The following is a 54,848-nucleotide window of genomic DNA, read 5'->3' on the forward strand; positions in this document are numbered from 1 at the left end:
GCCATCGCCCCACCCATGCCGCCAAACAACCCGCCCAGCGCCATAGAAATTGGGCTGAGGATGAAGCTGATGACAGGCCGCAGCACCATCGTCTTGAACATGTTTTCAACGGTGTCGCCCAGGTTCGCCGCGAACCCCTTGCCGCTCTCGAACCCGCGCAGCAGCGCGTCGGTCAGGCTGCTGTTGATGCTGTCGGCCGTGCGCTGCGACTCGTCCACCATGGCCTTGTTGGCGGCGTTGTTGCTGTTGATGAACGAGTTCTGAATCGCCTTGTTGCGCAGCTCCAGGCGCTTGGCCTCTGCCTCCGGCCCGCTGCCCAGGTTCAGCTTCTCGATCTCGGCAAGCTGCTTGGCAAGGTCCACCTCGACCTTGCGCTGCGCAATGATTTTTTCGCGCTCCTGCTGCGACTGCCCGATCAGCGACACCTGCAGCTCCAGCGACTTGGCCTCTTCGGCCGACGCCGCTGCCGACTCATCCAGCTTGCGGCTCGCCTGCAGGTACTCCGTGTCCTGCAGCGTCGCCACCCAGTGCTGTTGCGCGGCGATCTTCTTCTCAAGCGCGGCAACGTAGGCCGGTGCGAACTGGTCCGACGACTCTGCCTCTGCCGCCTGCTGCTGCATCAGCGCCAGCGTGGCCTGCTCGATCGCGGTTTTCGACTTGCCGTAGTTCGCGTTCACCGCATCCTGGGCGCTCGCCTGGCCGTTGATGCTGTCGGCCTGCTTGCGCACCGCATCAACCTGGCTGTTGAGCGCCGCCTCTTCGGCCTTGAGCGCCTTCTGGCGCGCCTGCTCAGACGCCACCTGCCGGTCCACCAACGCCAGCGACTGCGCCGCGGCAAGCGCCTTCTCCTTCTCGGCCCGCGCCACCCCGCTGATCGAGGTCTGCAACTGCTGCTGAATCCTGATGACCAACTGCTCGCCCTCGGTCATCTTCTGTGCGTCCGCCCCATCCGACTTGAGCAGCGCCAGGTACTTCTCTTGCTCAACCGTCTTGGCGCGAATCGCGGCCACCTCGGACTCGTTCGCGCCGCCTGCCGTTGATTTGGTGTCGTACTTCGCCTTGATGTCGGCCAGCCGCGCGCGCAGCTGCTCTTCGGTGATCAGCCCCGCGTTCACCAGTTGCTGGCCTTCCGTCTGCGCCTTGGCGATGGCCTCGTCGCGCTTGGCGGCCTTGGTCTTGAAGGCGTCGCCCTCCTGGTCGTACTGGATGTAGAGCTTGTTGACACGGGCACGCTCAGCCTCGGCCTCGGTCCCCCGCTTGATCATTCGCTCCTGCTCGGTCAGGAACGAAAGCTGCTGCTTCAGATCCGCCAGCGGCGTATCCCACGGCAGGCTGAACGGGCGGTTGGGGTTCTGGCCTTGCGCATCCGCGATCTTCTGGCGCACGTTGGCGATCTGGTCGGCCATGGTGTCCGGGCGCCCTACGTTGAGCATCGCATCCCATGCCCGGTCCGCAATCAGGCGCACCTCGTTCCATGCCGTCTGCAGAAATCCGAGGTTGTCTTTGATGCGCTTGGTGCGCTCAGCCGACGCATCGGCAAACGCGTTCTGCGCAATCGACGCCGCCCGCTCCTTGTCCCCCAGGTCCTCTGCCGCCTTGATCTGGTCGTAGGTCGCGGCCGTGAGGTAGTTCATCGTCTCGTTCAGCTTCACGCTGGCCTTCACCGGCGCGTCGCCCAGCTCGGCAAAGTGCTTCACGGTGTCGCCCACCGCCGTGCCCACCGTGCGCTCCATCTCGTTGGCTGTCGCGGCGAACTTCTGCAGGTCTTGCCCTTGCACGCGCGCGCTGCCCGCCAGTTGGGCCAGCGTGGCCGCCGCCTGCCCCTGCGTGCCCACCACCTGGCCCACCGCCTTGGCCATGTCGGCCATTTGCCCCGCCGTGGTGCCTGCGGCATTTCCCGTGAGGATCAACGCGCTCTCGTAGGCCCGTGCCTCCTTGGCGCCCTGTATGTAGGCCACCGTCGCCGCGCCCACAGCCAGCGCGGCCGCGGCGCCCACGGGCCCCAGCACCGCCAGCGCCCGGCTGGCCGACTCCGCCGCCGTGCTCTGGCCCTCCACAATGCCCTTCACCGCCGCGCCCATGGAAGTGGTGGACTTCTCCAGCTTCCCCACAGCCGCCTCGGTCTGGGCCGTTTGTTGGTCCAGGTCTTGGCGGAACTGGCGTGCTTCCAGCACCAGCTTCATCACCAGGGCGCCCAGGTTCGTGTTCATCGCGTGCGACTTTTCTTGGTTCGTTTGGCCTTGGCCGCAATCCGGTTGTCTTCGCGCAGCACCGCCCGCTGAATAACTTCAAGCGCCTCGGTGCGGCGTGCCAGGCGCCGGTGGCGCACACCGGCCATGCCGGCAAACGCGGCAATTCCGGGCCAGTTCAGGCACACCCTGCGCCCGTCCATGCCCGCAAACACCCACTGCTCCTGCACCCGCAAAAAGAACATCCAGTCCTCCCAGTTGTCCTCGTACACCTCGAAGGCGTCCTGCTCTTCGTCGGCGGCCTTCTGCTCGCCCGCCCGCTCGGCCCGGGCCTGCTCCACCGCTTCCTCCGTGGCGCCCATGGCCCGCATGCCGGCTTCCACCGCTGCATCCACCGGCACCGCCTGGCGGCGCTTCTCGGGCACGCCGGCGGTCAGGCGGGCCCAGTGCTGCGCCGCCTCGGTCAGTTTTTTGCGCGCGCCCCGGCACTGCCTTCCCAGAAGGCGGCAGCCAGCCCAACCGGCGCCGAGCTGATCGACAAGATGGCTTCGAGCTCCTCGCTGCTGAAAGGCACCTTCTCGTTCGTGTCCTTGTCCACCAGCTCCCAGTCCACCAACTGGCGGCGCACCACATCCTGGTGCGGCACGTCGCGCAGGTCTTTCAGCTCATCGGGCGTGGCGCGCTTGAACTTGCACATCAGCGTGTTCTTGTCGAACCCGCCGCGGTCGTTGGCCACGTTCACGGTGGCTTCGATGGAAAAGGTCGGGGTAATTGCGCGTTTGAATGCCATGGGAATCTCTTGAAAAAATGGGGGGGGTGATACGGGTTGATACGGGTCTGTGGGGCGCCGCGCTTCAGGTGAAGGTCAGCACCACTTCGTCGTTGCCGGAGTTGGGCATCACGGCAAAGCTGGCGTTCAGCATGGCCACGCGGTCGGTGTCGCTCAGGCTGGGCTCCTGGCTGAACTGCAGCTTGGGCGCGGTAATGCCCACCTTGTTGCCCGCCACCGTGCCGTGCACGATGGCCAGCGCCATCTCGGTGCCCAGGCGCACGTCTTCTGCCCAGTTCTTGGTGGCCACCGTGGTCATTTCGAACACGGCGCTGGCCGTGGGCTTGCGGTCGGGGCTGCGCACGCCGGCCCGGTTGATCATGTCTTTCCAGGCCGTCTGGTTGGCCATGTCGAGCGAGAAGCTCTGCGTCACCAGATCCAGCCCGGCAATCGTGAACGTGGCGGTGTTGGTGTCGCCCACCGTCAGCGGTTTCTGGAAGCCCGTGAACACGATGCCCGTGGGGAAGGCCACATCGGTCGGCGTCTCGTACTTGCCGATGTAGGTGAACTTCATCACCGGAATGTCTTCGGCATTGAGCGTGAAGCTCACCGTTCCCTTGGCGTCTGTCATCTTGAACAGCACGCCGTCGAGGTAGGCAAACAGGGTGAGGTAGTCGCCCTCGGCGCCGTGCGGCTGGTAGGCCGCGCTGACCCCGGCGCTGAGCGTCTCGGCAAAGTCGCAGCCCAGCAGCAGCGGCGCGAACTTGGGCGCCGTGCCGGCAGCGCCGCTGCCCGCCAGCTCCACCTCGAACTCGAACTGCCGGTGCTCGCCCGCCACGATGGCGCCGTAATTGCCCTTGGCGCCGCGAATCAGGGCGCGCTCCACGAACTTGCCCTTGATCGGCTGCGGCGTCAGCCCCTTGCACAGGATGGCGTTCGTGCCCGGTACCGGCGCGGCCGGCGTGCCCAGGGCGGTCTGCTTCATTGCCAGCAGCACCAGGTTGCTCATCTTCAATGCCATGTCGTTCTCCTAGAAATGGGGGGGTGGCTCAGACGATCGCGCCGGGCCGGGGGCCGGTGGGGTCTTCCAGCCGGGTGCGCTTGCCCGTGTAGGGGTCGCGGGCAAAGCTGCCGGCCTGGCCGGTAAATTCGTCCGCTGGCCAGCCGCCCTCGGGCATGGGCATGGGCGTGCGCATCAGGGTGGGCATGGGGGCGCGCAGTGCAGCGGCGCCATCGGTTGTCGTTGTGTCGGGGGCGTCTTCATTCATGGCTTCATTCCTTGGAAAACGGGGTTGCAATCACGGCCGCACGTCCAGGTCCAGCACGATCCAGCCGTAGGGGTGTTCCATCTGCCGGCTGCAGCGCCAGTCCTGCGGCAGCGCGCTGTCCCAGGGCACGGGGCTGCCGGGGGCCACAGGCGCCGCCACCCAGGCGAGCACATCAGACAGCAGGGCCAGCTCGGCCTGCTCCACCGCCAGCGCGTCGCTGCCTTCGGCCACCTTCACAAAGCCCACCACACCCAGCGTGCAGTGGCCCAGTTGCCCCTCGCGGCCACGGTAGTTGGCAAAGCGCCCACCGCCACCGGCCACCAGGCAGATCACGCCCTGCTCCAGCGCGGCGGGGTCATGGTTCAGGGGGTCGAGCACCAGGCTGCGCTGCACCACGCGCAGCGGCAGGGCTGCGGCCAGGCTGGCAGCAATCGCATCCAGGGCGGTATCGAGCGCGTTCACGCTGCACCCCCTGCCGCGCCGCTGCTGGCCAGAAATTCGCGCCCCGCCTGCTCCATGCGGGCGGGGAAAGTGCGCTGCATCTGCTCGGCCACCGGCCCCACGAAGGGCTGCGCCTTGATGCCGAAATGCCGCACATGCCAGGCCAGGCCTTCGTAGCGGTCGCGCAGCTCCAGGTTCTCCTGCAGCGCGCCCGTGGTGTTCTTGCGAGCGCGCCGGCGCCCGGCAAACGCCTTGGAGGTCAGCCAGGCCTTGATGTCGGCTGCAGCCGGGTCGCTCCATACCGGCAAACCCTTGCCGGGCTTCACGCCCTCTTCCACGGCCTGGGCGTAGGCCACGCCGGGCCCCACGCTCCATTCGAGATCGCCGGTTTGCTCGGCGTGAATCGAGTTGGTCAGCGTGCTGCGAAACTTCGGCGCCCGGTTCTTCATCAGCACCGCGGCGTGCTGCGCAATGGCGGCCAGCTCGGCCCCCAGCGCCTGCTCCAGGCCAGCGCCCTGCGCGCGCATTTGCGCGCTCACCACATGCACGTTCGAGGTCGCCATGGCTAGCGCGCCTCCTTGAATTCATTCATCAGCGCCTCGAACAGCGCTGTGGGCGTGCCGTTGCGCGGCGTGCCGCTGTAGCCGTCGCGCATTTGCGTCATCTTCACCACGTTGCGGATCGCCAGTTCGCGCATCGCTTCGGCCTGGGCACGCAGCAGCAGCAGGCCCAGGTCGTTGTCGTTCACGGTCGATTCGCCCACTGTGTCGCTCAGCACATGCCGGGCGAAGTACCAAAACTTGAGCGTGCTGCCCCACACCGCCAACTGGCGCGGCGTGGGCGCGGGGCTGAGTTCCAGGTACCAGTCGGTGCCGTCGCGCTGCGCCGCCACGCGCGGCACGGCGCCGGGCCAGCACGCATCCCACGGCTTGGGTGTCTGCGATGGCTCGGCCCACAAATGGGTTTTGAAAGCGGCAAAGTCGGGGTACGCCAGCAAATAGCTCGGCTGGTAGGCGAACAGCGCCACCTCGCCGGGCCGCGTCACCGGGCGCTTGGCCTGCATGTCGGGCAGCGCCACCTGCAGCATGCGCACAAAGTCACCATCGGCAGCCGCGCGAAACTGCGCCGCGGCGTCGCCCAGCGAAGCCTTGAAGGCTGCTACCACCGATGACAAAAGCAAGGCCATGGCTGCGCGCTGCCCTTATGCCTGGGGCGCTTCGCCAGCGCCCGCCTTACCAACCGCAGCGCCTTCGCCAATCGCAGCGAGCTGCTCGGGCGTCAGAGCGGCAAGCTGCTTCGCATAGGCCGCGTCGGCATCGGCCTGCAACTGATCATTGGCGCGGCGCAGGCGCTCGGCATCCAGGGCGGCCAGCAGGCTGGTGCGCGGGGTCGCAGAGGCGCCCTCGGCTTCGCGCAGCATGTCGAGCGCCTCTTGCTTCAGGGCGGGCAGCTCGGCGGTGATGTCTTTCACGCTGCGCGCTTGCAGCGCCTGCACCAGCTCGGCCATCGTGGGTTCTGCCGGCGCACCGTCCTGCTCAGGCGCGCCGCGCCGCTCGGGGGGCAACAGCGCTTCGTCAATGTCGCGGCCAGATCCTGGGGGGATCAGCTTGCCACCCACGAAGATGGCATTGCGCGTGTGGTTCTCGATGTGTCGGGTGCCCATGGGGTTCTCCTTTGCTGCTGCGCCCCTGGCGCGCCTCCAATGGGCGCGCTCAGGGGGTTTCACAGTCGCTCTTAGGGTTATTAGGCAGCCCGCGCCACACGGCCCGTGCCGCTGTAGACGACGATCGAGGTCAGGCTGTTCTTGAGCTGCGTCGGCGTGTGGCTCACGATGTACTGCGTGCCAAAGCCTTCCTGCTGGTCGGTGTACTGGCCGTTCGCGTTGCGCGCCTGCTCGGGCGGGTTCATGGCAAAGGCCTTCACCATGCGAAAGCGCGTGTTCGCCCGCTCACCCACCAAAATGCGGCTGTCGCCCAGCACCAGCCCCGGCGCGGTGGGGTTGAAGGTGGGAACGCCCTTGGTGAAGCCCAGCGATCCATCCGCCGCCAGGCCCGTGGCCACGCGCGAGCTGCTGGCCCGGAAGCTCTCGGCCTGCGTCAGCGCGTTGTCCATGGCGCCGCTCATCAGCGCGAAGTTGGCCGTGTAGTAGCGGTCGTTCTCGATCACCACCTTGCGGTTGCCAATCTCGGTCAGCAGGCGGTCGTAGCGGTCGCGGATGTTCTCGCCGCCCACCGCGTCCATGTCCCACACAGAGCGGTTCGTGGCGCGGAAGCCCGCCACCGTCAGCACCTTGCCATTGGCAGGCACCACCACCGTACCGGTCTGGTCCAGCAGGCGCAGTTCGCCCAGGTTCCAGTCCATGGCGTAGTAAATGCCGTTGGCCAGCGCGCTGCCATCGGCCGGCAGGGCGTATTCGGTGCGCACCGTGCCGTCGTAGGTGATGGTCAGCGCATTGGTCGGGCTGCCCACCGCATTGCCTTTGAGGTCGTAGGCCTGGCGCGGGCGCACCACCGGGAACACGCTGGTGACGAACACCGCGTTCGTGCCGTTGCACTGGGCCGTGAGCGTGTCGCTGAACGCCACGGCGCCCGCTTCGTCGGCGGAAAACACTATTTCGTTGTAGTTGATCGCCTCGGTGTCCTCGCCCACGATCCGCACGATGTTGCGGATGTTCTCGGCCAGCGGGTCGAAGTCGATGGGAGCGGCGCTCATCAGCAGGCGCAGCTCGCTCGAAACCAGGTAGGCCAGCTTTTGCGGGATGGGGCGGGCCTCTTCTTGCGTCTGGATCACACCCGCACGGCGAATGCCCTGCCCTTCATAGCGGCGCAGCGCCCCCACGCCAGCGGCAGACCGGTCGCGGTAGCTGTAGGGCACCGTCAGCACGTTGGCAAACGGGGCCGTGCCGGCATTCACGAAGGCCAGGCTGGTCAAGTTGTAGAGCGCCTCGCGCAGCACGGTGCGCTCGGCCACCACGGGCACGGCCACGTCGCTGATGCTGCCGGTACCGGCGGCGAGCATCTTGTGCTCGGCGTCCAGGCGCTGGCCGTTCTCGGCGTCGAACTGGGCCAGCGCCTTCTCGGCAAAGTCCTTGTTCACCGCGAGCAGCTTGCCGCCCGTCTTCTCGAAGCGCTTGGCCTCGTTCATGCCCTCGTAGCCCAGGCGCTTGTCAATGGTGGCCTGCAGGCTCTTGATGCTGTTCGAACTGTCCACGCTGATGCGCGCGTTGCCCGCAATCTGCACATAGCCCAGGCCCTGCAGCTTGGCCTGTGCACTGAGCTGCATGGCGTGGTCTACCTGCATCTGCGCCAGGCCCTTCACCTGTTCGTCGGTGGTCGCCTCGGTCACCATGGGCGCGGCCTTGGCGGTCAGCGCGGCCACTTCGTCGGCGCTCATCTCCTTGCAGCCGTCCTTGATGGTGTCGGACAGCAGCTTGTGCTTGGCCGCAATGGTGGTCTGCGCCAGCGTCTTGGCGTCGTCAGCCGCCTTCATGGCCAGCTTGACGGCGGCGTCCACGTCCACAGCGGGCGTGGCCAGGGTAATCGTCACGTTCTGCGGCGTGCCGTGGTTCTGGGCGGCCAGCGCCTTCACCTGCTCATGCACCGCAGCGCCGTTGGCCTTCCAGGTCTCCACCAGCGACAGGCATTTGGCCTGGTCGGCGGCAGCCGCGTCGAGTTGCTTTTGCGCCTCGGCCAGCAGCTTGGTGGCCACAGCGTCCGACAGGCCCAACGCCTTGTAATGCGCCTTGAGTTGTTCAATGAAGTTCATGGTGTCCTGCTCCTGCAGTTCTTTGAGAAGTTGGTGGGACACGGCCACGCGCACGCTCGCGTCGTGGTCGTTGTCCTGCGAAAGGGATTTGGGGTCGATGCCGTCCAGGCGCGAAATCACGGGCCGGTTCGTCAGGCCCGCACCCAGCAGCACGCAGCCGTGCTGCTGCTTTTTTTCGTTGTCCTGCCACGCTTCGTGGTATTCGGCCGACAGGTAGGTAAAGCCCCGCTCCTTGACGGACTGCACGCCAAACGGCGTCCACTCCACCAGGGCGCGCAGCCGCCCGTCTTCGACCGACAGCCGCAGCACCTTGGCCGCGGCGCCATCGTCTGGCCGGTGCGCCACGTCAATGAACACGTCCTGCCCCAGCACGCGGCCATCGAAGTTCTGCACCATCTGCGCCAGCATGGCGTGGGTGATCGCAAAGTCGCCATAGCGCGGGTCGTGGAACTGCCCGACACGGGTCAGCGTGATCCACGAAGTCTTGGCGCCCTCGGCGAGCGAAATGCTTTGCGACAGGAACCGCACCCGGCCCGGCACCCCATCCTCATGCCCCAGGCGAATGTGCCGCCCTGCCGGCGGCGCCTTCCACGCAGCCACCGCCGACACGGCCATGACTGCAAGAGCAATAAGGGTGAAACGCTTCATGGTGCCTCTGACGCGGGGTTGTCCGCGTGGGCATCATGAGCAATTGCAGCGCGCTAAAAAAGGGGGCAAAAAGCGCGCCTAGCGCTTTATCGGCAAGCGCTGGCAGCTATGGATTTTGGAGCGGTTTTTGGGGATATGGGGATTCCCATATCCGGGTGGACTACGCCTGCGCCTTGCGCGCAACCGTGTGGAATATGTCCCATCCATCCTTGAGCAGTTGCCGCAGCCCGAACATCTGCGCCATGGCCTGCTCGCCGTCAGGCCCGAAGGGCGGCAGTGTGCACCCGATGCGCGCCGTGTACCCGCCCGCCGGGCTCGGCTCGAACGCCACCACAAACCCCGTCTCGCGGTGCGTGGCGGTCAGCCCGTCAACGTCCACATCCCAAGCCCGCCGCCAGCTCATGCGGTGGTGGTTGCCGTCGCCGTAGGGGTGAGCTAGGTTCATGGTCGCACCAGGTCCACTGTCACAAAAGTGCCATCGGCAAAATGAACTTCGGCCACGTTGACCTGCGCGCTATCCTCCACCGGAACACCGTAAAAGCGGGCGGCATGGGTAGGCGGGTTCAAAAATAATCCTGACGCCTCCACCTCAGCCAATCCCTCGAATCGACTCGCCCACAGGATCGATAAGCAAACGCGTACAGCGCTTTGACCGCCATCCATTGCCTTTTTGACGCTGTAACGCGCACTACGCACGTTGTCCAAGAACGATGGTCTCAATTCGTCCATCACAGATCCTTCACCAGCGCCGCGTATTTCGCATCCACCTTGGCGCTCACGTTGTAGGGCACGGCCGCAGGCGGCAGCTCGATGCCCATGCGCTGCGCCAGCAGTTGGCCGTCGATGTACTTGTCGCCATGGCGAATCAGCTTGGCGGCGGTCAGAAATGCCTCCTTTTGCTCCCGCGTCTGAAAGCACAGGCCCACCCAATACTCGCTGTCGGTCGCCAGCTTGAATCGGTCCTGCTCCGCCTTCGAACGCGCCTTGAAGGCTTCCAGCACCGCGCTGGTTTCCTTCAAAGCCACTTCCTCGTTCGTCAGGGTGTCGTAGTCCAGCTCACCAATCGGGTCATCGATGTCCGGGCCATCGTCGGCGTCGAGCGCTTTCAGGCCGTCCAGGCTATCGAGCCCGTCCAGGCCACCACCGTCCAAATCGTCCAGGCCGTCAAGCGCTGACAGGTCGGTGTCGGTCCCCTGCGAGCCGTGCGGTGCCGTTGCGTTGGGCGAATTCATAGCGGGCAATCTCCATGTCCACGAGTGGGAACCAGTCCAGGATGGTCCGGTAGTCCCTTGGGAAATGCTCCCTGATCTTGATCAGAAAGCGCAGGTCCAGGCCGTCAAACGAGCGCCCGAACACCTTGTAATCCACAGGCAGCTTGATATCGGCCTTGACCAGCTCGGCCAGCAGCTGCTCCTTTTTCCAGTCCCAGCACGGGTAGAAATACTGGCGCTTGGCGTTCACCCCCTGGCTCTTGATCAGCGAAGCCCGGCGCATGGGGCTGTCCGCTGCGCGCACGCCCGTGGCGGTCCACACATCTTCGGGCAGGTTGCAATCCTCGATCACCGCGCCGCGCATGTCGTCGTACTCAAAGTTTGGCCAGCCCACCGCGTCGATGATGCGCAGCCGCTCCGGCGCCTGGTAGGTGGCATGGTTGATCCACCGGTAAAAAGCAGGGTGCGGCAGCTGCACGATGTGCTTGCCCAGCTTCTGCTCGGCATAGGCGATGTAATCCCCCACGAACTCCAGGCCGGGCACCAGGTACAGGTAGTACGGGGTGAAGTCGAAGTAGTCGCGCGCACTCAGCCAGGCAGCCCAGCTGTCTTTCCCCAAGGAAAACGACAGCAGGGCCTTGTCGTGGCCGGTGGCGGCGCGCACCACCTCGCAGACGGGGTTAGTCATGCTGCTCACTTCTCAAAACGAGACAGCTCAGCCGTCGCCTGCGCGTAGTCAATGGACTGCGCGGCCGGCCATAGTTGGGCATAAGCCAGGCTGGATACATGCACCACCTCGCCCAGGTTCACAGCAGCAAGTCCCACACTGGAAAGGCCGCGAACCTTGTCGCCCCCCATGTGCCGGTGCGCGGCGTCATAGACAACCTTGGCGCCATGCTGGCGGCAGGCATCGAAAATGTCTTGGTCTGTCATTGCAGGCCCCTTCAATCTTCCAGCGCCGCCATGGCTTCATGCCGCATGCGGCCCCATTCCCCATTGCCCTCGTTCACGCTGCGCACCCATTCAAGCCCGGCCTTTGAAATGCGAACTGCATCGGCCTCGCTGATCTGCTCACCGTCGGCAAATGATTCCGCGTACAGGCGAATTTCATAGGTGCTCTGCAAACGCTCTTCAATCTCGGCACGGTCATTAACCAGGTCACCCACGTTGGAAATAAAGCCATCTAAGACATCAAAAAGTTTTGGCATTGCTTGCTCCTGTTGGTTGGCTGCCTATGCGGCAGTTGAAAGACGCAGACGGTCATTGCAATTTCCCACCGTGGTTGATCACCCCCACCTGCCCACCAGCGGCAGATTCGGCTTGAACTTCCGCCAGCAGCATCTCTTGCACCGGGTCCGGCGCACCGCCGCGCTCCAGGTGCTCCAGATACCACTGGTGAATCAACCCCGCCACGTTGTCCTCTGGCTGATCTCTGAAGAGGGCAATGTCGATGCCCGACTCCCTGCAAATGGCCTCAATCGGCGCCCAGTCGAACTCGACATCCAGGGTCACCGGGTCTCGGCTCAGCTTCAGTGCCGCAAAGTCGAGCCCTTGCGGGATATGGATACGGACCAATTTTTCGTCCACGATCAGCCTTCCTCAATCTCGAAGTGCTCGGCGATCACGTCAGCATCCACACCGTGGGTCTCGCACCACTCCAACGCTTTCGCGTGACTCAAGACCTCGATGCCACTGCCGCCGCAGCTTCCATTGCTACCGCACGGCTGCGACCAGCGACTCATCGCGCCGCCTTCACCATGCACAAAGTAAGTGCCCTTGCTGGTGATATACAAAGTCTCTTCGCAGGCTTGGAAGTCTCTTCCATAAATCCCGTTGTCCCAGCTGGCAATCTTGGTAGCTGTTTCGGTGTTGTAAACCTTGCCATCGATCACTTTTTTCATTTCCATCTCCAAAGTCCGCGTCTACCCAGCGGAGCGGGTCGGGGCACCATGCCCCATCTCTTCCAAATGCCGCCGCACCCGCGCCGGCGAAAAAACCCCCCAGTCCCGCAAGTGGTAGGCCCAATCGGCCCGGCCCTCTCGCATGGCCTCGATCTGGCAGCCCATGCCCCGCAAGTCCTCGACCAGGCGAATCACGGTGGGCCTGCTTGTGTCCAGGCTGGCGGCCAGCTCATGGCTTGACTGAGGGCGGCGATCCAGGGCGGCCAGCAGCCTGAGCGACTTGTCCATTTTTGGGTTCATCGCGGCATGATAGGCTCATTTTTTGGGATTGAGAAGCTCGGCCGTGGCCGGGCATGGTCAGCAGCTGCATACGGGGTACAAAGGGGCGCACGGCTTCAATGGTGCGAAGAATGCTTTTATGCATATTGATTCTCCAAAAACCTCTGCAAACCCCCGAGGTGCGGGGACCGATTTATTCAATCGATGCCGGATAGTAGCATCATTTTCTAATATCAACAATAGCCAAAAAATACCCGACTGATAAAGCCGGGTATTAGGGGTTTCGGGCTATCACGACCCCGACGAACGACCACCGGACAAGCCAGCGGCGCGGGTCAACTGCGCATAGCTCGACTTGGTAGCCTTGCTCGCACGGTTGTACGCATTTCGAGTGGGGCGCCCTTCAGCGCGGCCACGACGCAAACGTGTTGCCATAATTTTTCACCTCCTTTCCCCGTCAACGGACGGCGTTTTACACAAGGCGCCCACAGCCAGCGGCTATGAAAGCGCATCCGTGATCTTTTTCACAATGACTTTGTCCACCATGGGCTGCACCGTCCCATCCGGGTACACCAGCCGCAGCCCTTTGATGCGCTCCAGGTTGCGCAGCGCCACGGCGGGCACGTCGTCGGCCAGGATGGCCAGGCGCTCGGTATCCACGTGCACGCAGTCCCACAGCGCTTCCCACGTGCGCTCGATGGGGTAGTCATGCAGCCGCCGGGGCTTGACCTGCTTGAACACCACGCAGTAGCGCAGCAGGCGGGCGTCTTCCAGCAGCAGCGCGGTGCTCTCCCGGCGCGGGTTGTCCTTGTACTGCTGCAAGAGGTCATCAAAATTCATAGCTGCTACCCCTTACCAGTCAAGCGCTGGCGTGCCAAACGGGCATCAACCGCCCGCAGCGGCGCGCGGATCATCCCCGTGCGCAGCAGGCCCTGGTCGAAGTACGTGGCCTTGGTCTTGCCCAGCACGCCATCGCGCACCTCGGGCGCCAGGCGCTGCAGGGCCTGCAGGGCGGTTTCTTTGCCGGCGCGCTCGGCGTCGGTCACTTCCTCTTCAAACGCCATCACCACGAAGCTCAGTGTGTTCGGGTGCGCTGGCCAGGGGCAGCTTGCGCGGTCGGGGTACACGCCGGGGCCCAGGCCGTGCAGGTTCTGCGATGCCAGCAGGTCGCACACGTCCGGCTTGGGGTGCGCGGGGCTCAGCAAAAACCGCCAGCCGGAAAAGCCCGGCGTGCCCTCGCCCGCCGCCATGTACGCCTCGCCATGCGCCCGGTTGATCTCGGTGCGGAACACCCGCTCCACCTGGCTGAACACGCCGTTGTCGCGGTCGGTCAGCGTGCCGGCGGCTTGCGCCAACGCCCCCGCCCGGCCGGCCACCACGCGGGCCATCACGTCGCCAGGCACCTTGTCGCCGGCCAGGATGAAGTCTTGCGCCGCCCGGGATGCGCTCTGCCCCATCACCACGGCCTGGCCTATGGCGCGGGTCAGCGCCTGCTTGGCGCCCAGGTCCAGGCGCCAAAGCCGGTCCGAGAGGGTCAGGCCATCGGCCAGGGTGAACTCGCGCACAAAGCGCACCGCCGCCTGGTGCACGCGCATGGCGGCGCTGCTGTCGAGCACCGCCTGCGCGCCGCTGGTGGCACCTGCGGCACTTGCGCTGCCTGCGCCATCGAGCGCGCCCACGGCTCCCAAGCCCTGGGCGGTGTAGGGCCGCACGCCCAGCTCGGCCGCCTGGTCAATGGCGCGGGCCACCAGCGCATCGCGCGCCGCGCTCAGGCCATCCACCACCGCCTCGATCTGCGCGAGCAGCTCGCGCAGGCGGTGCTGGGGAACCTCTTGCTGTGCATCCACCGCCGCCGCGATGCGCGCCCGCACCTCCTCGGCCGCCCGGCCATAGAGCACTAGCAGATCCTCCACGCCACGGCGGTCAAGATCGTGCATGGCGTGGCGGGCCTGGCGGCTGGCGCGGCGGATGGCGGCGGCTTGTTTCACCCTTCGATGCCCTTCACCGTGGCGACGGCCTTGCCGATGGCCTCCAGCACTTCCACGGTCAGGCCAAGGATCGAATCGTTTTCGTCGCGTTGATTCGCTGCGTCCTTGAACAAACCAAACTGCCATGGGTCGCCCGGATTGGCGCGCGCGGCAACCAACCTGAGAGGCTGGCTGTGGATGGTCTTGCCCAGTTCAATTTCGACTTTCATGGCATCACTCCACCAGCACCCAATCTTCGGCCAGCATGTCCGTCTGACTGGCGAGCCACGGCACAAACTTGTTATCGGCCGTCTTCATGCCGATCCATGGAAGCAAAGCAGGAACACGGCTGCGCCAGTCATGGTCGTATTCATTGCGGGGACCGAAGTTGCCTTTATGCAGTTGCACTTCTCTGGCCTTGACATACTCCAGCCACATACCCTTGCCATTCCACCCCGCGCGTGCCACGCGCTGGCCCGCCTTGAGCGCTTCAATGGCCAGGCCAAACGTCATCCCTGAGCACTGCCGATAGGCCCGCTGGAACACGTCCGCCGGCGACCAGCTCACATAGCCCGCTCGGTCCGGCATGTTGGCCTTGCCGCCGTCCAGGTACTCCACCAGAAAACCGAGGTCGCTGCCGTCTTCATCGGCGGGCAACGGCCAGCCGCGGTAGGTGTTGTATTCGGCCCGATTCATTGGGGTGGCGTTGATGAGTTTTACGCCGATGTATTTCGTTGTCATGCTGTTTTGCTCCTGATTTAAGAGCGGCCTTTGCCGCCATTGCTACCCGCAACGCCAATAGCCGTCGCGCTCTCGCCCTTGGGCGCATTCCCCGGCGTCACGTTCACGCGCCCGCCGGCGCCCTGCGCGGCTGGTGGGTACGGGTCGTTGCGCGCGGCCTGCTCGATGCGCTTGTCGCGCACGTAGTCCGGGTCCAGCCCCATGTCGGCGTACACCATGTCGTCTGGCAGGCCCAGGCTCATGTACTTCAGCGCCAGGTCGGCCACCTGGTTGGGCGTCTCGGTGCGGCGCTGGGCAAAGCGCAGGGTGAATTCGCCCACGTCCGGATCAATGCCCTTGAAAAGCAGGTGAATGCGGAAGGCCACCGTATAGCTGGCCGCCATGGCGTCTTGCAGGCTGTCCACCTCGTCGTAGTAGCTGCGCTTCAAGTCTTCAAGAATGTCGCGCGCCATGCCTTCGGTGTAGCCAAACAGGCCCTTGGGCGCGGGGCTGCCGGCGTAGAACGTGTCGAGCAGGTGCACCACGTCGGCAATGTCGCCCAGCGTGGCGTCGCCCTGCACGGCGGTGACGCCCCCTTTCTTGTTCAGGTAGTAGTCGGTGGTGATTTCGCCGCGCTCGCCCTCCACCTGCTTGCGGTAAGCGAGCAGCGCGGGTTCGTCAGCGCCTTCCAGCACGTGGGCCATGCGCAGCGGGGCGCGCATGCGTCGGCGCAGCACCAAATCCTCTTCGGTCATCGTCAGCTTTTGCCAGACGTGGGCACACGAATCGAGAAACGGCCGCCCCATGCTGCCCAGGTCATCGAAGTTGTCGGGGTCGAGCCGCGCCACGCTCATTTGCCAGGCGGCCCAGCTCGCCATGGTGGTGCCGGTCATCACGTCGCGCTGCTCCCAGGCCGCAGCCGGGTTTTTGAAGCGCCCGCCGATATCGGTGATCGGCACCAGGGTTTCGCTGGGCATGCGGATGGCGGCCACCACGTCTTGCGTGTCGTTCAGCACGAGCTGCAGCGGCAGGTTTCCTTCCATCACGAAGCCGCGCGCATCGCTCTTGAGCTTCTCGCCCATCTCCAACTGCAGGCGCCCCTGCAGGGCGCGCCATTCGCGCTTGAGCACTTCGCTGCTGGCCTTCTCGTTCACCTGCAGCACCAGGCCGCCACGGATGCAGTCGCGCGCCAGGCGGTTGTGGATCTGCTTGACCCGGCCGTCGCGCCGGTCCATGTCGCGCACGGTGCGCACCATGGCGCGGCGCTCGGTGTCAAGCCACATGTTGCGGTACATGCGGGCCAGGGCATCGTCGCCGGGCAGGCGCACGCCGGTCTCCTGCGGCAAGGGCGTGGTGGACGGGTACACGTCACGCCACATATTGGTGATGAGGGTCAGGGCGGCACTGGGCAGCGAGGAAAGGGTTTTGCGCATGTCGTCGGTTCCTTGTGCTCTTAGGCCGGCAGCAAGATGCCGCCGCTCGATGGCGCCCACCGCTGACCAAAGCCTTGAATTGCGCTGGCAATGCGCTGCATCACCACGCCGGGCCCGGCCAGCAGACTCTCTCGGCTTTGCTTGCGGCTCTGGATGACGGCCGGGGCATCGGCCAGGCCGCGCGTCAGCAGGGCGTACACGGCGGCGCAGGCGGCGTCGAAAAAGTCGTCGCCCACCTTGCGGTCCACCATCGAAAAGCTGCTGTAGCTCGCCTGCGTGGGGGTGGCCTTCATGTTCCCCATCTGCCGCACGAAGGCCAGCCATTCCTCGGGCTCGCGTTCGTCGGCCACGTCCACATACGGGAAGGCGGCGCGGTTGTGGTGGAAGGCCTCGCGCAGCGCGCTGGCCATCACGTGTTTCGTCATGCCCTCGAAGCGCATGGGGGCAAAGGCCCACTCGTTCCAGGCGCTGGCGGTGCTCTGGCCATCGGCCACCACCTCGCGGTTCACGTGCGTCAGGCCCTTGCGGTACAGCGCATCGTTCACGCCGGTCAGCATGCCCACGCCGTAGGCGTCGCCTATGCCGTAGTCGGGGCGGAAGTAGTCCCAAATCGCCACCAGGTCTTTCGCCAGCGTGCTGTCGCTCACGCCAGCGGCCCAAATCTTCACGAACGGGAAGGTGATCCAGTTGCCGAGCTGCTCGCAAATCACCAGCGCGCTTTTCGACGCCGCCGGGTCTTCGCCGTGGCCGGTGTGGTCGTAGCCCAGGCTCAGCAAGCCGCGGCGCTTGTACCGCTGGCCCGGTACCGGGCAGGCGCGCTCCAGGCCCGCCTCAAGGCCCAGGGCGCTGGCGCGGCGAATGTGCTCTTCCCAAATCCAGTTGCGCGCCCGGATGTTCTTGCACAGGAACTGCCGGATGTACTCATCGGGCGGCATCTGCAGCTGCATGCTTTTCGCCCAATCGGCGTTCACCATGCCCAGCTGCACGCCCAAGTGCACGTCGACCGCTGGCAGCACGTGGTATTCGCCGGTGTTGATGAGCGACTGCAGCACGTCCGCGCCCTTGTACACGCCGGTAATGCGGATGCGCGGTTTGAATTGCTGTTCGCGTGGATCCACACCGGCACGGCGAGAGGATCCCAGCATGGGCAGAAAGCGCGACATCAGCCGGTCTTGCGGCATGTCGTCGGCTTCTTCGAGGTCGGCAATAGTGATCGATTCGCCGTCGATCTGGCTCATGATCCCGAAGGCAGTGGTTTTGCTGCCGTTCACGAACTGAAAGCTGGTGTCCTTGAGTTGCGGGCGCCCTTGCCGGTGGGCAATGAAGGCACTCAGCATCTCGCTGCGCCGAATAGCGTCCAGCATGTAATTCAGGTTGTTCTGGCTCTGCTGCATGCGCGGCGCCACGATGCCGCATTCCTGGAAGGGCGAGGTCGCCAGCTCTTCCAGGTTGTGCCACTCCTTCACCGCCGTCTTGCCCGTGCGCCGGCAACTGAAGTCCACCGTGTTCGCATGCTGGTCCATCTCCTGCATCTTCAGGCACTGGATCGGGTCGAGCTCCACGTTGTGCACGTGCTTGTGCCACAGCGCATGCGGGCGGATGCCGGTCGCCGGGTCAGGCACCGCAAACCGCATGATCTCGCGCTCAGCCACCAGGCTGCTCTTGGCGCGCTGGGCGGCACTGGTGCGGCTCACTGGTCACCCCCGCGCGCCTTGTGTTCCACCAGCACCGGGTCTGCCGCCGTCGCCTTCTTCGCCTTGGTAATCAGCAGGCGCGCGTTCTCGGTGGCTTCCAGCATGCGGGCGCCAAAGGAGTTCAACGTCTCGCGCGTGTCCTCACCCATCTGCAGCTTGCCCAGGCTGCGCTCTTCGTCGTCTTCGGCAGCGCGCACCGTCATTCCCAGGTCGCTCATCGACAGCCCCAGGCGCGAAATCAGCTCCGTCAGCGGCTTGAACGCGGGGTTGCTGGTGTAGTTGTAGATGTAGCGCTTGCTGCCATCCTCGGCCGTGTAGGTCAGCGTTACCGGGTTGCCCTCGCGGTCGAGCTCCACCTTGGGCGCCTTGATCAGCACGCCCAGCCCCAGCACCTCCTGGATACACATTTGCAGCGTCGCCATCAACGCCGCGTGCATATCGGCGTGCATGGCCGACAGCACGCGCGGATTGCGCTGCTCAAACGCCGCGTGGTGCAGCATGAAAATCTCGGTCTGCTTCACGCAAGCCGGCTGCTGCGCGCACCATGCGCGGTCCACGTCGCAGCGTGCGCAAAACGCATAGCCATCGGGCTTGGCCGGGAAGTAAGTCGCAGTGCGCGCCGCCGCGCCATGCTTCATCGCATTGAAACGGGTGCGCAGCGCCTCGGTCGGTGTCGGGTGGCCATCCAGGTTCGCGCCACTCGCCGCCTTCCCCTGCTCAGACTTCGGCCCCGTGGAAAACTGGTGGGCCTTCAGCAGCGCCCGCTCCCATGAAGCCTGCGGCTGATGCTGCGCCCCGCACGAAGGGCAATGGGCGAAATAGCGAAACGGGTGGTGCGCCTGCTCCGCATCGTCCTCGATCAGGTCCGGCTCACCCTCGAACGCCGCACGGCACTGCGTGCAACGGAAATTGACGGTGGAAATCTTCGCGGACCAATCCTTGGGCATGCTCCATGGTGCGGCCAAACACAGGCGCAAAAAAAGGGGGCAAACCGGCTTGCGGCTTGCCCCGTTTGCTATGGATTTTGAATTTTATTCGAGCTGCGCCACGTTGGTGATCAGGTTGTACGTGAACCAACCATCCCCGGTCACAAAAAACTGCGGCTTCGCGCTGGCCGCATCGCGCATCAAGCCGATGGCGTCTGAGAACTGATCGAAGGAAACGATCTTGCGAAACGGGATGCGCATGCTGTGAACCGGCGACACGAAGTACAGGTGCTTCGTGGTCACCACCAGCGACCCCTGGCCAACCTCCACGCGGTCGGTCGAATACACCGGCTTGCCCTTGAAGGCCCCCAGTCGCGCATAGACCCCGCTGACCACCCGCACGCTCACGCCTTGCGAGCGCCCCACGAACTCACGGCGCACGCGGTCTTCCAGGTAGCGGACGCCGTGAAAAACCCACACCAGCCGCTCGCTCTTCTGCAGATTGACCGGGAACCCAGCGGGGGCCTCTACATTGGGGAGCTCCCCTGAAGAAAGCAAGCGCTGCAGGACAGACGCCTTGCCCACCCTGGTAAGGGCGCCGTCTTGGTCTAGCTTTCGTGGGTCGAGCGAAAACCGCTCTTGCGCATCACTCAGGCGTTTTTCTTCAGCTTCGGACAGCAGCCCGTCATCCAGGTACTTATCAGCGGTGCGCGTCCAAGCGTCGATCAAGGCCGCTTCCCTGTCCTGCATAGAGAGCAGCCCGGTTTCCAGCCCCGACGCGAGCGCAAGTTCAACGTCAGCAAGTGGCGCTTCCGACGCCAGCAACAGAGAAATACGCTGTCGCAATCTGGCTTGCTCACCTTCCCGCAATACGGTCGCATGGACCTGCGACTCGATTTCTTCGTCGTTCTTTTTTTTGCACGCAGGGTGCACAGAGCGAAAAAACCCTGCTGGCTCACCGCAAAAAGTACACGCGCCCATGTTTGCCTTTCAGTGCATCAATTCCCAAGCATCCGGCATGCCAAGCGCCTGCGCCGTCATGCCAATCCCTTCAACCGACAGCTCCAGCCGGTCCCGTATCGCCTCCAACAGCACCGCCATTCCCTCGCGGTCGGTCAGTTCGAACGCCACTCCCTTGTCGCTGTTCAGCAGCCGCACCAGCAGGCACACCGCCCGGTAACAGCCCCTGGTCTCAATCGCGGCTTCTCGAAAATCCTCGTGCAAAGCAGCCAGATTGGCCGGCGGTGCGGGGGGAGTGGTATCTGTATTCATGGTCAGCGCCTCATTCACGGTTTGAATTACCGCTCCTTTGCTTCCAAACAAAGGTGGCGGCCCGAACGCGGGTTGGAAGACCGATGAGGCACCGGCGAGCCTTGCGGCTCCCCACGCCCGAGCCGCCGAAAACGGGGCACAGACGCAAAAAAAGCCGCAACACCTACCAGTGGAGCGGCTCTACGCCGCCTCATTCGGGCTTCCAAACCCGTCCTGATTTCACTCAGGCACTGCGACTTTAACGCAAAACACGCAGTGGCGTGCGTGCAAATTCCAAGAAAAAGGGCCGGCTGTGAGGCCGGCCCAAAAGGGGGTTCCATGTCCGCGCCCGCAACGACGCAGGCCGCACAGTCCCAGATCAAGCCGCCAATGTCAACAACCCCGCACGATCTTTTCCGTAGAACGTCGCGGGCCGCGCAATGCACAGCCGCACGGTTCGCAGTGAGCCCAGGACGGGGAGCCAAAAACAAAAATGAATCAAGCACTTGGCGTTTCGGCGCCAAGTGCTTTTTTCTTGCCGGCCGGACAATTGATTGGCCGCCCAATTTGTAATCACCGAATTGCAAGGATGCTTCCAATTGCGGTGATACGGCCGGTCGACGTGCGGCCAAATCGGATACCTCTCACACTTACTCCACCAGTGGCGGTCGCCAGCCGGTCAAGAACCTGCTGCTGTCGGCGAGCACTGCTAAGATCATCTGATTCCAGATGTCAAACCTGCGTGCTCATACTGCCTCCCGCCGCCGCTGCATGTGGTGGTTGTGGCTGTTGCTGCTATTGCCGGCAGCTCAGGTGGCCGCGACGATGCACGTGTACACCCACGGGCTCGCGGAAGAGGCGAAAGAAACCCGCGAACTCGGCGGCAAGTTGGCGCTTTCTCATGCGCACTGCGGTATCTGCCTGACCGCTGCTGCACTGATCGGCGGTGCGCCCCCTGCCGAACCTCCGGCCCTATTCCATTCGACAGCCCTCTATGAGGTGCCGAAAGCCAAGCCCAGCAGTGCCTGGGGTTTCCCCTTCTTCCCGGCTTACGAGAGCCGCGCCCCACCACTTGCCCTGCACTGATCTTTGAATCGTGACGCCCGAGCCGCGCCCCGCGTGGCGGTGCGTCTTTCATAGCCATTGCTGGAGCAAGAACCCGTGAACAAGACTTTTCTGGCGAGCATCGCGCTCGCCTTGGCCGCGCCATTGGGCGCCATGGCCGACACACCCTCCGATATCAGCGCGCTTCGACAGGAGATCGAGGCCATGCGCGCAGCCTATGAAGCAAGGCTTCAGGCACTGGAACAGCGGCTGAAGGTGGCCGAGGGAGCCACATCCCAAGCGCCCAAGCCAGAGGCTGCCGTGGCGCAGCCCCCGGCATCCGTCGCTGCGACAGTGCCGGCGACCTCGGGTGGCGGTGCAAACTCGTTCAATCCGTCGATGTCACTGATCCTGTCTGGCCTCTACACCCGCACCTCGCTGGATCCGGCAAGCTACGCGATCACCGGTTTTCAGTTGCCCGCGGACGCTGAGGTCGGTCCGGGCACGCGGGGGCTCAGCTTGGCCGAATCCGAGCTTGGGTTTTCTGCAAACGTCGATCCGTGGCTGCACGGTGCAGCGAACATTTCCCTGCATGCGGACAACACGGTCTCGGTCGAGGAGGCGTACGTTCAGACCACATCGCTTGGCAATGGCGTGTCCCTGAAGGCCGGCCGGTTCTTCTCAGGTATTGGCTACCTCAACCCGCAGCATTCGCATACTTGGGATTTCACCGACAACCCACTGGCGTACCAGGCCCTGCTCGGCACTCAATATGGTGACGATGGGGTACAACTGAGCTGGCTGGCTCCCACTGACCGTTACATCGAAATCAGTGCCGAGCTGGGTCGTGGGCGCAGCTTTCCAGGCAGCGACACGGGGCGAAATGGCGCGGGCATGACGGCACTGAGCGCACATACGGGGGGCGATATCGGTGACAGCCACAACTGGCGCGCCGGTCTGTCGGTGCTCAACGCAAAGGCCACCGACCAGGCGCTGAATGCAACCAGCGCCGCCGGAAGCCTGGTCAACAACGCGTTCAGCGGCAGCACCCGGGTCTGGGTCGTTGATGGGATATGGAAATGGGCGCCTGACGGCAATGCCTCGCACACCAACTTCAAACTGCAAGGCGAATACCTGCGCAGCACGCGCGATGGAAGTCTCGTGTACGACGTGGGCAATTCCAACAGTGCGGGCGCGTACCGCGCCGTTCAGTCCGGCTGGTACGTGCAGGGTGTCTACCAGTTCATGCCCAACTGGCGCATTGGATTGCGCACCGAGCGATTGAACCCGGGCACGCCGGACTATGGCATCAATGCCCTGTCGTTGATGGGCAGTGGCTATCAGCCGCGCAAGAACTCCTTGATGCTCGACTACAACCCGAGCGAGTTCTCGCGTGTTCGCCTGCAGTTCGCACAGGACCGCTCACGCGAAGGGCGTCCCGACAACCAAATCTTCCTCCAGTACCAGATGAGCCTGGGCGCACACGGTGCACACAGCTACTGAAGCACATCATTACCAGGAACCTTGCATCATGAATCGACATACTTTTCTCGCTCTCCTTGCCGCACCTCTTGTGCTGCTGGCTACGCCCGCGCAAGCCGCGTTGCGCATCTTCGCCTGCGAGCCCGAATGGGGTGCACTGGCCCAGGAACTCGGCGGCAGCTTGGTCGACGTATCGGTCGCCACGAACGCACGGCAAGACCCGCATCAGATACAGGCCAAGCCCAGTCTGATTGCCCGTGCGCGCAATGCCGATCTTGTCGTGTGCACCGGCGCAGAACTGGAAATTGGCTGGCTTCCTGTTCTGTTGCAACAGTCGGGCAATGCCAAGATACAACCTGGGCAACCGGGCAACTTCGCTGCTGCTGACTATGTTCGAAAGCTCGAAATACCGACACAGCTGGACCGCTCGCAAGGGGACGTACACGCTGCCGGCAACCCGCATATCCAGACGGACCCGCGCAACATCGCTCAAGTGGCAGTCGCTCTCACGACCCGATTGCAGCAGGTAGACGCGGCGAACGCTGACCAATACGCGAAAGCGCAGGCCGACTTCAGTCAGCGCTGGCAACAAGCAATGGCGCGCTGGTCAACGCGTGCCGCGCCGCTCAGGGGCGTCCCGGCCGTCTCTCAGCACAAGGCATTTGTGTATCTGTACGACTGGTTGGGTCTGAAGGAAGTCGCCGTGTTGGAACCCAAGCCGGGGGTTGAACCCACGGCGTCACATCTGCAAGAAGTGCTCTCCACCTTGAAGGCAACTCCTGCGCGCATGGTGCTGTACTCCGCGTACCAGGACCCGCGGCCCTCCGAATGGCTGAGCAAGCACGCCGGCATTCCGGTGGTGAAAATCCCGTTCACGGTGGGTGGCACGGGTGGTGCCAAGGACCTGTTCGGTCTGTTCGACGATACCGTGACGCGGCTACTGGCTGCGCTGGGCAAGCTATGAACTGGAGCTCCCTCGACTGGGGCATCCTGGGCCCGGCATTGATCGCCGGCCTGCTGGTACTTGCAACCCATGTCCCTCTAGGCACTCAGGTACTGGACCGTGGCATCGTCTTCATCGACCTCGCCATCGCGCAGATTGCAGGGCTGGGGGTCATCGCCGCCGACGCACTGGGCATGCCAGAAGGCGGTATCGCGGTACAGGTGGCAGCGGTATGTGCGGCATTGCTCGGCGCTTTGCTGCTCACCTGGACCGAACGACGCGCGCCCGAGCAGCAGGAAGCGCTGATTGGCGTGATGTTCATACTCGCTGCCTGCGCCGGCATCCTGATGCTGTCGAGCAACCCGCACGGCGGCGAACATTTAAAGGACCTGCTGGTCGGGCAAATCCTCTGGGTCAACACGACACAACTCGTGTGGCTTGCAGGCGTGTCAGCGCTGCTTCTGCTGGCAATGTGGCTCGGGTTGGTCCAGAGGTTTGGTCGTTTCGGGTTCTACGGGGTATTTGCGCTCGCGGTGACTGCCTCAGTGCAGTTGGTTGGGGTGTACTTGGTGTTCTCCAGTCTCATCATTCCAGCATTGGCGACCCGCGCGTATCGGGGACGCAATCGCCACCGCATTGCGTATGGGATAGGTGCTCTCGGTTACGCGATCGGGCTAGCGCTTTCTGCATTGTTCGACCTGCCGTCTGGCGCGGTGATTGTCTGGGTTTTGGCGGCATGTGCTTTGGTTGGATCCAGGGTGCTTGGCTCGGCTGTTGGGCGAACGCAATGAGCAGTCAATGAAGCTGATTGACAATTGAAATGCGCCCAGCGCGATTGAACCCGGCGGGTTGCGCGACGCCGCCTGCCAAACCGAAAGGGGCCTGGGGCCTGCCAATCGCCGATTCCTTTTTTGATGGGCACCATCCCCGCTACGATGCATGCACCGCATGATTCATAGATACGCTCCGTGACACTTCCCTGGCTAGGCCCCAACGATCCATTTCCCTCAGTCTCTGGCGCCTGGGACACTTCGAGCCCCGCGCCAGGTCTGCTCGCCGCTGGCGGTTCACTTTCGATTGAGCACCTCAGCACGGCCTACCGCTCGGGCATTTTCCCGTGGTACTCCGAGGGCCAGCCCATTCTGTGGTGGTCGCCCGACCCGCGCATGGTGCTCCAGGTGGCGCAGTTTCGCGTGCACCGGTCGCTCCGCCAGACGCTGCAGAGGTTTCGCACCGATGCGAGCTGCGAGATCCGTATCGATCACGATTTCGCAGGCGTCATCACGGCATGTTCACAGGCACCACGGGCTGGACAGGCGGGCACCTGGATTGGTGAGGACATGATCGCGGCCTACATCCGACTGCACCAGGCCGGCATGGCCCACAGCATCGAGACCTGGATCAACGGCAGGCGCGTCGGTGGCCTTTACTGTGTGGCCATTGGGCGCGCAGTGTTTGGTGAATCGATGTTTTCGCTGGTACCAGATGCCTCCAAGATTGCACTCGCCGCATTGGTGGCGCTGTGCCGCCGCCACAGTATTGAGCGTATCGACTGCCAGCAAAACACGCCCCATCTGGCGCGGCTTGGAGCACACGAGGTGCCGCGCACGCAATTCACGGCGCAGGTGGCACTGGCTTGCCAGCAAGCACCTGTGGAATGGTTATTCAAGCCTCTATACTGGGACGAAATCCTTCGCCTTGCGCCCGCAGCCGGATGACGCAACTCAACGAACTTCCCTTCCAGACGCTGCAGTTTTATGCCACGGCGCCTTATGCGTGCAGCTACCTGCCGGGGCGCGAGGCGCGCTCCCAAGTGGCCACCCCAAGCCACCTGGTGCGCAGCGACAGCTATTCCGCGCTGGTCGCACAGGGCTTCAGGCGCAGCGGTATGTTCACCTACCGGCCCTATTGCGATGGCTGCCACGCCTGCATTGCCTTGCGGGTGCTTGCCTCGGAGTTCAAACCTGACCGGAGCCAGCGCCGTGCGCGCGCCCGCCACCAGCACCTTCAGGCGCGCGTGCTTCAGCCAAGCTTCGACGCGGAACACTACCAACTGTACCTGCGCTACCAGACGGGCCGCCACAGCGGCGGGGGCATGGACCACGACAGCGTGGAGCAGTACACACAGTTTTTGCTGCAAAGCCGCGTGAATTCACGGCTGGTGGAGTTTCGCGAAGCCGACACCCTCGCTACCCCTGGCCGGCTGGTGATGGTCTGCATTCTGGACGTACTCGACGATGGCCTTTCCGCCGTGTACACCTTCTACGATCCCGCGCCCGGGTGCAATCTGGGAACCTACGCCATCCTTTGGCAAATCGAACAGGCGCGGGCACTGGGCCTGTTGCACGTCTATCTTGGCTATTGGATCCAGGAAAGCCGAAAAATGCAGTACAAGGCGCGCTTTGTTCCCCACGAAATTCTGGTGAACGGCCATTGGCAAACCGTGGAGACCCGGATCTAGTTAGCACATCTTTTTTTCACAAGGTAAAATGTTCCACCGCACTGTGGATACCGTTGCCATGAAAAAAAGCCCTCTTTCTGCACCTCCAAAACCGAGTGTCCAGGTACTGGAGCGCGTCTTTGCACTAATCGACATACTCGCGGACCATGAGGAAACCGTCTCCCTCAAGGAGATCAGCGAGCGCACAGGCCTGCACCCCTCCACGGCACACCGCCTTCTCAATGATCTGACTATTGGCCGCTTTGTCGATCGCCCGGAAGCTGGCAGCTACCGTCTGGGAATGCGTCTGCTGGAACTTGGCAATGTGGTTAAAACGCGCCTGAATGTGCGCGATGCAGCACTCGCTCCCATGCGCGAGTTGCATCGCCTCATACAACAGCCGGTCAACCTCAGTATGCGCCAGGGGGACGAGATTATTTATGTGGAGCGCGCCTACAGCGAGCGCTCTGGCATGCAAGTGGTACGCGCCATTGGGGGGCGCGCACCGCTGCACCTGACCTCTACGGGCAAGTTATTTCTCGCGGCCGATGAGGCATCCCGTGTACGCGCTTATGCGACCCGCACGGGTCTTGCCGGCAATACCCGCAACAGCCTGACACGCCTTCCCGACCTGGAGCGCGAGCTGGTCCAGGCACGCAAAACTGGCGTTGCCCGCGACAACGAGGAGCTGGAACTCGGCGTGCGCTGCATGGCAGCCGGCATTCGCGACGATCAGGGCAAACTGGTGGCAGGGCTGTCAATTTCAGCGCCCGCCGATCGGCTTGACGATGCCTGGCTTCCCAAGCTGGAAGCTACGGTCCGAGAAATTTCGATGGCGCTGGGTTACTTGAAAGAAGGCGAATCGCCTGCGTAAACCGCCGCCCTTAAAGTACGCTGAACAGAGGAGCGTGCCGGAGCGCCTGCCCCAGCACACGCAGCGCCATCAGCCTTTGATGATTTGCAAATGGTGGGTACCGGCAGCGAGCCTCGGAGTCGATTCTACCCAGGAGCGCACGCGCTCGGCGTCGGCGATGCGGCTCAACTTGCCAGCCGAATCCAGGAACACCATGATGAGTTTGCGACCCGCAATCTGCGTCTGCATGACCATGCAACGCCCAGCCTCTGTGATGTAGCCCGTCTTTTGCAGGCCGATGTCCCACTCCGGGTTCTTCACCAGACGATTGGTGTTGTTGTACTGCAGCATGCGGTGGCCAACGGCCACCTCATAGCCAGGCGAGGTTGTGAATTCCCGCAGCAACGGGTCGCCGTGGGCAACATTCACCAAAGCAGCCAGGTCGCGTGCACTCGACTGGTTCTGGCTTGAGAGACCCGTGGGTTCCACGTAGCGTGTGTCGGTCATGCCGAGCAGCCGCGCCTTGGCGTTCATTTGGGTGACAAACGCTGACAACCCTCCAGGATAAGTGCGACCGAGCGCGTGTGCAGCCCGATTCTCACTTGACATCAATGCCAAGTGCAGCATTTCGCGGCGGCTGAGGGTGGTACCTACGGCCAGGCGCGAGCGGCTGTTCTTCTCGGTATCGACGTCGTCCTGGGTGATGGTGATGGGCTCAGCCATGGGCAGATGCGCCTGGCTGATGATCAAACCCGTCATCAGCTTGGTCAGTGAAGCAATAGGCAACACCGCGTGGTCGTTCTTGCTGAGCAGGACTTCCTTGGTATCTTGATCGATCACCAGCGCCACGCTGGACTTGAGGTCAAGAGGCCCTTCCACCGCGTGCAGGCCGGCCATTTCACCAAACGAAGGGCGCGCCTTGACGACTGCGGCGGCAACGCGGGGCTTGCGCACTGAGTGCGCAGAGGTGCGCACCACGTGAGAAGAGGCGTGCTTGCGTGCCGGTACCTTGGACACAGTGGCTGTGCGCTTGGCAGCGGCTACCGATTTTTTCGCAGTGTGTTTGCGCTGCGCCGCATCGGCCGCGGGCGCCGCCAAGGCCACGCCCAGCGCGACGATGAAAAAACCCCTGCAAATTGGAGAGAAGGTGGCACACAGGCGGCGAAAATTCACGGGATGTCTCCAAATGCCTACAACGGTGAAGGAGTGTAGCTACTCATAAAAAAACATGCAAGATCAAGATCTTGCATGCTGTTTTAAAGAAGTTGCATGAAATCAACACGGCGCGGGAGCGCCTAGCCCTGGGCAGCAACTTTTTCTGCCTTGCTGTGCAGCTTGTTGAGCGCACTAATGTAGGCCTTGGCTGACGCGACGACGATATCCGGATCCGCGCCCACACCATTGACCACGCGGCCACTGCTCTGCAGGCGCACTGTCACCTCGCCCTGACTTTCGGTCGAGCCGCTGATGGCATTCACCGAGTACAGCACCATTTCGGCCCCACTTTGCGCATGCTGCTCAATGGCTTTGAGCGAGGCATCTACCGGGCCATTGCCGTCCGACTCACCCTTGATTTCCTTGCCGGAAGCCGTAAACACGACGCTCGCATGGGGCCGCTCACCGGTTTCGCTGTGCTGAGAGAGCGAGACAAACACGTACTCTTCGCCGTGGTTGGAGACGCTCTCGTCGCTCACCAGCGCCAGGATGTCTTCATCGAAGATCTCGCTCTTGCGGTCGGCCAACTCCTTGAAGCGGGCAAATGCTGCGTTGGTGTCCGCTTCGCTCTCCAGGCTCACGCCAAGTTCCTGCAGGCGCTGTTTGAAAGCGTTGCGGCCGCTCAATTTGCCCAGAATGATCTTGTTGGCGCTCCAGCCCACGTCCTCGGCGCGCATGATTTCGTAGGTATCGCGCGCCTTGAGCACGCCATCCTGGTGAATACCGCTGGCGTGCGCAAAGGCGTTCGCCCCCACCACGGCCTTGTTGGGCTGCACGACGAAACCGGTGGTCTGGCTCACCATGCGGCTGGCCGCCAAGATATGCTGCGTGTCGATACCCACTTCGAGGCCAAAGTAGTCCTTGCGCGTTTTCACCGCCATGACGACTTCTTCAAGCGAGCAGTTGCCTGCGCGCTCGCCCAGGCCGTTGATGGTGCACTCGACCTGGCGCGCGCCGCCGATCTTGACGCCAGCGAGCGAATTGGCCACTGCCATGCCCAGATCGTTGTGGCAATGCACCGACCAGATGGCCTTGTCGCTGTTGGGCACACGCTCGCGCAGGGTTTTGATGAAGTTGCCGTACAGCTCGGGGATGGCATAGCCCACGGTATCGGGCACATTGATGGTGGTCGCGCCCTCACGAATCACTGCCTCAATGACACGGCAGAGAAAGTCCACCTCGCTGCGGTAGCCATCTTCTGGGCTGAATTCGATGTCCCCGCACAGGTTGCGGGCAAAGCGCACGGATTGCGTCGCCTGCTCCAGCACCTGCTCGGGCGTCATGCGCAGCTTCTTCTCCATGTGCAGCGGACTCGTTGCAATGAAGGTGTGGATGCGTGCACGGTTGGCGCCCTTCAAGGCTTCGGCAGCCCGCGCGATGTCGCGGTCGTTGGCGCGCGAAAGCGAGCAGATGGTGGAATCCTGAATGCTGTTGGCAATCAGCTGCACCGCTTCAAAATCGCCATTCGAGCTGGCGGCAAAACCAGCCTCGATCACATCAACCTTCAGGCGCTCAAGTTGGCGCGCGATGCGCAGCTTCTCATCGCGCGTCATGGAAGCTCCGGGCGACTGCTCGCCGTCGCGCAAGGTGGTGTCGAAAATGATGAGTTTGTCTGTCATCGTGCTCTCCGAAAGTGGCGGTTGTTTAGTGTTGTAGGTGGGCGCGCTGGGTCAGGCGGGCGCAACCGCGCATTGTGCACGTTGTGCCCCCTGCGCCGTGGCGCGCTCCAGGCCCGAGACGATGGCCTTGAGGGCGGCAGAAATGACATCGGCGTCCATGCCCACGCCAAACAGGGTTTGGGTCTCGTTCACGCGCAGTTCAAGATAAGCGACTGCCTTGGCATCGGCGCCGGCGCCGATGGCGTGCTGGTGGTAGTCAATCACGCGAATGCGGTGGCCCGCGGCCGCCTGCAAGGCTTGAATGAAGGCGTCTATCGGGCCATTGCCCTGCCCGTCCACGTCAACCAGCGCTCCGCCCCAGCGCAACTGGCCGCGCAGGCGCACTGAAGCATCGGCCTGCGCCTCAAGCACGCGGTTGGAGAGCGTTTGCACGGCGGTCAACCCGTACTCTCGCTCAAACAAGGCGTAGAGATCAGCTGCACACAACTCCGTGCCTGCCACGTCCATCACACGCTGCACCACCTGCATGAATTCAATTTGCAGGCGCCGGGGCATTTCGATGCCGTATTCGCTCTCCAGCAGGTACGCCATGCCGCCTTTGCCCGACTGGCTATTGACGCGGATGACCGCCTCGTAGCTGCGGCCAACGTCCTTGGGGTCAATGGGCAGATAGGGCATGTCCCAGACATCGCCATCGCGCCGCGCGGCAAACGCCTTCTTGATCGCGTCCTGGTGCGAGCCCGAAAACGAGGTATAGACCAGATCGCCTGCATAGGGGTGCCGCGGGTGCACGGCAATCTGGTTGCAGTGTTCCACCGTCGCACGGATTTCGTCGATATTGGAAAAATCGAGTTCAGGCGATACACCCTGCGTGTAGAGATTGAGCGCCACGTTCACCAAGTCCAGATTGCCGGTGCGCTCGCCATTGCCAAACAGGCAGCCTTCAATGCGGTCGGCGCCCGCCATCAGGGCGAATTCGCCCGCGGCCGTGCCAGTGCCCCGGTCGTTGTGCGGATGCACCGACAGCACAATGCCATCGCGGCGCGCGAGATGGCGGTGCATCCACTCGATCATGTCGGCAAAGATATTGGGCGTTGAGTGCTCAACCGTCGAGGGCAGGTTGACGATGCACTTGTGCTCGGGGCCTGCGTTCCACACGGCGGTCACCGCATCGACCACACGCTTGGAAAACGCGAGGTCGGTGCCCGAGAACATTTCCGGCGAATACTGGAACGTCCAGCAGGTATGCGGCTGGCGCGCGGCCAACGCGTTGAACATCGCCGCGTGGTTGGTCGCCAGCGACACGATCTCGTCCTCGTCCATACCCAGCACCACGGTACGCATCACGGGCGCCACTGCGTTGTAGAGGTGCACGATGGCGCGCGGCACACCTTGAAGCGACTCGAAAGTGCGTGCAATCAGGGGCTCTCGCGCCTGCGTCAGCACCTGGATGGTGACATCGTCGGGAATGCGGTCTTCTTCGATGAGCTTGCGCACAAAGTCGAATTCCACCTGCGATGCGGATGGAAAACCGACTTCGATCTCCTTGAAGCCAATCGCCACGAGCTGCTCGAACATGCGCATCTTGCGCGCAATGTCCATGGGCTCCACCAGCGCCTGGTTGCCATCGCGCAGGTCCGTGGACAACCAGATGGGCGCGCGGGTCAGGACGACATCGGGCCAGGTGCGGTCTTTCAGGCCGATGGGAGGGAATGCGCGGTACTTGGTCTGGGGGTGCTGGAGCATGTGGTGGTCTCTGCCAGGGTTGGAAAATCAACCAGCAACCCCAAAAACAAAACGGCCCGTTGCTGGTGCGAACGGGCCGAAATGAGGATGGTGCTTGCGCGCTACCGTGTTCGCCCGTGAGGAACGTTTAGTAGGGCTAGCGACATCTTGGTCATGAGGGTGACTACTCTAGCACAGGATTTTCAGTTGTGCAGCCCACGTTCGTCGGGCTCGTCAGTGGATGTGCTGATGACGCTGGTCTGTTGCCCTTTGGACTTGCGCCAAGCGTACACGCCATAGCCACTGAAACCATAGACCACAAAAATGCAGAACAGCACCAGCGACGGACGGATGCTGATCATGGCCAGACCCAGGGCAATCAGCACGATTACCGCAAAGGGCACGCTTTTTTTCATCTGCACGTCCTTGAAACTGTAAAACGGCACATTGGTCACCATGGTGAGGCCGGCATACAACGTCAGGGCAAACATGATCCAGGTGACCTGGCTCCAGCTGAGCCATCCCGGCAGGCCGCGTGCGACCCCGAACTCGGTCAGCAACCAGATGAACCCGGCCACCAGCGCGGCAGCGGCCGGCGATGGCAGGCCTTGAAAGAACCGTTTGTCGACCACGCTGGTGTTGACGTTGAAACGGGCAAGCCGCAGAGCGGCGCAGGCGCAGTACACAAAGGCCGCGATCCAGCCCCAGCGGCCAAGGTCTTTCAGGGCCCATTCGTAGGCGATCAACGCGGGGGCGGCGCCGAACGACACCATGTCCGAGAGCGAATCCATTTGCTCGCCGAAGGCACTTTGCGTATTCGTCATACGCGCCACACGGCCATCCAGGCTGTCGAGCACCATGGCGCAAAAAATACCAATGCCGGCCATGTCGAAATGCCCGTTCATGGCCATCACGATCGCGTAGAAGCCGCCAAACAGCGCCGCCAGCGTAAAGAGGTTGGGCAGTATGTAGATGCCCTTGCGCCGCTTGCGCACGAAGACGCCGTGTGGCGTTTCGCCTTCGTCAATTTTGTGCATCAAAAAGGCCTCCAGCGCTTATTTCTATTGCCCATATAGCTACTTTTTTAATAGTATCTTCTCCAAGAACTCAGGCGGCAGTGTAGTCGCGGTGTTCAACCCACCCCCAACAACAAAGGCCACCGAAGTGGCCTTTGCATGGCTCAGCGCACGGCTGGACGCTCAGTTGCGGGTCTGGTCGACGAGCTTGTTCTTGGCGATCCAGGGCATCATGGCGCGCAGCTGACCACCGACCTTCTCAATCGAGTGGTCGGCGGTGTTGCGGCGGCGCGCCGTCATGCCAGGGTAGCCGGTGCGGCCTTCCAGGATGAACATCTTGGCGTAGTCGCCGTTCTGGATGCGCTTGAGCGCATTGCGCATGGCGGCGCGCGACTGCTCGTTGATGACCTCGGGGCCGGTCACGTACTCGCCGTACTCGGCGTTGTTCGAGATCGAGTAGTTCATGTTGGCAATGCCGCCTTCGTAGATCAGATCCACGATGAGCTTGAGCTCGTGCAGGCACTCGAAGTAGGCCATCTCAGGGGCGTAGCCGGCCTCGACCAAGGTTTCATAACCCATCTTGATCAGCTCGACGGCACCGCCGCACAGGACGGCCTGTTCGCCGAACAAATCGGTCTCGGTCTCTTCCTTGAAGTTGGTCTCGATAATGCCGGCCTTGCCGCCGCCGTTGGCCATGGCATACGACAGCGCCAGGTCACGCGCCTTGCCGGTCTGGTCCTGGTGCACCGCGATCAGGTGGGGCACGCCGCCGCCCTGGGTGTAGGTGTTGCGCACGGTGTGACCGGGTGCCTTGGGCGCCACCATCCACACGTCCAGATCGGTGCGGGGCACGACCTGGTTGTAGTGCACGTTGAAGCCGTGGGCGAAAGCCAGCGAGGCACCCTGCTTGATGTTGGGTTCGACGTTGTTTTTGTAAACCGAGGCGATGTCTTCGTCGGGCAACAGGATCATGACCACGTCGGCAGACTTGACGGCGTCGTTCACTTCCATCACCTTCAGGCCGGCCTTTTCGACCTTGGGCCACGAAGCGCCGCCCTTGCGCAGGCCGACCACGACCTTGACGCCGCTGTCGTTGAGGTTTTGCGCGTGCGCATGGCCCTGGCTGCCGTAGCCGATGATGGCCACGGTCTTGCCCTTGATGAGGCTCAGGTCACAGTCCTTGTCGTAAAAAACTTTCATCTCTTCTCTTTCGTAAATAAGGGGTTGGGCCGTTCTCCCTGAGCCTGTCGAAGGGCTCGTCTGCCCCGAAGGGGCTTCGACAGGCCCAGCCCGAACGGACCGAATGGCTGAGCCTTTGGTGAACAGGGACGGACTTTACACGCGCAGCACGCGTTCGCCCCGGCCTATGCCGCTGGCACCGGTGCGCACGGTCTCAAGGATGGCCGTGCGGTCGATGGCTTGCAAGAAGGCGTCGTTCTTGGCCTGGTCGCCGGTGAGCTCCAGCGTGTAGCTGCGCTCGGTGACGTCGATGATGCGGCCGCGAAAGATGTCGGCCATGCGCTTCATCTCCTCGCGCTCCTTGCCCACGGCGCGCACCTTGACCATCATGAGCTCGCGCTCGGTGTACGCGCCTTCGGTCAGATCGACCACCTTGACCACCTCGATCAGGCGGTTGAGGTGCTTGGTGATCTGTTCAATGACGTCTTCAGAACCTGCGGTCTGGATGGTCATGCGCGACAGCGATGCATCCTCGGTGGGTGCGACGGTCAGCGATTCGATGTTGTAGCCCCGCGCAGAGAACAGCCCGACCACGCGCGAGAGCGCACCGGGTTCGTTTTCGAGCAGGACGGCGATGATGTGTTTCATGAAGAGATTCCTCTTTTTGCTGCCCTCCGCGCACGCCGGTAAGCGTGCGCCTTGGCAGGCAATAGATTCGTCGAAAATACTACTGTAATGATAGCTGCTTGCGCTTATGGAGTATGCGCTGGAGGCCGATTTGACTACAAATCCTCCGAGCCCAGCAGCATTTCCGTGATGCCCTTGCCGGCCTGCACCATGGGGAAGACGTTTTCGGTGGGATCGGTACGGAAATCCATGAACACCGTGCGGTCCTTGAGCTTGCGCGCTTCGCGCAGCGCGGGTTCCACGTCCTGCGGGCGCTCGATCAGCATGCCCACGTGACCATAGGCTTCGGCCAGCTTGACGAAATTGGGCAGCGCGTCCATGTAGCTGTGGCTGTAGCGGCCGGAGTATTCGATCTCCTGCCACTGGCGCACCATGCCGAGGTAGCGGTTGTTCAGCGACACCACCTTGATTGGCGTGTTGTACTGCAGGCAGGTCGAGAGCTCCTGGATGTTCATTTGCACCGAGCCTTCGCCCGTGATGCAAAACACCTCACTTTGCGGCTTGGCCAGCTTGATGCCCATGGCGTAGGGAATGCCCACGCCCATGGTGCCCAGGCCGCCGGAGTTGATCCAGCGGCGCGGCTCGTCGAAGCGGTAGTACTGCGCCGCCCACATCTGGTGCTGACCCACGTCGGAAGTGATGTACGTGTCGGCATCCTTGGTCATGTTCCAGAGCGTCTCGACCACGTACTGGGGCTTGATGACGTCCGCGCTGCCCATGCTGTACTTCAGACAGTCGCGGCTGCGCCAGCCTTCGATGGTGTCCCACCACGCGGCCAGGGCACCAGCATCGGCCCGGGTCGAGGTTTCGCGGATCATGGAGATCAGCTCGGTCAGCACGTCCTTGACATCGCCAACGATGGGAATATCGACCTTGACGCGCTTGGAAATGCTCGATGGGTCAATGTCGATGTGAATGATCTTGCGTTCGTTCTGCGCAAAGTGCTTGGGATTGCCAATCACGCGGTCGTCAAAGCGCGCGCCCACCGCCAGCAGCACGTCGCAATGCTGCATGGCGTTGTTGGCCTCCACCGTTCCGTGCATGCCCGGCATACCGAGAAACTTGCGGTTGCTCGCTGGGTAAGCGCCCAGGCCCATCAGCGTGTTCGTCACCGGGTAGCCCAGCATGTCCACCAAGGTGCGCAACTCGTTCGTGGCGTTGCCCAGCAACACGCCGCCGCCGGTATAGATGTAAGGCCGCTTGGCGGCCAGCAACAACTGCAGCGCCTTGCGGATTTGCCCGCCATGGCCCTTGCGCACCGGGTTATAGGAGCGCATTTCGATGCTTTGCGGATAGCCTTCGTACGCCGCCTTCTTGAATGAGACGTCCTTGGGGATGTCGACCACCACCGGCCCGGGCCGGCCCGAGCGCGCAATGTGGAAGGCCTTCTTCAAGGTGATGGCCAGGTCACGCGGATCCTTGACCAGGAAGTTGTGCTTGACGATGGGCCGCGTAATGCCCACCGTGTCGCATTCCTGGAAGGCGTCCAGGCCAATCGCGGCCGTGGGCACCTGGCCGGTGATGATCACCATGGGAATGCTGTCCATGTAGGCCGTGGCAATGCCGGTGACCGCATTGGTGACGCCGGGACCCGAGGTGACGAGTGCCACGCCTACGTCGCCCGTGGCACGGGCATAACCGTCCGCAGCATGGATGGCGGCCTGCTCGTGGCGCACCAGCACATGCTGCATGGTGTCTTGTTTGTAGAGTGCGTCGTAGATGTAGAGGACCGCACCGCCAGGATAGCCCCAGATGTACTTGACACCTTCGGCCTGCAAGGCCTTGACGAGAATTTCTGCACCCATGAGTTCCTGGGTGGCGGGAGCAGCGCCCTGCTTTTGGGCGGCGGCTGCCGATGCGAGTTCGGCTGATGAGATTTCCATGATGAACCTTTGTGATTTTCTCTAACGAAAAACCTTGGGTGCTTCTTGCCAAGGCCCTCGTGAGGCCCGCTCGAAACTTGAGGCCAAGGACATGGGCGGGATGATTGCCGCGCCGGACCGAGACCCGTTTGCTTTGATGATGCTGGGTGCGATTATCGCACTGCAACAAATCGCCTGTGCGCCGGAATTGAAAAAAACGTGGAAATGCAATAATCCGCGCCGCAGCCCGGCAGCGATTGGGCGCAGCCCCTGTCTCCACCACCTGCCCCTCTTGGCCACCGAAAAAGAACTGTCTGATTTCCTCAAAAGCGTCGAAAAACGGGCCTTCAAACGCTCGTACTACCACGTGCGCAACGAGGAATCTGCGCTGGACATCGTGCAAGACAGCATGATGAAGCTGGCGGAACACTATGGCGACAAGCCTTCCAACGAGTTGCCGATGCTGTTTCAGCGCATTCTCAGCAACTGCACGCTGGACTGGTTTCGTCGCCAGAAAACCCACCGCGCGGTGTTTTCTTCCATGGGTGAATTTGTCCCGGCAGGCGACGATGGGGGAGAATTCGACGTACTGGACGCTCTGTCGCTCTCAAGCAACGGTGAGCGCGCCAGCAGTGCAGAAGATATTGTGCGCAGAGAGCAAATTTTTCACCAAATCGAGCATGAAGTCGCACTCTTGCCCACGCGTCAACGAGAAGCGTTTTTAATGCGTTATTGGGAGGAACTGGACGTCGCCGAGACCGCTGCTGCCATGGGTTGCTCTGAAGGCAGTGTCAAAACCCATTGTTTTCGTGCAGTTCAAACGCTCGGCAAAGCCCTCAAGGCCAAAGGAATCGAACCATGAAAACCCTTCCCGCAACCAGTGTCGATCTGGCTTTGGAGCGCTACGCGCACCGCATCACAGCACGCCTGAACGAGGGGCTTGCCGATGTACCTTATGAGGTCGCCGAGCAATTGCGGGCGGGCCGCATGCAGGCACTCGCCCAACGCAAAAAACCGGTCGCTGTGCGCAAGCCCGCGTCCGTGCTCACTCGCCTGGGCAGCAGTTTGGCGCTCGGCGGTAGCCGAACGGGAGGCTGGCGGTACGCTCTTCTGTCGGCGATTCCGGTGCTGACGCTGGTGGCTGGCCTCATGGTGGTTGGCGCCCAGCAGGATGAAACAGGCGTCAGCGAAATCGCAGAGGTGGATGCCGCCCTGCTGACCGATGACCTGCCGCCCGCCGCCTACGCCGACCCCGGTTTTGTGCAGTTTCTCCAGACTCGCGCCAACCAAAGTCACTGAGCGGGCCGCATCCTTTCTCTTTTTGCATGTACGCATCCACGACGCACTCTTCTCAAACGCCCCGTGCCACGCCAGCCACCGTGCTGGCGTTGGTTTTGCTGGTGGGCCTTGCAGTTGGCGGTGCGATGGTGCTGAACATGGGCCGGATCGCTCCCGGCACACAAATCCCCCCAGACGCGATGGTCCCCCAGGGCGATGCTGCTGTGCAGTCCGCCACTACAAAACCCAAAGCGCGCGCCGTCGCCTCTGGTCCTGGCTGGGAGTTGATGACCACTCCGCAAAAGCTGGCCTTGTATCCCCTTGCGGAACGTTGGGCCTATTTGAGCGAAGCGCAAAAACGCTATTGGCTGGCACTGGCACAGAACTTCGCTTCCATGCCTGAATCGGAACAAGAACGCTTGCACGCCCGCATGACGGCATGGGCGAGCCTGAGCGCGCAGCAGCGTAGCCAAGCGCGACTCAATTTTGCCGTCACACGCCGCCTGGCACCACACGACATTCGTTCCGAATGGGAAACCTACCAGGCTTTGAGCGATGCCGACAAAAAGCGCCTTGCGGCCAAGGCTGCAAAACCTAGGGGAGCGGCCACCGCACTGAAGCTGGCGCGCACCAAGCGACTCGCCCACGTGCCTGCGGCCGATGGCGCGCAGGCAAAAGTGGCCAACCCACCGAAAATCGTGTTCCCCGCACCCGCAGCGGTTCGGCTGCCTTCCGTGCCCGAACCCGTTGCATTGCCACCAGCGCCGCCTGCGCCGCCTGCCTCTGCAAGCGACAATCCAGTGCCTGCGCAAATGCCGCAGGCCCCAGATCCTTCTGACGCCCCTACGCAATCCGATCCCCTGCCCCCGGTGTACGTGAATTGAATCCCTTGAATTTTCCCGCCAAAGCGTCCGCTAATGCCCTGGCCAGCGCCGCCATGGCGGCTCCCGCCCTCTCCCGCCGCATGGCCTGCTGGCTGTACGAAGGCATCCTGATGTTTGGCGTGGTGTTCATCGCCGGCTATCTGTTTGGTACGCTGAGCCAGACTCGGAATGCCCTGGACAACCGCCACCCGCTGCAAGCGTTTCTTTTTGTCGTATTTGGTATTTATTTCGTCTGGTTCTGGTCCAAGGGCCAGACTTTGGCGATGAAAACCTGGCACATCCGCGTGGTGGATATTGCCGGCCGACCCCTCACGCAACGGCGCGCTCTGGCCCGCTATGCGCTAGCCTGGCTGTGGTTCTTGCCGCCTTTGCTGGTGGCAGCACCGTTTCAATTGCCTGCCCTGGAGGTCGTCGTGATTCTGGTGGGCTGGATCGCCTTCTGGGCCTTCGCCAGCCGCTTGCATCCGCAGCAGCAGTTCTGGCACGACGCGCTGGCCGGTACGCGCCTGGTCAATGCCCAGGCTTGGCAGGACTGAACCTGGCGTGACTGCATCGGCGGCGACAATGCGCCCCATGACCAAAGCTGCTGGCGCGAATTCGCCGCCCACCAATCTCCAGAAGCAGCGGCGCGGCCTGCACCGCATGCTGCACGCGACCCGCTATTCCCTGCTCGGCCTGGGCGCCGCCTGGGGCGAAACCGCCTTTCGCCAGGAAGCCATTGCCGCGCTGGTGCTGGTACCCGCGGCTTTCTGGCTCGGGAAGAGCTGGATCGAAGTCGCGCTGCTGGCCGGCTCGGTCGTGCTGCTAATGATTGTGGAACTCCTCAACACCGCGGTGGAAGCCGCGATCGACCGCATTGGCCCCGAATGGCATGTGCTCTCAGGCCGTGCGAAGGACCTAGGCAGCGCCGCCGTCCTGCTCAGCCTGCTGCTGTGCATGGGCATCTGGGGCACCGCCATTTACCAAAGGATTGTTCATGGCTGAGCCCCGTTTTTCGGTGTGTGTGTACTGCGGCTCTCGGCCCGGAGAAAACCCGTTGTTTGGCGAGGCGGCCCAGGCCGTGGGCACCTGGATTGGCACGCAGGGCGGTCAGCTCGTCTATGGCGGTGGCCGCAGCGGCCTGATGGGCACCGTGGCGCAGGCGACGGCAAGCGCGGGCGGACGCGTCGTCGGTGTCATTCCGCAGTCGCTGGTAGACAAGGAACATGCCAACCGCGCGTGCGACGAGCTGCACATTGTGCAAACCATGCACGAACGCAAGGCGCTGATGGCCGAGCGCAGCGACGCTTTTCTGGCGCTGCCGGGCGGCATTGGGACCTTCGAAGAGCTGTTTGAAGTCTGGACCTGGAGCCAGCTCGGCTACCACAACAAGCCCATCGGCCTGCTCGACGTGGCCGACTATTACCAGCCGCTGCTGGCGTTTCTGTCGGGCAGCGTGCAGGCAGGCTTCATGGGGCCGTGGCAAATGGACCTGGTGCGTGTGGGCACCGAGCCGGCGAGCCTGCTGGCGCAGTTGGTGCAGGCCGCGCCGCGCAGCGCAGCGCAAGAAGGGGCGCTGCAGGGGAAAATCTAATCGGCCAAGCGAATTACACCGCCGCGTCGTCCAGGTCGCCCGTGCGGATGCGCACCACACGCTCGACGGCGGTGACGAATATCTTGCCGTCGCCGATCTTGCCGGTGCGCGCCACCTGCACGATGGCGTCCACGCAGCGCTCCAGGTCTTCGCTGCGCACCACCACTTCAATCTTCACCTTGGGCAAAAAGTCCACCACGTACTCTGCCCCGCGGTAGAGCTCGGTGTGGCCCTTCTGGCGGCCAAAGCCCTTCACCTCGGTGACCGTGAGACCGGTGACGCCGCATTCGGCCAGCGCCTCGCGCACTTCTTCGAGTTTGAAGGGCTTGATGATGGCGGTGATCATTTTCATAGAGGAACTCCTGGGTTTGGTGAATGCGTTGCGTCAGGCGCGGAACTGGTTGGTGATGGGATAGCGCCAATCCTTGCCGAAGCTGCGCCGCGTGACGCGGATGCCCACCGGCGCCTGGCGGCGTTTGTATTCGTTGATTTTGATGAGGCGCGTCACCCGTTCGACATCGGCACGCTCGAAACCGGCCGCGATGATGGACTCGATGGCTTCGTCATTTTCCATGTAGCGCGCAATGATGGCATCCAGCACCTCGTAGGGCGGCAGACTGTCCTGGTCGGTCTGGTCAGGCCGCAGCTCGGCGCTGGGTGGGCGCGTGATGATGCGCTCGGGGATCGGGTTGGCGCCGGTGTTGAACGGGTCGTTGGCATTGCGCCAGCGCGCCAGCGCAAAGACCTGCGTCTTGGGCACGTCCTTGATGGGCGCGAAGCCCCCTGCCATGTCGCCGTACAGCGTGCAATAGCCCGTAGCCAGCTCGCTCTTGTTGCCCGTGGTCAGCACCAGGCTGCCAAACTTGTTCGACAGCGCCATCAAGAGCGTGCCGCGAATGCGCGCCTGGAGGTTTTCTTCCGTCGTGTCTTCCGCCTTGCCAGCAAATTGCGGCGCGAGGGAGGCCTTGAAGGCTTCGAATGCGGGGCGGATATCGATCTCTTCGTACGACACGCCCAGGCGCCCGGCCATGTCACGCGCGTCGATCCAGCTGATGTCGGCGGTGTAGGGCGACGGCATCATTACCGTGCGCACGCGGCCCTTGCCCAGCGCATCGACGGCCAGCGCCAACACCAGAGCCGAATCGATGCCGCCCGAGAGGCCCAGCAGCACACCGGGGAAGCCGTTCTTGCCGATGTAATCGCGCACGCCCAGCACCAGCGCATGCCACAAGTCTGGCAGCACGCCAGGCAGCGGCGCCACGTCTGCTTTAATTTTGATAGCTGCCTGCGCTTGTTCCACCTGTGCAAACATCAGCTTTTCTTCAAAAGCCGGGGCACGGGCGACGACAGCGCCGTCCGCATCCAGCGCAAACGAGCGCCCTTCGAAGACCACCTCGTCCTGCCCGCCCACCAGGTGCGCATAGACCAGCGGCAGGCCGGTTTCCTGCACCCGCGCGCGCATGGTCTCCTCACGTGTGCTGCTCTTGCCGCTGTGGAACGGCGAGGCGTTGATGACGGCGATGAGCTGGGCGCCCGCTGCCGCCACGTCCCGTGCGGGCGTGGTGTGCCAGGCGTCCTCACAAATCAGCAAGCCCACCTGCAGGCCGGCGACCTCGAACACGCAAGGCGCCTCGCCGGGCCGGAAGTAGCGCCGCTCGTCAAACACCTCGTAGTTGGGGAGCTCCCGCTTGGCATAGGTCTGCTCAATGCGCCCGGCGCGCAGCACGCTGGCAGCGTTGAAACAGGTGGCAAACGCTGCCGCTCCGCTGGCCCGCTGCGGGTGCCCCAGCACGATGACGAGGTCTTTCAGGGCCGCCGTCGCCTCGGCAATGCGTTTGACGGCATCATCACAGGCCGCGAGAAACGCTGGCCGCAGGAACAAATCCTCGGCGGCATAGCCACACAAGGCCAGTTCGGGCGTCAGCAGCAAGGCCGCGCCGCCGGCATGGGCCGCGTGCGCTGCATCGATGATCTTCTGCGCGTTGCCGCGCAGGTCACCTACCGTGAAATTGAGTTGCGCTATGCAAATGGAGAGCGTCATGGGGTCCAGAAGGGCGGACAAAAGTCAGCGGCAAACCATGCCGAGCACACGAGCATTCGCAATGAACGCACGCGTTGCCAGGGCCCTGCATGGCTGAAAAAGGCATTATCACCCGCGTGCACACCAGTCCGCTGGCGCTGGACGCTGCAGAGTGGAACGCCCTTCTGGCGCAGCAGGCGCACGCGACCCCCTTCATGCGCCACGAGTACCTCGCGGCCTTGCACACGAGCGGCGCTGCCGTGCCCGCCACCGGCTGGCACCCGCACTATGTCACGCTGGAGCAGGAAGGCCATCTGATCGCCGCCTGCCCGCTGTACCTCAAGGAACATTCGTACGGCGAATACGTGTTCGACTGGGCCTGGGCGCGCGCCTACCAGGAGCACGGCCTGCGCTACTACCCCAAAGCCCTGATGGCTGTGCCGTTCACCCCGGTGCTGGGAGCCCGGCTGCTGGCGCGCGACGAGGCGGCACGCACGGCGCTGCTCCGCGCGGTGGTGGCCTGGTGCGAGGAGCAGTCCTTGTCGTCCTTGCACCTGCTCTTTGGCAGCGATGCGGACATGGCGGCGTGTAAAAGTGTGGGGCTGATGCAGCGCACCACCGTGCAATTTCACTGGAAGAACCGTGCGCCCGGCGGCGGCAAGTTCCACGATTTCGACCATTTTCTCGGCGCCCTCACCCAGGACAAGCGCAAGAAAATTCGCCAGGAGCAACGCCGCGTGCGGGACGCGGGTGTGCGCTTTCATTGGGCGCTCGGGTCGAACATTTCCGCTGCCGACTGGGATTTTTTCTACCGCTGCTACGAACGCACCTACCTGGAGCACGGCAACCCGCCCTACCTCAGCCGCCCGTTCTTTGAGCGCATGGCGCAGGACATGCCGGGCGCCTGGCTGCTGTTCATTGCCGAGCGTGAAGGCAAAGCGATCGCTAGCAGTTTGATAGCTGTCAGCGCATATCCATCAAGCGCTGGAGGCCAAAATGACCTGGATTTTTCGCCACCAACAGCCTATGGCCGCTACTGGGGGGCGCTGGAGCGTGTGGACAGCCTGCACTTTGATGCCTGCTACTACCAGCCACTCGCCTGGTGCATAGCGCATGGGTTTGCTGCCTTCGAAGGCGGTGCGCAGGGGGAGCACAAAATGGCCCGCGCGCTGATGCCGGTCGCCACACACAGCGCCCACTGGCTGGCCCACCCCGCCTTTGCCGATGCAGTGGAGCACTTCCTGGAGCGCGAGGATGCCGGCGTGGCGGCGTACCTGGAAGAATTGGAGGGTCGCACGCCGTTTCGCGCGGCAACACAGAGGGTTGCAAACCCCTGATTGCAACGCGGAGGTACTGCTTTTGAGTTGCCAGTTCACCTAAAGATGCATATTATCTACATCTAATAAAACAAGCCATGACCACGATGCCCATTGCTACCAAAACCATTCTTTCCAGCGTCCCAACCTCTGAGGTCTGCCATGGGCGCGTCTGACCAGGCAGCGCCTCTGGCGCAGGCGCTGGAGCGCCCCTACCGCCACGGCTTCGTCACGGATGTCGAGTCAGACTCATTGCCGCCAGGCCTTGACGAGGGCACGATTCGGGCCATTTCGCTGCGCAAGCGCGAGCCCGAATTTTTGCTGAAGTGGCGCCTGGCCGCCTACGAGCGCTGGCTGACCATGCCAACGCCCGAGTGGGCGCATGTGCGCATGGAGCCGGTGGACCTGCAGGCGCTGTGCTACTACTCGGCCCCCAAGTCGCTCAAGGACGGCCCCAAGAGCCTGGCCGATGTGGACCCCAAACTGCTCGAAACCTACGAGAAGCTCGGCGTGCCGCTGCACGAGCGCGCACGGCTGGCGGGCGTGGCAGTGGATGCGGTGTTCGACTCGGTCTCCGTGGGCACCACCTTCCGCGAGCAACTGCACAAAGTCGGCGTCGTCTTCTGTTCGTTCTCGCACGCCGTCGAGCACTACCCGGAACTGATTGAGCGCTACATGGGCAGCGTGGTGCCGGTGGGTGACAACTACTACGCCGCACTGAACTCGGCGGTGTTTTCCGACGGCTCCTTCGTCTACATCCCCAAGGGCGTGCGCTGCCCGATGGAGCTGTCCTCGTACTTCCGCATCAACGCCAAAGGCACGGGCCAGTTCGAGCGCACGCTCATCATTGCGGAGGAAGGCAGCCACGTGAGCTACCTTGAAGGCTGCACGGCGCCGCAGCGCGACGAGAACCAGCTGCACGCCGCCGTGGTGGAGCTGGTGGCGCACGACGACGCCTACATCAAGTATTCGACGGTGCAGAACTGGTACCCCGGCGACGAGAACGGCCTGGGCGGCATCTACAACTTCGTCACCAAGCGGGGTTTGTGCGCCGGCAAGCGCTCGCACATCGCCTGGACGCAGATTGAAACCGGCTCGGCCATCACCTGGAAGTACCCCAGCGTGGTGCTGCGCGGCGACGATTCGCGCGGCGAGTTCCATTCGATTGCCGTGTCCAACCACTTCCAGCAGGCGGATACCGGCACCAAGATGATCCACCTGGGCAAGAACACCAGCAGCCGCATCGTCTCCAAGGGCATCAGCGCCGGCAACGCGCAAAACAGCTACCGTGGCCTGGTGCGCATATCCCCCGGTGCGGCCAATGCACGCAACCACACGCAGTGCGATTCGCTCTTGATTGGCCCCAAGTGCGGCGCCCACACCTTCCCCTACATCGACACCACACGCAGCGACGCCGTGGTAGAGCACGAAGCCACCACCACGCGCATCTCGCAGGACCGCTTGTTCTACTGCCAGCAGCGCGGCATTGCCCCCGACGACGCAACAGCGCTTATCGTCGGTGGTTTCTGCCAGTCGGTGCTCGAAGAGCTGCCGATGGAATTCGCGCTCGAAGCCAAGGCCCTGCTCGCGGTTTCGCTCGAAGGCTCGGTTGGCTGAGCCAGAACATTCTTAGAAAAGTCGGAACACCCCATGACCACCTCTACCACCCCCCTGCTGCAACTGGACGCCCTGCGCGTTGCCATTGGCGAAAAAACCATCCTGCAATCCATCAGCCTGGATGTCGCCCCCGGCGAACTCGTGGTGCTGATGGGCGCCAACGGCAGCGGCAAAAGCACGCTGGGCCTGGCGCTCGCAGGCCATCCGGCCTACCACGCTACCAACGGCACGGCGCGCTTTGGCGGCGCTGATCTGCTGGCCATGGAACCCCAGGACCGCGCCCGCGCCGGGCTGTTCCTGTCGTTCCAGGCGCCCCCCGAAATTCCGGGCGTCAAGAACAACCTGTTCATCCGCACCGCCATGAATGCCGTGCGCGCCGCGCGTGGCGAAGACCCGCAGGACGCGTACGACTTTCTCGGCAGCGCCAAGGCCGCCGCCACGACACTCGGCCTGCCAGAAAACATGCTCAACCGCCCGGTGAATGATGGCTTTTCGGGCGGTGAGAGGAAGCGCAACGAACTGCTGCAACTCTCCTTGCTGCGTCCGCGCCTGGCGGTGCTCGACGAAATCGACTCGGGCATGGACGTGGACGGCGTGCGCGCTGTCGTCGAGCTGGTGCAGCGCCTGCGCAGCGAAGGCACGGCCTTCATCGTCGTCTCGCACTACCTGCAGTTGATTGAGTCGCTGCAACCCGACACCGTGCTGCGCCTCGCGGACGGCCAGATCGCCGAGCGCGGCGACATCACCCTGGCGCAGCGCATTGCACGCACCGGTTTTGTGCAGGCGCCCGAATTGGCAGAGGCTTGAGACCATGAACATCCGCCCCATCACCGCACACGAGGCCATGTTGATGGCCCGTGAGCACCTGGCTGCCACCGGCTGGGTGGCACCAAAGAACGAATCCTTCCGCCACCTGCCGCCGCCACCGGCTGCACTCTGGCTGGAGCAGGGTGAAGCAGCCCCCTCAGGGAACAGCAGTGGCTGGACCCTCACCACGCTTGCCGGCGGCACACCCACCGGCACCACGGCACGCACGCTGGCCGCCACCGACACCGCGCAGCGCGCCGATCTGTTTGCGGGCCTGGATTTGCCGGGCGACGATGATGCCGCGCCGTTTGCATGGGCGCACCGCGCCCTGTGCACTGCGGGCCTGCGCCTGCGGGTAGAGGCGGGCACAGTGCAGCAACCCACGCAGCTTGAACTGCGCCACCAGCCCACGGGCCAGGTGGAGGCGCCCTTGTTGGTGCTCGACATTGCCGAAGGGGCGCACTGTGTCCTGCGCGAGCTCCACCTCGCGGGCGACACGGCAGCCTCTGGCGGGAAGGTACAAAACCTGCAACTACATGTGCGCCTCGCCCGGGGTGCCAGCCTGCAGCACCTGCGCGTCGTCGCACCGCATGCGGACGACCGCTGCGCGCACATCGTTCACGCCCAGATCGGCGAGGACGCCCGCTACGTCCAGGCTTTTGTCGCCGGCGGCAGCCGCTACCACCTGCAGCGCAGCCAGGTGCTGCTCGGCGGCGCGGGCTCGTCGGCCCATATTGCAGGCCTGACCTGCGCGGCCGGCACGCAGTTTGAGCAGCAGGTCTTCATGCGCCATGCCGCAGCGCGGACCACCAGCCACAGCGAGGCCCTGGTGCTGGCAAGCGGCAAGGCGCACACGGTGGCCAACGCCAACACGCACATTGCGCCCGGCTCGGACGAAGCCGACGTGCACCAGCGCCTGGCAGGCATTCCGCTGGGAGGCCAGCCCCGTCTGGTGCTGCGCCCACACCTGGAGATTTACCACGACAACGTGCAGGCGGCCCATGGCGCCACTTGGGGCGCCTTGCCCGAAGATGCGTTGTTCTACGCGCGCCAGCGCGGGTTGGACGCGAGCGCCGCACGCTCGCTCATCATCGAGGGCATGGCCAACGCCTTGCTGTCGCGCTGCTTCACCGACACCACCACGTTCGATATCCTGACGCAAGGTGATGCCCTTCAAGGCGTGCTGCGCCAAGTGCTGGAGACAAGCCATGGGTGACATGCTCCCCGCTCGCTGGCTCAGCACATCCGGCGCGGCGCCCACCAGTCCGTCCGGCGTTACCGGGCTGCGCGCCCTGTTTCCGGTGCTCTCCCAGCATATTCAGGGCCACCCGCTCGCTTATCTGGACAACGCGGCCACCACGCAAATGCCCCAGCCGGTGCTCGACGCGCTCCAGCATTTCGAGCGCCACGACCGCGCCAATATCCACCGCGGCGTGCACGCGCTCAGCCAGCGCGCCACCGACGCCTACGACGCCGCGCGCGCCGAACTCAAGCGCTTTGTCGGTGCGGGGGCTGAGCACGAACTGGTGTTCACCTCGGGCACGACCGAATCGCTCAACCTTGTGGCGCATGGGCTGTCTGCACATGCTGGTGGAGGCAAGCCTCTGCAGCAGGGTGATGAAATCATCGTGAGCGGCCTGGAGCACCACGCCAACCTGCTGCCCTGGCAGCGCACGGCGCGCGAGAGTGGCGCGGTGCTGCGCATCCTGCTGCCCGACGCCGAAGGCCATTTGCACGCAGAAGATCTGGCACGCCTGCTGAGCCCGCGCACACGCGTGTTTGCCGTCACCGCCTGCGCCAACGCCACTGGCGAGCGCCCGCCCGTGGCCGAGCTGCTGGCATTGGCACGCCAAGCCGGCGCATTGACGGTGCTGGACGCTGCGCAAGTGGCCGCCCATGCCGTGCCCGATATCTCCGCCCTGCCCTGCGATTTCCTCGTTTTCTCGGGGCACAAGATGTACGGCCCCATGGGCACCGGCGCCCTCGTGGGTACGCGCAACGCGCTTGAACAGCTCGCCCCGCTGCGGTTGGGTGGCGACATGGTGGAGTGGGTGAGCTTCACCGACGCCAGCTTTGCCGCGCTACCCGCCCGGCTGGAGGCTGGCACGCCCAATGTGGGCGGCGCCATTGGCATGGCGGCAGCGGCCAAATTCATAGACGCCGTAGGCCGCAGCGCCATCGACCAGCATTTGCATGCGCTTCGCCACCAAGCGGTACAAGGCCTCGCCGCCCTGCCCGGCCTGCGTGTGCTGTCACCCGATACCCAGGACACCGCTATCGTCTCCTTCGTGACCGAAGGCGTTCACCCGCACGACATCGGCACGCTGCTTGACGGCCAGGGCGTCGCCGTGCGCACCGGCCACCACTGTGCCCAGCCATTGCTGGAGCATCTGGGCTGTGGGCCGACGACGCGCGCGTCGTTTGCCCTCTACAACACACCAGAAGAAGTCGAGCGCCTGGTCGCCGGCGTGGCCAAAGCGCTGGAGCTGTTGCGATGAGCAGTGCCGAAACCGACCTCTACCAGGAACTGGTGCTGGAGCACAAACGTGCGCCGCGCAACTTCGGCCATTTGCCCGCGCCCACGCACCAGGCACGTGGCACCAACCCGTCTTGTGGCGACGACCTTTCCGTAGAACTGAATATTGCGGATGGGCGCCTCGCAGACATCCGCTTTCACGGCCAGGGTTGCGCCATCTGCATGGCCTCCGCCTCGATGATGAGCGAGGCCGTGAAGGGCCAGGAGATTGCCACCGCGCAGGCGCTGCAACAGCACTTTCGCGCCGTACTGACCGGGGAGGAAAGTGCCGACGTCGCCCCGCTCGGCAAGCTTGTGAGCCTGGCCGGCGTCAGCCGCTACCCCAGCCGCATCAAATGCGCGCTACTAGGCTGGCATGCGCTGATGCATGCCATTGCCAGCAACCCGGCCGCGCCTGCAGCCCCGGTATCCACGGAAGGAGAAACACCATGATGAAACGCATGCGCGAAGACGTGCTGATTAATCGGCCTGTGACGGTCGAACGCATCCCTGATGGCACGCCCATGGATTTGCCCAGCGGGCTCTGGGCCCAGGTGACCCAGGCGCTGGGCTCCAACTTCACCCTGGTCGTCGAGGGCCAGTTGGTGCGCCTCAAGGGGAGTGATGCCGACGCCATTGGCAAGGAGCCGCCCGCCGAAGTCGAACACCCCGAGAACGTTGAAATTGACGATGTCAGCGGCCTGATCTGGAACACCCTCAAGACCTGCTACGACCCGGAGATTCCGGTCAACATCGTGGACTTGGGCCTCGTCTACCGCTGTGACCTGGAGCCCATGGAAGGCGGCGATGTGCGCGCGCTCATCGACATGACGCTCACCGCGCCCGGCTGCGGCATGGGCGAGGCGATTGCCGATGAGGTGTGCGACAAGGTGCTGGCGATCCCGCGCGTCGGCGAGATCACCGTCAACATGGTGTTCGACCCGCCCTGGGACCGCTCGCGCATGTCGGAAGCAGCCATGTTGTCCATGGGCATGTAAACACAGACAGTCCCCAATAAAAAAGGCGCCTCAGGGGCGCCTTTTTTATTCCTGAAACGCTTCTCAGCCGCCACAAGCGCCGCCCGAGCAGCAGGAGTGCTCTTCCGCATCTTCCGGCATCTCCAGCTTGCTGATCAGCACGCGCCACTGGTCGGGTCCAGATTGAAGGTAGGCCCACTGAAACTGGCCTGGCGTGCGCGAATCGAACTGGTGGCGCAGCGGGCGCGGGTCGTGGTCGCTGATGATTTGTACGGCTTCGCCAGGCAGCAACTCGTCAAAACGGCCAAAAATGGTCGAGTGGCGCTGCGGCGGGGGAATTTCACGAACATCAATCACGGGCGATTGGGTAGGAAGCATGGGAGCCTTTCTTCAGGGTTTCAACAAGAGAATAAGGAACAGGATTTACGCAAAATCGCCCCAGCAGCGTTGCTCTTCCTTGCCGTGCGCTTGCACTGTCTGCGTCAGAGCGCCTTGCTGGAACAATTTTGCGCAAGTCCTAAGGAAAAGAAAAACAAGCCGATCAGCCGTCCTTGCCATCGAGCCGGGTACTCGTCAGCCAGGGAACGTACATCACGAGGTAAATCACAAATGCGGTCGTCCAGGCCGTGGCCGCACACACCAGCGCATGCGTGTACCACTGCGGTGCCACCAGCGGCACCAGGACGCGCAGCACGGCAGCCGCCATGACCAGCACATAGGCCAGCACCTCGGCGCGCGATGCCTGCAATGGCCGGCCCGTGTGCCCACGCGCAGTGCGCGTCACCATGCCAATGATGAGACCACCCGTGGCGCCCACCGCCAGCGCATGCACCCCAAGCGACACCAATACCCAGCCTGGCTGGGCCAGCGCCAGCAAGGCCAGGCCCACCGGAATCCATGCGTATGCGGCATGCAGAATCCAGAGAATCGGCCGTGTGCGCGTCGCCAGTGTCTGCCAGTGGAGCATGCGCGCCAACTGCAAGGCAGCGGCGGCGGCCAGCACGGCAAAGGTGAGCCAGCCTGCCGGCGCAAACACCCACAGCGCCAGCCCCACGGCCGTGAAGGCCAATGCGCTGCGTTCCAGCCATTTCGGCACGGTGATTTTCAACCCTGGGTTCACGCTCATCGTGAATGCCGGAATCACCCGGCCCGCCATCACGCATTCGACCATCACGATCAGCCCAAGCGCCGCATACAGCGCGCTGGAGGGCTGAAACGGCACCAGGCCCATGACCGAAAGGTGAAACGCCAGATTCGCCAGGGACAACAGAATCAAAATACCCGCCAATGGCAGGTTGCGCTTGTTGCCAGCGCGCAGCAACACCCGCACCATGATGATGGCCACAATCGGCAGCAGCACCACATCAAGCGCGGCATACACCGGGTACGGAGCCACCCAGGCGGCGACCCGCGCTGCCAGCCAGAGCAGCACCAGGGCGCCCAGTGGCGCACCACGAGGCGTTTGCAGCCCGGTCCAGGCTTTCACCGCCGTCAGCAGGAAGCCCATGATGACGCCGGTCGCAAAACCCAGCAGCATTTCATGCGCATGCCACAGCATCGGCGGCACCGCGAGGTGCAGTGTGACGGCACCCAACATGGCCGCCACCCACAGCGGTACTGCGATGCAAGCCAGGGCTGCCGCAACGATATAAAAAGGGCGAAAACCCAGGCGCAGCACCGGCCAGCCGTACAAGGCTTTTTTGGCAGGCGCCTTGGCACCAGCGCCGACCAAGGGAGGAAGGGTAGTTTTCATGGGTTCAGTATTGACTAGATGCTCTTGCGTTGCAGCGGTCTCGGTTATAAGATGCATTTTATATGTATCTTACGGTGCATGGCGATTTTTATCAACTGCCTGTGCCTTTCAGCCCACCATGCGTCTTGCCAGCTATACCGATTACACCTTGCGCGTACTGATGTACTGCGCACAGCACCGAGAAAGACGCGTGACCATCGCCGAGCTGGCGAAAAGCCATACGCTGTCGAAAAACCATCTGATGAAGATCGTCAACGACTTGGCGCGCCATGGCCTGCTTGAAACCACCCGCGGCCGCGGCGGTGGTGTACGCCTGCTGCTCGAACCCTCTGCGATCGGCATAGGCGCAGTCGTGCGCTGGTGCGAAAGTGACTTTCGCATGGTCGAATGCTTCGACGAAAACTCCAACACCTGCCGCCTGAGCCCCGCCTGTCGTTTGAAAAAACTCTTTCAGCGCGCGCTGGCCTCGTACCTGCGCGAACTCGATGGCGCCACGCTCGCCGACCTGGTCTCAGAAGACGCTGCGCAGCCCATAGGCGCACCCACCATCATCAGCCTGTCGCGGCGTACGCCTGCAGCAGCCGTTCCGGCACGCGGTTAACGGCGCAGAGGATACCCTTTCTTGCTATTTATTCAATAGCTGCAAGCGTTTACCTGAAAAGCGCCAGAAGCACTTTTCAGGTAAATAAACCGCTTAGAACGACTCCCATTCATCGTCCGCCTCCGCTGCCCCTTTGATGGGCTTTGCAGGTTTGGGCGCTGGCGCGGCAACAGAGGTCCGTGCCACCGGTTTGGCAGGAATGCGTGTCTGAGCTTTGGGCTGGGGCGCTGTGACGGCCGGTGTGGCCTTGCGCACTGGCGGGGCCATCGGCGCACGGGCAACGGTGCTACCGGCCGCAAGCCGAAACACCGCCACGGACTGCACCAAGTCGTCCGCCTGCCCCTTGAGGCTGCTGGCCGCAGCAGCCATCTGTTCGACCAGCGCGGCATTCTGCTGGGTGGCCTGGTCCATTTGCGTGACCGCCTCGCCGACTTGCGAGACACCGGAGCTCTGCTCGCTGCTGGCAGCGCTGATCTCCCCGACGATATCGGTCACGCGGCGGATCGCGGCCACGACCTCGTTCATCGTGGCACCGGCCTTGCCGACCTGTTCGTTACCTTGCTCGACACGCTCGACGCTGGCGGAAATCAGCGCCTTGATTTCCTTGGCCGCGTCCGCGCTGCGGCCTGCCAGGCTGCGCACTTCGCTGGCCACCACGGCAAAGCCGCGGCCTTGCTCGCCGGCCCGGGCGGCCTCGACCGCCGCGTTCAGCGCCAAGATGTTGGTCTGGAAGGCAATGCCATCAATGACACCAATGATGTCGGCAATCTTGCGGCTGCTGTCGTTGATGCCCTTCATGGTTTCAACCACCTGAGCGACCGTCTCACCGCCCTGCTGCGCGACGCCGGATGCGCTCACGGCCAGTTGGTTGGCCTGGCGGGCGTTGTCGGCATTCTGGCGCACGGTGCTTCCGAGTTCTTCCATGGAAGCCGCCGTTTCTTCGAGTGCGCTGGCCTGCTGCTCCGTCCGCGCTGACAAATCGTGGTTGCCCTGGGCGATTTCAGCGCTTGCGATTGCCACGCTCTCCGAGCCCTCGCGCACGCGTGTCACGATGCGCACCACGCTGTCGCGCATGGCTGCAATGCCATGCAGGACGCTGCGCTCATCGGCAGGGGGAATCTCGACAGCCAGGTCGCCCTCGGAGATCCGGTTGGTAATGGCGTTCAGCAGCGCAGGCTCACCCCCCAATTGCGTCAGGATGCTACGCGTGGCCCACCAACCGATCAGCCCCAGAACCAAGGCCAGGGCCAAGGCAATCGCCGCGGCCTCGCGCACACGGCCCATGAACGTCACCTGCACCGTGTCCACATAGACCCCGGAGCCCACAATCCAGCCCCAAGGTGCAAAACCTTTCACAAAAGAAACCTTTGCCACTGGGTCAGTGCTCCCCGGCTTAGGCCACATATAGTTGACAAAGCCGGAGCCGTTTTGCTTCACCGTATTGACAAATTCCACAAAAAGAAACTTGCCCGTGGGATCCTTGTTGCCACTGAGATCTTGCCCCTCCAACTTGGTGCTGATCGGGTGCATCAGCATGGTTGGATGCATGTCGTTGATCCAAAAATATTCGGTGCCGCTGTAGCGCAGCGCGCGCACCGCGTCCTTGGCACGCTGTTTGGCCTCATCTTCCGTCATGGCTCCCTTGCTCGCCTGCTCCTGAAAGTGGGCAATCACGCCATAGGCGGTTTCCACCGCCTGGCGCACGCTGTTCTCACGCTCGTGCATGATCAGGCTGCGCTCGGACACCATGAGGACCCCAGCGAGCACCAGCATGGCCAGCAAGGCAAATACCACGAGTCCTGTGAGGCGCCGTGAAATACTGAGCTGTTTGAATACGGTCATGGTGAGCCCCTTGTAGTTCGGCTTGAATAGACGCTGTGATCCTACCTCTTGGCGGCAACGCTTGCTGGCTTTAGAACGTGTTCACGTGTCAAGCTGACGACCCTGTCGCGGCACTTTCTTTGTAGAACACAGCGAGTGCCGGCCGGGAGCGCCATACCCGGCAAGCCCGTGAAAGCGGAGAACTGAAAGCGGACTTCGAATCGGGTGCCTGGAGAACAGACGCCTGCACTTCGGGGGCCCAAGTCCGTGGCTTGCGCCGCAACCGCCGCAACCGTGTACAGCACCGATCCACCGAATAGCGCTATAACAAGTATAGCTATAAATCTAATACAGAAAAGCGCAATCGAAGAATTTCAACAAAAATTCCAGCGTGTCAGAAAGATTCCCACTCGCCGCTCGATGCTCCCGCGATGCGCGCGGCGGGCCCCGCAGTCGGGATCGGCGCAAGCACAGCCTTGGCCTTTTGAGAAGGCGGCGACGGCAGTTCTTCGGTACGCCCTGGCCCCTTGGGCCGAGCTGCCTGGAGAAACGGCGTGGCTACGGGTGCTTTGCCGCCTTGTCCCCCGGGCGCGAGTTGAAACACCGCCACGGCCTGTACCAGCTCGCCGGCCTGTGCTTTGAGGCTGCTGGCGGCGGCGGCCATCTGCTCGACCAAAGCAGCGTTTTGCTGCGTCGCCTGGTCCATTTGCGTGACGGCCTCACCGACCTGCGAGACACCCTCGCTTTGTTCGCTGCTGGCGGCAGTGATCTCGCCGACGATATCGCTCACGCGCCGGATGGCGTCCACCACGCCCGTCATGGCGGTGCCGGCCTTGTCGGCCCATTGCCTGCCTTGCTCCACTTGTTCGCTGCTGGCGCCGATCAAGGCCTTGATCTCCTTGGCAGCATCGGCGCTGCGGCCCGCCAGGCTGCGCACCTCGCTCGCCACCACGGCAAACCCTCGGCCTTGCTCGCCCGCACGGGCGGCTTCCACGGCGGCATTGAGTGCCAGGATATTGGTCTGAAACGCAATACCGTCAATGACGCCGATGATGTCGCCAATCTTGGCGCTGCTGCTGTTGATGCCTTGCATGGCTTGCACCACCTGGGCGACCACTTCACCGCCCTGCACAGCCGTCTGCGATGCGCTCTGCGCCAG

Annotated in this window: 62 protein-coding genes (1 of these 62 running past the window's edge); 21 read left to right on the top strand and 41 right to left on the bottom strand. The window is 63.3% G+C overall.

Features of this window, described 5'->3' with window-relative positions; all coding sequences use genetic code 11:
• The 28 genes from AC07ZH_RS14925 to AC07ZH_RS15060 all read right to left on the bottom strand — a co-directional run.
• A partial coding sequence (locus AC07ZH_RS14925; protein WP_495200400.1) for a phage tail length tape measure family protein occupies window positions 1-2,210 on the bottom strand: 2,210 nt, incomplete at its 3' end.
• Window positions 2,207-2,614 (bottom strand): hypothetical protein, encoded by a 408-nt coding sequence (locus tag AC07ZH_RS14930; RefSeq protein WP_495200401.1) that lies wholly within the window; start codon window positions 2,612-2,614, stop codon window positions 2,207-2,209. The genes AC07ZH_RS14925 and AC07ZH_RS14930, both read right to left, overlap by 4 nt.
• A 38-nt stretch (window positions 2,615-2,652) precedes the next feature.
• The gene (locus AC07ZH_RS14935) at window positions 2,653-2,979 is read right to left on the bottom strand and encodes a hypothetical protein (RefSeq protein WP_495200402.1); all 327 of its coding nucleotides are present in this window, start codon (window positions 2,977-2,979) and stop codon (window positions 2,653-2,655) included.
• 64 nt (window positions 2,980-3,043) lie between these two features.
• Window positions 3,044-3,979 (bottom strand): phage tail tube protein, encoded by a 936-nt coding sequence (locus AC07ZH_RS14940; protein WP_495200403.1) that lies wholly within the window; start codon window positions 3,977-3,979, stop codon window positions 3,044-3,046.
• A 28-nt stretch (window positions 3,980-4,007) separates the two neighbouring features.
• Window positions 4,008-4,226 (bottom strand): hypothetical protein, encoded by a 219-nt coding sequence (locus AC07ZH_RS14945; RefSeq protein ID WP_495200404.1) that lies wholly within the window; start codon window positions 4,224-4,226, stop codon window positions 4,008-4,010.
• 30 nt (window positions 4,227-4,256) lie between these two features.
• A complete protein-coding gene (locus tag AC07ZH_RS14950) occupies window positions 4,257-4,688 on the bottom strand; it encodes a hypothetical protein (RefSeq protein ID WP_495200405.1) in 432 nt (143 codons plus the stop codon).
• Entirely contained in the window at window positions 4,685-5,230 is a 546-nt protein-coding gene (locus tag AC07ZH_RS14955; protein ID WP_495200406.1) for a hypothetical protein, read from the bottom strand. Before AC07ZH_RS14955 ends, AC07ZH_RS14950 begins: the two co-directional genes overlap by 4 nt.
• A 2-nt stretch (window positions 5,231-5,232) precedes the next feature.
• Window positions 5,233-5,853: a hypothetical protein gene (locus tag AC07ZH_RS14960; protein WP_495200407.1), complete on the bottom strand. Its 621-nt coding sequence runs from the start codon at window positions 5,851-5,853 to the stop codon at window positions 5,233-5,235.
• 15 nt (window positions 5,854-5,868) lie between these two features.
• Window positions 5,869-6,330, bottom strand: a complete 462-nt coding sequence (locus AC07ZH_RS14965) for a hypothetical protein (RefSeq protein ID WP_495200408.1) — start codon at window positions 6,328-6,330, stop codon at window positions 5,869-5,871.
• 80 nt (window positions 6,331-6,410) lie between these two features.
• Complete coding sequence (locus AC07ZH_RS14970; RefSeq protein ID WP_495200409.1) at window positions 6,411-9,080, bottom strand: phage protease; 2,670 nt, start codon at window positions 9,078-9,080, stop codon at window positions 6,411-6,413.
• Window positions 9,081-9,240: 160 nt separating this feature from the next.
• Window positions 9,241-9,525, bottom strand: coding sequence for a hypothetical protein (locus AC07ZH_RS14975; protein WP_495200410.1), 285 nt, complete (start codon window positions 9,523-9,525; stop codon window positions 9,241-9,243).
• Entirely contained in the window at window positions 9,522-9,809 is a 288-nt protein-coding gene (locus AC07ZH_RS14980; protein ID WP_495200411.1) for a hypothetical protein, read from the bottom strand. Before AC07ZH_RS14980 ends, AC07ZH_RS14975 begins: the two co-directional genes overlap by 4 nt.
• Window positions 9,809-10,312 (bottom strand): hypothetical protein, encoded by a 504-nt coding sequence (locus tag AC07ZH_RS14985; protein ID WP_495200412.1) that lies wholly within the window; start codon window positions 10,310-10,312, stop codon window positions 9,809-9,811. Before AC07ZH_RS14985 ends, AC07ZH_RS14980 begins: the two co-directional genes overlap by 1 nt.
• Entirely contained in the window at window positions 10,245-10,979 is a 735-nt protein-coding gene (locus AC07ZH_RS14990) for an adenine nucleotide alpha hydrolase family protein (RefSeq protein ID WP_495200413.1), read from the bottom strand. Before AC07ZH_RS14990 ends, AC07ZH_RS14985 begins: the two co-directional genes overlap by 68 nt.
• 5 nt (window positions 10,980-10,984) lie before the next feature.
• Window positions 10,985-11,224 carry a hypothetical protein gene (locus AC07ZH_RS14995; protein ID WP_495200414.1) on the bottom strand — a complete coding sequence of 80 codons (240 nt, stop codon included), beginning with the start codon at window positions 11,222-11,224 and terminating at the stop codon, window positions 10,985-10,987.
• An 11-nt stretch (window positions 11,225-11,235) separates the two neighbouring features.
• Complete coding sequence (locus AC07ZH_RS15000; protein WP_495200415.1) at window positions 11,236-11,499, bottom strand: hypothetical protein; 264 nt, start codon at window positions 11,497-11,499, stop codon at window positions 11,236-11,238.
• A 52-nt stretch (window positions 11,500-11,551) separates the two neighbouring features.
• Window positions 11,552-11,878, bottom strand: a complete 327-nt coding sequence (locus tag AC07ZH_RS15005; protein WP_495200416.1) for a hypothetical protein — start codon at window positions 11,876-11,878, stop codon at window positions 11,552-11,554.
• A gap of 2 nt (window positions 11,879-11,880) precedes the next feature.
• Window positions 11,881-12,192, bottom strand: coding sequence for a hypothetical protein (locus AC07ZH_RS15010; RefSeq protein ID WP_495200417.1), 312 nt, complete (start codon window positions 12,190-12,192; stop codon window positions 11,881-11,883).
• A 21-nt stretch (window positions 12,193-12,213) separates the two neighbouring features.
• A complete protein-coding gene (locus AC07ZH_RS15015; RefSeq protein ID WP_495200418.1) occupies window positions 12,214-12,492 on the bottom strand; it encodes an HTH domain-containing protein in 279 nt (92 codons plus the stop codon).
• A gap of 477 nt (window positions 12,493-12,969) precedes the next feature.
• Entirely contained in the window at window positions 12,970-13,311 is a 342-nt protein-coding gene (locus AC07ZH_RS15020; RefSeq protein WP_495200419.1) for a hypothetical protein, read from the bottom strand.
• 5 nt (window positions 13,312-13,316) lie between these two features.
• Window positions 13,317-14,459: a hypothetical protein gene (locus tag AC07ZH_RS15025; protein WP_495200420.1), complete on the bottom strand. Its 1,143-nt coding sequence runs from the start codon at window positions 14,457-14,459 to the stop codon at window positions 13,317-13,319.
• Window positions 14,456-14,668: a hypothetical protein gene (locus tag AC07ZH_RS15030; RefSeq protein ID WP_495200421.1), complete on the bottom strand. Its 213-nt coding sequence runs from the start codon at window positions 14,666-14,668 to the stop codon at window positions 14,456-14,458. Before AC07ZH_RS15030 ends, AC07ZH_RS15025 begins: the two co-directional genes overlap by 4 nt.
• A gap of 4 nt (window positions 14,669-14,672) precedes the next feature.
• A complete protein-coding gene (locus tag AC07ZH_RS15035) occupies window positions 14,673-15,179 on the bottom strand; it encodes a DUF2829 domain-containing protein (RefSeq protein ID WP_495200422.1) in 507 nt (168 codons plus the stop codon).
• Window positions 15,180-15,196: 17 nt separating this feature from the next.
• Window positions 15,197-16,591, bottom strand: coding sequence for a hypothetical protein (locus AC07ZH_RS15040; protein WP_495200423.1), 1,395 nt, complete (start codon window positions 16,589-16,591; stop codon window positions 15,197-15,199).
• Window positions 16,592-16,611: 20 nt separating this feature from the next.
• Window positions 16,612-18,285 (bottom strand): hypothetical protein, encoded by a 1,674-nt coding sequence (locus AC07ZH_RS15045; RefSeq protein ID WP_495200424.1) that lies wholly within the window; start codon window positions 18,283-18,285, stop codon window positions 16,612-16,614.
• The gene (locus AC07ZH_RS15050; RefSeq protein WP_495200425.1) at window positions 18,282-19,232 is read right to left on the bottom strand and encodes a hypothetical protein; all 951 of its coding nucleotides are present in this window, start codon (window positions 19,230-19,232) and stop codon (window positions 18,282-18,284) included. The genes AC07ZH_RS15045 and AC07ZH_RS15050 overlap by 4 nt, the downstream gene beginning before the upstream one ends.
• 84 nt (window positions 19,233-19,316) lie before the next feature.
• Window positions 19,317-20,081 (bottom strand): hypothetical protein, encoded by a 765-nt coding sequence (locus AC07ZH_RS15055; RefSeq protein WP_495200426.1) that lies wholly within the window; start codon window positions 20,079-20,081, stop codon window positions 19,317-19,319.
• A gap of 120 nt (window positions 20,082-20,201) precedes the next feature.
• Window positions 20,202-20,483, bottom strand: a complete 282-nt coding sequence (locus AC07ZH_RS15060) for a hypothetical protein (protein WP_495200427.1) — start codon at window positions 20,481-20,483, stop codon at window positions 20,202-20,204.
• A 750-nt stretch (window positions 20,484-21,233) separates the two neighbouring features.
• Here AC07ZH_RS15060 and AC07ZH_RS15065 point away from each other — a divergent pair.
• From AC07ZH_RS15065 to AC07ZH_RS15095, 7 genes are all read left to right on the top strand, one after another.
• Window positions 21,234-21,548 carry a DUF2946 family protein gene (locus AC07ZH_RS15065; protein WP_158606120.1) on the top strand — a complete coding sequence of 105 codons (315 nt, stop codon included), beginning with the start codon at window positions 21,234-21,236 and terminating at the stop codon, window positions 21,546-21,548.
• A 75-nt stretch (window positions 21,549-21,623) separates the two neighbouring features.
• On the top strand, window positions 21,624-23,009 hold the full coding sequence (locus AC07ZH_RS15070) for a putative porin (protein WP_495200428.1): 1,386 nt from the start codon (window positions 21,624-21,626) through the stop codon (window positions 23,007-23,009).
• Between the two features lie 28 nt (window positions 23,010-23,037).
• The gene (locus tag AC07ZH_RS15075; RefSeq protein WP_495200429.1) at window positions 23,038-23,952 is read left to right on the top strand and encodes a metal ABC transporter substrate-binding protein; all 915 of its coding nucleotides are present in this window, start codon (window positions 23,038-23,040) and stop codon (window positions 23,950-23,952) included.
• Window positions 23,949-24,722, top strand: a complete 774-nt coding sequence (locus AC07ZH_RS15080; protein ID WP_495200430.1) for a metal ABC transporter permease — start codon at window positions 23,949-23,951, stop codon at window positions 24,720-24,722. The genes AC07ZH_RS15075 and AC07ZH_RS15080 overlap by 4 nt, the downstream gene beginning before the upstream one ends.
• A 177-nt stretch (window positions 24,723-24,899) precedes the next feature.
• Complete coding sequence (aat, locus tag AC07ZH_RS15085; protein WP_495200431.1) at window positions 24,900-25,649, top strand: leucyl/phenylalanyl-tRNA--protein transferase; 750 nt, start codon at window positions 24,900-24,902, stop codon at window positions 25,647-25,649.
• Complete coding sequence (locus AC07ZH_RS15090; RefSeq protein ID WP_495200432.1) at window positions 25,646-26,392, top strand: arginyltransferase; 747 nt, start codon at window positions 25,646-25,648, stop codon at window positions 26,390-26,392. Before aat ends, AC07ZH_RS15090 begins: the two co-directional genes overlap by 4 nt.
• Before the next feature lie 58 nt (window positions 26,393-26,450).
• Complete coding sequence (locus AC07ZH_RS15095; protein WP_495200460.1) at window positions 26,451-27,245, top strand: IclR family transcriptional regulator; 795 nt, start codon at window positions 26,451-26,453, stop codon at window positions 27,243-27,245.
• A gap of 69 nt (window positions 27,246-27,314) precedes the next feature.
• Here AC07ZH_RS15095 and AC07ZH_RS15100 read toward each other — a convergent pair whose 3' ends face one another.
• The 7 genes from AC07ZH_RS15100 to AC07ZH_RS15130 form a co-directional block, all read right to left on the bottom strand.
• Window positions 27,315-28,397: a serine hydrolase gene (locus AC07ZH_RS15100; protein WP_495200433.1), complete on the bottom strand. Its 1,083-nt coding sequence runs from the start codon at window positions 28,395-28,397 to the stop codon at window positions 27,315-27,317.
• 122 nt (window positions 28,398-28,519) lie between these two features.
• Window positions 28,520-30,058, bottom strand: a complete 1,539-nt coding sequence (locus AC07ZH_RS15105; protein WP_495200434.1) for a 2-isopropylmalate synthase — start codon at window positions 30,056-30,058, stop codon at window positions 28,520-28,522.
• Between the two features lie 51 nt (window positions 30,059-30,109).
• Window positions 30,110-31,804: a 2-isopropylmalate synthase gene (gene leuA / locus AC07ZH_RS15110; protein WP_495200435.1), complete on the bottom strand. Its 1,695-nt coding sequence runs from the start codon at window positions 31,802-31,804 to the stop codon at window positions 30,110-30,112.
• 182 nt (window positions 31,805-31,986) lie between these two features.
• Window positions 31,987-32,820 (bottom strand): CDP-diacylglycerol--serine O-phosphatidyltransferase, encoded by an 834-nt coding sequence (pssA, locus tag AC07ZH_RS15115; protein ID WP_495200436.1) that lies wholly within the window; start codon window positions 32,818-32,820, stop codon window positions 31,987-31,989.
• 162 nt (window positions 32,821-32,982) lie between these two features.
• Entirely contained in the window at window positions 32,983-33,999 is a 1,017-nt protein-coding gene (ilvC, locus tag AC07ZH_RS15120) for a ketol-acid reductoisomerase (RefSeq protein ID WP_495200437.1), read from the bottom strand.
• Between the two features lie 135 nt (window positions 34,000-34,134).
• Window positions 34,135-34,626, bottom strand: coding sequence for an acetolactate synthase small subunit (gene ilvN / locus AC07ZH_RS15125; protein ID WP_119107525.1), 492 nt, complete (start codon window positions 34,624-34,626; stop codon window positions 34,135-34,137).
• Between the two features lie 134 nt (window positions 34,627-34,760).
• Complete coding sequence (locus tag AC07ZH_RS15130) at window positions 34,761-36,548, bottom strand: acetolactate synthase 3 catalytic subunit (protein WP_495200438.1); 1,788 nt, start codon at window positions 36,546-36,548, stop codon at window positions 34,761-34,763.
• A 271-nt stretch (window positions 36,549-36,819) separates the two neighbouring features.
• On the opposite strand from AC07ZH_RS15130, the gene AC07ZH_RS15135 reads away from it, so the two are divergent.
• Genes AC07ZH_RS15135 through AC07ZH_RS15160 form a run of 6 tightly spaced genes read left to right on the top strand, consistent with a single transcriptional unit; the run spans window position 36,820 to window position 40,262 of the window.
• Entirely contained in the window at window positions 36,820-37,389 is a 570-nt protein-coding gene (locus tag AC07ZH_RS15135) for an RNA polymerase sigma factor (protein WP_119108496.1), read from the top strand.
• Window positions 37,386-37,826: a DUF3619 family protein gene (locus AC07ZH_RS15140; protein ID WP_495200439.1), complete on the top strand. Its 441-nt coding sequence runs from the start codon at window positions 37,386-37,388 to the stop codon at window positions 37,824-37,826. The genes AC07ZH_RS15135 and AC07ZH_RS15140 overlap by 4 nt, the downstream gene beginning before the upstream one ends.
• A gap of 26 nt (window positions 37,827-37,852) precedes the next feature.
• On the top strand, window positions 37,853-38,689 hold the full coding sequence (locus tag AC07ZH_RS15145) for a DUF3106 domain-containing protein (protein WP_495200440.1): 837 nt from the start codon (window positions 37,853-37,855) through the stop codon (window positions 38,687-38,689).
• 53 nt (window positions 38,690-38,742) lie between these two features.
• The gene (locus AC07ZH_RS15150) at window positions 38,743-39,225 is read left to right on the top strand and encodes an RDD family protein (RefSeq protein ID WP_495200461.1); all 483 of its coding nucleotides are present in this window, start codon (window positions 38,743-38,745) and stop codon (window positions 39,223-39,225) included.
• Window positions 39,226-39,262: 37 nt separating this feature from the next.
• Complete coding sequence (locus tag AC07ZH_RS15155) at window positions 39,263-39,673, top strand: diacylglycerol kinase (RefSeq protein WP_495200441.1); 411 nt, start codon at window positions 39,263-39,265, stop codon at window positions 39,671-39,673.
• Window positions 39,666-40,262, top strand: coding sequence for an LOG family protein (locus tag AC07ZH_RS15160; protein WP_495200442.1), 597 nt, complete (start codon window positions 39,666-39,668; stop codon window positions 40,260-40,262). Before AC07ZH_RS15155 ends, AC07ZH_RS15160 begins: the two co-directional genes overlap by 8 nt.
• 13 nt (window positions 40,263-40,275) lie before the next feature.
• Here AC07ZH_RS15160 and AC07ZH_RS15165 read toward each other — a convergent pair whose 3' ends face one another.
• Both AC07ZH_RS15165 and AC07ZH_RS15170 read right to left on the bottom strand, forming a co-directional pair.
• Window positions 40,276-40,614, bottom strand: coding sequence for a P-II family nitrogen regulator (locus AC07ZH_RS15165; RefSeq protein ID WP_119107520.1), 339 nt, complete (start codon window positions 40,612-40,614; stop codon window positions 40,276-40,278).
• Window positions 40,615-40,647: 33 nt separating this feature from the next.
• A complete protein-coding gene (locus tag AC07ZH_RS15170) occupies window positions 40,648-42,303 on the bottom strand; it encodes an NAD+ synthase (RefSeq protein WP_495200443.1) in 1,656 nt (551 codons plus the stop codon).
• Window positions 42,304-42,392: 89 nt separating this feature from the next.
• On the opposite strand from AC07ZH_RS15170, the gene AC07ZH_RS15175 reads away from it, so the two are divergent.
• The 7 genes from AC07ZH_RS15175 to sufT all read left to right on the top strand — a co-directional run bounded on the left by AC07ZH_RS15175 (window position 42,393) and on the right by sufT (window position 49,535).
• Window positions 42,393-43,619 carry a GNAT family N-acetyltransferase gene (locus tag AC07ZH_RS15175; RefSeq protein ID WP_495200444.1) on the top strand — a complete coding sequence of 409 codons (1,227 nt, stop codon included), beginning with the start codon at window positions 42,393-42,395 and terminating at the stop codon, window positions 43,617-43,619.
• A gap of 141 nt (window positions 43,620-43,760) precedes the next feature.
• Window positions 43,761-45,215 carry a Fe-S cluster assembly protein SufB gene (sufB, locus tag AC07ZH_RS15180; protein ID WP_119107517.1) on the top strand — a complete coding sequence of 485 codons (1,455 nt, stop codon included), beginning with the start codon at window positions 43,761-43,763 and terminating at the stop codon, window positions 45,213-45,215.
• A gap of 33 nt (window positions 45,216-45,248) precedes the next feature.
• Window positions 45,249-46,022, top strand: a complete 774-nt coding sequence (sufC, locus tag AC07ZH_RS15185) for a Fe-S cluster assembly ATPase SufC (protein ID WP_495200445.1) — start codon at window positions 45,249-45,251, stop codon at window positions 46,020-46,022.
• 4 nt (window positions 46,023-46,026) lie between these two features.
• Window positions 46,027-47,238, top strand: a complete 1,212-nt coding sequence (locus tag AC07ZH_RS15190; protein ID WP_495200446.1) for a SufD family Fe-S cluster assembly protein — start codon at window positions 46,027-46,029, stop codon at window positions 47,236-47,238.
• A 1-nt stretch (window position 47,239) separates the two neighbouring features.
• The gene (locus tag AC07ZH_RS15195; RefSeq protein ID WP_495200462.1) at window positions 47,240-48,520 is read left to right on the top strand and encodes an aminotransferase class V-fold PLP-dependent enzyme; all 1,281 of its coding nucleotides are present in this window, start codon (window positions 47,240-47,242) and stop codon (window positions 48,518-48,520) included.
• Entirely contained in the window at window positions 48,517-48,990 is a 474-nt protein-coding gene (gene sufU, locus AC07ZH_RS15200; RefSeq protein ID WP_119107514.1) for a Fe-S cluster assembly sulfur transfer protein SufU, read from the top strand. Before AC07ZH_RS15195 ends, sufU begins: the two co-directional genes overlap by 4 nt.
• Window positions 48,990-49,535 carry a putative Fe-S cluster assembly protein SufT gene (gene sufT, locus AC07ZH_RS15205; protein WP_119107513.1) on the top strand — a complete coding sequence of 182 codons (546 nt, stop codon included), beginning with the start codon at window positions 48,990-48,992 and terminating at the stop codon, window positions 49,533-49,535. The genes sufU and sufT overlap by 1 nt, the downstream gene beginning before the upstream one ends.
• A gap of 63 nt (window positions 49,536-49,598) precedes the next feature.
• Here the strand turns inward: sufT and AC07ZH_RS15210 are convergent, their stop codons facing one another.
• A complete protein-coding gene (locus AC07ZH_RS15210) occupies window positions 49,599-49,892 on the bottom strand; it encodes a DUF2249 domain-containing protein (protein WP_119107512.1) in 294 nt (97 codons plus the stop codon).
• 163 nt (window positions 49,893-50,055) lie between these two features.
• Window positions 50,056-51,267: an NnrS family protein gene (locus AC07ZH_RS15215; RefSeq protein ID WP_495200447.1), complete on the bottom strand. Its 1,212-nt coding sequence runs from the start codon at window positions 51,265-51,267 to the stop codon at window positions 50,056-50,058.
• A 118-nt stretch (window positions 51,268-51,385) separates the two neighbouring features.
• Between AC07ZH_RS15215 and AC07ZH_RS15220 the strand changes: the two genes are divergently transcribed.
• A complete protein-coding gene (locus AC07ZH_RS15220) occupies window positions 51,386-51,868 on the top strand; it encodes an RrF2 family transcriptional regulator (RefSeq protein ID WP_495200448.1) in 483 nt (160 codons plus the stop codon).
• A gap of 93 nt (window positions 51,869-51,961) precedes the next feature.
• On the opposite strand, the gene AC07ZH_RS15225 is transcribed toward AC07ZH_RS15220, so the two are convergent.
• Window positions 51,962-53,710 (bottom strand): methyl-accepting chemotaxis protein, encoded by a 1,749-nt coding sequence (locus AC07ZH_RS15225; RefSeq protein WP_495200449.1) that lies wholly within the window; start codon window positions 53,708-53,710, stop codon window positions 51,962-51,964.
• 373 nt (window positions 53,711-54,083) lie between these two features.
• Window positions 54,084-54,848 carry the final stretch of a methyl-accepting chemotaxis protein gene (locus tag AC07ZH_RS15230; RefSeq protein WP_495200450.1) on the bottom strand. The gene runs 1,011 nt beyond the window's last position, so the window shows 765 of its 1,776 coding nt (coding positions 1,012-1,776); its start codon lies beyond the right edge, outside the window; the stop codon is at window positions 54,084-54,086.

Source organism: Simplicispira sp. GW247-4R2A (assembly GCF_059424465.1).

What these genes read in the sequence shown, in the direction of transcription:
- AC07ZH_RS14975 (WP_495200410.1), bottom strand. Translation starts at nt 9,525, where the DNA reads ATGAACCTAGCTCACCCCTACGGCGACGGCAACCACCACCGCATGAGC.
- AC07ZH_RS15060 (WP_495200427.1), bottom strand. Translation starts at nt 20,483, where the DNA reads ATGAATACAGATACCACTCCCCCCGCACCGCCGGCCAATCTGGCTGCT.
- AC07ZH_RS15040 (WP_495200423.1), bottom strand. Translation starts at nt 16,591, where the DNA reads ATGCGCAAAACCCTTTCCTCGCTGCCCAGTGCCGCCCTGACCCTCATC.
- AC07ZH_RS15195 (WP_495200462.1), top strand. Translation starts at nt 47,240, where the DNA reads ATGCTCCCCGCTCGCTGGCTCAGCACATCCGGCGCGGCGCCCACCAGT.
- AC07ZH_RS14965 (WP_495200408.1), bottom strand. Translation starts at nt 6,330, where the DNA reads ATGGGCACCCGACACATCGAGAACCACACGCGCAATGCCATCTTCGTG.
- AC07ZH_RS14940 (WP_495200403.1), bottom strand. Translation starts at nt 3,979, where the DNA reads ATGGCATTGAAGATGAGCAACCTGGTGCTGCTGGCAATGAAGCAGACC.
- AC07ZH_RS14995 (WP_495200414.1), bottom strand. Translation starts at nt 11,224, where the DNA reads ATGACAGACCAAGACATTTTCGATGCCTGCCGCCAGCATGGCGCCAAG.
- AC07ZH_RS15080 (WP_495200430.1), top strand. Translation starts at nt 23,949, where the DNA reads ATGAACTGGAGCTCCCTCGACTGGGGCATCCTGGGCCCGGCATTGATC.
- AC07ZH_RS14945 (WP_495200404.1), bottom strand. Translation starts at nt 4,226, where the DNA reads ATGAATGAAGACGCCCCCGACACAACGACAACCGATGGCGCCGCTGCA.
- pssA (WP_495200436.1), bottom strand. Translation starts at nt 32,820, where the DNA reads ATGCACAAAATTGACGAAGGCGAAACGCCACACGGCGTCTTCGTGCGC.
- AC07ZH_RS15130 (WP_495200438.1), bottom strand. Translation starts at nt 36,548, where the DNA reads ATGGAAATCTCATCAGCCGAACTCGCATCGGCAGCCGCCGCCCAAAAG.
- ilvN (WP_119107525.1), bottom strand. Translation starts at nt 34,626, where the DNA reads ATGAAACACATCATCGCCGTCCTGCTCGAAAACGAACCCGGTGCGCTC.
- AC07ZH_RS15010 (WP_495200417.1), bottom strand. Translation starts at nt 12,192, where the DNA reads ATGAAAAAAGTGATCGATGGCAAGGTTTACAACACCGAAACAGCTACC.
- AC07ZH_RS14960 (WP_495200407.1), bottom strand. Translation starts at nt 5,853, where the DNA reads ATGGCCTTGCTTTTGTCATCGGTGGTAGCAGCCTTCAAGGCTTCGCTG.
- AC07ZH_RS15215 (WP_495200447.1), bottom strand. Translation starts at nt 51,267, where the DNA reads ATGAAAACTACCCTTCCTCCCTTGGTCGGCGCTGGTGCCAAGGCGCCT.
- AC07ZH_RS14990 (WP_495200413.1), bottom strand. Translation starts at nt 10,979, where the DNA reads ATGACTAACCCCGTCTGCGAGGTGGTGCGCGCCGCCACCGGCCACGAC.
- AC07ZH_RS15210 (WP_119107512.1), bottom strand. Translation starts at nt 49,892, where the DNA reads ATGCTTCCTACCCAATCGCCCGTGATTGATGTTCGTGAAATTCCCCCG.
- AC07ZH_RS14935 (WP_495200402.1), bottom strand. Translation starts at nt 2,979, where the DNA reads ATGGCATTCAAACGCGCAATTACCCCGACCTTTTCCATCGAAGCCACC.
- AC07ZH_RS15105 (WP_495200434.1), bottom strand. Translation starts at nt 30,058, where the DNA reads ATGACAGACAAACTCATCATTTTCGACACCACCTTGCGCGACGGCGAG.
- AC07ZH_RS15225 (WP_495200449.1), bottom strand. Translation starts at nt 53,710, where the DNA reads ATGACCGTATTCAAACAGCTCAGTATTTCACGGCGCCTCACAGGACTC.
- AC07ZH_RS15165 (WP_119107520.1), bottom strand. Translation starts at nt 40,614, where the DNA reads ATGAAAATGATCACCGCCATCATCAAGCCCTTCAAACTCGAAGAAGTG.
- AC07ZH_RS15155 (WP_495200441.1), top strand. Translation starts at nt 39,263, where the DNA reads ATGACCAAAGCTGCTGGCGCGAATTCGCCGCCCACCAATCTCCAGAAG.
- sufC (WP_495200445.1), top strand. Translation starts at nt 45,249, where the DNA reads ATGACCACCTCTACCACCCCCCTGCTGCAACTGGACGCCCTGCGCGTT.
- AC07ZH_RS15050 (WP_495200425.1), bottom strand. Translation starts at nt 19,232, where the DNA reads ATGCCCAAGGATTGGTCCGCGAAGATTTCCACCGTCAATTTCCGTTGC.
- AC07ZH_RS15030 (WP_495200421.1), bottom strand. Translation starts at nt 14,668, where the DNA reads ATGAAAGTCGAAATTGAACTGGGCAAGACCATCCACAGCCAGCCTCTC.
- AC07ZH_RS15015 (WP_495200418.1), bottom strand. Translation starts at nt 12,492, where the DNA reads ATGAACCCAAAAATGGACAAGTCGCTCAGGCTGCTGGCCGCCCTGGAT.
- AC07ZH_RS14970 (WP_495200409.1), bottom strand. Translation starts at nt 9,080, where the DNA reads ATGAAGCGTTTCACCCTTATTGCTCTTGCAGTCATGGCCGTGTCGGCG.
- leuA (WP_495200435.1), bottom strand. Translation starts at nt 31,804, where the DNA reads ATGCTCCAGCACCCCCAGACCAAGTACCGCGCATTCCCTCCCATCGGC.
- AC07ZH_RS15160 (WP_495200442.1), top strand. Translation starts at nt 39,666, where the DNA reads ATGGCTGAGCCCCGTTTTTCGGTGTGTGTGTACTGCGGCTCTCGGCCC.
- AC07ZH_RS15190 (WP_495200446.1), top strand. Translation starts at nt 46,027, where the DNA reads ATGAACATCCGCCCCATCACCGCACACGAGGCCATGTTGATGGCCCGT.
- AC07ZH_RS14955 (WP_495200406.1), bottom strand. Translation starts at nt 5,230, where the DNA reads ATGGCGACCTCGAACGTGCATGTGGTGAGCGCGCAAATGCGCGCGCAG.
- AC07ZH_RS15035 (WP_495200422.1), bottom strand. Translation starts at nt 15,179, where the DNA reads ATGACAACGAAATACATCGGCGTAAAACTCATCAACGCCACCCCAATG.
- AC07ZH_RS15065 (WP_158606120.1), top strand. Translation starts at nt 21,234, where the DNA reads ATGTGGTGGTTGTGGCTGTTGCTGCTATTGCCGGCAGCTCAGGTGGCC.
- sufB (WP_119107517.1), top strand. Translation starts at nt 43,761, where the DNA reads ATGGGCGCGTCTGACCAGGCAGCGCCTCTGGCGCAGGCGCTGGAGCGC.
- AC07ZH_RS15145 (WP_495200440.1), top strand. Translation starts at nt 37,853, where the DNA reads ATGTACGCATCCACGACGCACTCTTCTCAAACGCCCCGTGCCACGCCA.
- AC07ZH_RS15020 (WP_495200419.1), bottom strand. Translation starts at nt 13,311, where the DNA reads ATGAATTTTGATGACCTCTTGCAGCAGTACAAGGACAACCCGCGCCGG.
- sufT (WP_119107513.1), top strand. Translation starts at nt 48,990, where the DNA reads ATGAAACGCATGCGCGAAGACGTGCTGATTAATCGGCCTGTGACGGTC.
- AC07ZH_RS14980 (WP_495200411.1), bottom strand. Translation starts at nt 9,809, where the DNA reads ATGGACGAATTGAGACCATCGTTCTTGGACAACGTGCGTAGTGCGCGT.
- AC07ZH_RS15075 (WP_495200429.1), top strand. Translation starts at nt 23,038, where the DNA reads ATGAATCGACATACTTTTCTCGCTCTCCTTGCCGCACCTCTTGTGCTG.
- AC07ZH_RS15140 (WP_495200439.1), top strand. Translation starts at nt 37,386, where the DNA reads ATGAAAACCCTTCCCGCAACCAGTGTCGATCTGGCTTTGGAGCGCTAC.
- AC07ZH_RS15170 (WP_495200443.1), bottom strand. Translation starts at nt 42,303, where the DNA reads ATGACGCTCTCCATTTGCATAGCGCAACTCAATTTCACGGTAGGTGAC.
- AC07ZH_RS15220 (WP_495200448.1), top strand. Translation starts at nt 51,386, where the DNA reads ATGCGTCTTGCCAGCTATACCGATTACACCTTGCGCGTACTGATGTAC.
- AC07ZH_RS15095 (WP_495200460.1), top strand. Translation starts at nt 26,451, where the DNA reads ATGAAAAAAAGCCCTCTTTCTGCACCTCCAAAACCGAGTGTCCAGGTA.
- AC07ZH_RS15150 (WP_495200461.1), top strand. Translation starts at nt 38,743, where the DNA reads ATGGCGGCTCCCGCCCTCTCCCGCCGCATGGCCTGCTGGCTGTACGAA.
- AC07ZH_RS15000 (WP_495200415.1), bottom strand. Translation starts at nt 11,499, where the DNA reads ATGCCAAAACTTTTTGATGTCTTAGATGGCTTTATTTCCAACGTGGGT.
- AC07ZH_RS15090 (WP_495200432.1), top strand. Translation starts at nt 25,646, where the DNA reads ATGACGCAACTCAACGAACTTCCCTTCCAGACGCTGCAGTTTTATGCC.
- sufU (WP_119107514.1), top strand. Translation starts at nt 48,517, where the DNA reads ATGAGCAGTGCCGAAACCGACCTCTACCAGGAACTGGTGCTGGAGCAC.
- ilvC (WP_495200437.1), bottom strand. Translation starts at nt 33,999, where the DNA reads ATGAAAGTTTTTTACGACAAGGACTGTGACCTGAGCCTCATCAAGGGC.
- AC07ZH_RS14985 (WP_495200412.1), bottom strand. Translation starts at nt 10,312, where the DNA reads ATGAATTCGCCCAACGCAACGGCACCGCACGGCTCGCAGGGGACCGAC.
- AC07ZH_RS15175 (WP_495200444.1), top strand. Translation starts at nt 42,393, where the DNA reads ATGGCTGAAAAAGGCATTATCACCCGCGTGCACACCAGTCCGCTGGCG.